This is a genomic window from Micromonospora sp. NPDC000316 (assembly GCF_042898885.1).
Taxonomy (GTDB): domain Bacteria; phylum Actinomycetota; class Actinomycetes; order Mycobacteriales; family Micromonosporaceae; genus Micromonospora.
This window is the reverse complement of sequence record NZ_JBIAZG010000001.1, coordinates 729,626-787,162: the sequence shown is the minus strand read 5'-3', so window position 1 is coordinate 787,162 and position 57,537 is coordinate 729,626. Positions and strand designations below refer to the sequence as shown.

52 protein-coding genes and 1 pseudogene (2 of these 53 only partly in view) are annotated in these 57,537 nt (G+C 70.1%); 27 read left to right on the top strand and 26 right to left on the bottom strand.

Annotated elements, in window-relative coordinates:
* Positions 1-923, bottom strand: partial view of a tetratricopeptide repeat protein gene (locus ACFY2Q_RS03685; protein WP_387127218.1) — the start only. It extends 2,173 nt beyond the left edge of the window; the window shows 923 of its 3,096 coding nt (coding positions 1-923); the start codon lies at positions 921-923; its stop codon lies beyond the left edge, outside the window.
* 500 nt (positions 924-1,423) lie between these two features.
* On the opposite strand from ACFY2Q_RS03685, the gene ACFY2Q_RS03680 reads away from it, so the two are divergent.
* From ACFY2Q_RS03680 to ACFY2Q_RS03660, 5 genes are all read left to right on the top strand, one after another.
* On the top strand, positions 1,424-3,949 hold the full coding sequence (locus ACFY2Q_RS03680) for a putative bifunctional diguanylate cyclase/phosphodiesterase (protein ID WP_387127216.1): 2,526 nt from the start codon (positions 1,424-1,426) through the stop codon (positions 3,947-3,949).
* An 81-nt stretch (positions 3,950-4,030) separates the two neighbouring features.
* The gene (locus ACFY2Q_RS03675) at positions 4,031-5,365 is read left to right on the top strand and encodes a glycosyltransferase family 87 protein (protein WP_387127214.1); all 1,335 of its coding nucleotides are present in this window, start codon (positions 4,031-4,033) and stop codon (positions 5,363-5,365) included.
* Between the two features lie 41 nt (positions 5,366-5,406).
* Entirely contained in the window at positions 5,407-6,039 is a 633-nt protein-coding gene (locus ACFY2Q_RS03670; protein WP_387127212.1) for a phosphoribosyltransferase, read from the top strand.
* 19 nt (positions 6,040-6,058) lie between these two features.
* A complete protein-coding gene (locus ACFY2Q_RS03665; protein WP_387127210.1) occupies positions 6,059-6,430 on the top strand; it encodes a zf-TFIIB domain-containing protein in 372 nt (123 codons plus the stop codon).
* A 105-nt stretch (positions 6,431-6,535) separates the two neighbouring features.
* Entirely contained in the window at positions 6,536-7,213 is a 678-nt protein-coding gene (locus ACFY2Q_RS03660) for a maleylpyruvate isomerase N-terminal domain-containing protein (RefSeq protein ID WP_387127208.1), read from the top strand.
* 24 nt (positions 7,214-7,237) lie between these two features.
* Here the strand turns inward: ACFY2Q_RS03660 and dnaB are convergent, their stop codons facing one another.
* Positions 7,238-8,641, bottom strand: a complete 1,404-nt coding sequence (gene dnaB / locus ACFY2Q_RS03655) for a replicative DNA helicase (protein WP_387127206.1) — start codon at positions 8,639-8,641, stop codon at positions 7,238-7,240.
* Positions 8,642-9,040: 399 nt separating this feature from the next.
* Here dnaB and ACFY2Q_RS03650 point away from each other — a divergent pair, with 399 nt between their 5' ends.
* Complete coding sequence (locus ACFY2Q_RS03650; RefSeq protein ID WP_387127204.1) at positions 9,041-10,570, top strand: hypothetical protein; 1,530 nt, start codon at positions 9,041-9,043, stop codon at positions 10,568-10,570.
* A gap of 82 nt (positions 10,571-10,652) precedes the next feature.
* Here the strand turns inward: ACFY2Q_RS03650 and rplI are convergent, their stop codons facing one another.
* The 4 genes from rplI to rpsF form a co-directional block, all read right to left on the bottom strand.
* Complete coding sequence (gene rplI / locus ACFY2Q_RS03645) at positions 10,653-11,099, bottom strand: 50S ribosomal protein L9 (protein WP_357003118.1); 447 nt, start codon at positions 11,097-11,099, stop codon at positions 10,653-10,655.
* Between the two features lie 14 nt (positions 11,100-11,113).
* The gene (gene rpsR, locus ACFY2Q_RS03640) at positions 11,114-11,395 is read right to left on the bottom strand and encodes a 30S ribosomal protein S18 (RefSeq protein ID WP_051723758.1); all 282 of its coding nucleotides are present in this window, start codon (positions 11,393-11,395) and stop codon (positions 11,114-11,116) included.
* Positions 11,395-11,928 carry a single-stranded DNA-binding protein gene (locus ACFY2Q_RS03635; RefSeq protein WP_387127202.1) on the bottom strand — a complete coding sequence of 178 codons (534 nt, stop codon included), beginning with the start codon at positions 11,926-11,928 and terminating at the stop codon, positions 11,395-11,397. The genes rpsR and ACFY2Q_RS03635 overlap by 1 nt, the downstream gene beginning before the upstream one ends.
* Before the next feature lie 82 nt (positions 11,929-12,010).
* Entirely contained in the window at positions 12,011-12,301 is a 291-nt protein-coding gene (gene rpsF, locus ACFY2Q_RS03630) for a 30S ribosomal protein S6 (RefSeq protein WP_036391391.1), read from the bottom strand.
* 627 nt (positions 12,302-12,928) lie between these two features.
* On the opposite strand from rpsF, the gene ACFY2Q_RS03625 reads away from it, so the two are divergent.
* Both ACFY2Q_RS03625 and ACFY2Q_RS03620 read left to right on the top strand, forming a co-directional pair.
* Positions 12,929-13,720, top strand: coding sequence for a deoxyribonuclease IV (locus tag ACFY2Q_RS03625; protein WP_387127200.1), 792 nt, complete (start codon positions 12,929-12,931; stop codon positions 13,718-13,720).
* The gene (locus ACFY2Q_RS03620; RefSeq protein ID WP_387127198.1) at positions 13,717-16,104 is read left to right on the top strand and encodes a hypothetical protein; all 2,388 of its coding nucleotides are present in this window, start codon (positions 13,717-13,719) and stop codon (positions 16,102-16,104) included. Before ACFY2Q_RS03625 ends, ACFY2Q_RS03620 begins: the two co-directional genes overlap by 4 nt.
* 124 nt (positions 16,105-16,228) lie before the next feature.
* Here ACFY2Q_RS03620 and ACFY2Q_RS03615 read toward each other — a convergent pair whose 3' ends face one another.
* The 3 genes from ACFY2Q_RS03615 to ACFY2Q_RS03605 all read right to left on the bottom strand — a co-directional run bounded on the left by ACFY2Q_RS03615 (position 16,229) and on the right by ACFY2Q_RS03605 (position 21,400).
* Positions 16,229-17,737 (bottom strand): glycosyltransferase family 87 protein, encoded by a 1,509-nt coding sequence (locus ACFY2Q_RS03615; protein ID WP_387127196.1) that lies wholly within the window; start codon positions 17,735-17,737, stop codon positions 16,229-16,231.
* Positions 17,738-17,867: 130 nt separating this feature from the next.
* Entirely contained in the window at positions 17,868-20,753 is a 2,886-nt protein-coding gene (locus ACFY2Q_RS03610) for a transglycosylase domain-containing protein (protein WP_387127194.1), read from the bottom strand.
* A gap of 197 nt (positions 20,754-20,950) precedes the next feature.
* Positions 20,951-21,400 (bottom strand): DUF5318 domain-containing protein, encoded by a 450-nt coding sequence (locus ACFY2Q_RS03605; protein WP_387127192.1) that lies wholly within the window; start codon positions 21,398-21,400, stop codon positions 20,951-20,953.
* Positions 21,401-21,573: 173 nt separating this feature from the next.
* On the opposite strand from ACFY2Q_RS03605, the gene ACFY2Q_RS03600 reads away from it, so the two are divergent.
* The gene (locus ACFY2Q_RS03600; protein ID WP_387127190.1) at positions 21,574-22,212 is read left to right on the top strand and encodes a PadR family transcriptional regulator; all 639 of its coding nucleotides are present in this window, start codon (positions 21,574-21,576) and stop codon (positions 22,210-22,212) included.
* Positions 22,213-22,235: 23 nt separating this feature from the next.
* Positions 22,236-23,315 (top strand): inositol-3-phosphate synthase, encoded by a 1,080-nt coding sequence (locus ACFY2Q_RS03595; RefSeq protein WP_387127588.1) that lies wholly within the window; start codon positions 22,236-22,238, stop codon positions 23,313-23,315.
* A gap of 60 nt (positions 23,316-23,375) precedes the next feature.
* Here the strand turns inward: ACFY2Q_RS03595 and ACFY2Q_RS03590 are convergent, their stop codons facing one another.
* From ACFY2Q_RS03590 to ACFY2Q_RS03575, 4 genes are read right to left on the bottom strand one after another with little or no spacing between them, the layout of a single operon-like run.
* Positions 23,376-23,762, bottom strand: a complete 387-nt coding sequence (locus ACFY2Q_RS03590; RefSeq protein WP_357487899.1) for a hypothetical protein — start codon at positions 23,760-23,762, stop codon at positions 23,376-23,378.
* Entirely contained in the window at positions 23,759-23,965 is a 207-nt protein-coding gene (locus tag ACFY2Q_RS03585) for a ribbon-helix-helix protein, CopG family (RefSeq protein ID WP_357003139.1), read from the bottom strand. Before ACFY2Q_RS03585 ends, ACFY2Q_RS03590 begins: the two co-directional genes overlap by 4 nt.
* A gap of 31 nt (positions 23,966-23,996) precedes the next feature.
* Complete coding sequence (locus ACFY2Q_RS03580; RefSeq protein WP_387127187.1) at positions 23,997-24,482, bottom strand: methylated-DNA--[protein]-cysteine S-methyltransferase; 486 nt, start codon at positions 24,480-24,482, stop codon at positions 23,997-23,999.
* A 40-nt stretch (positions 24,483-24,522) separates the two neighbouring features.
* Complete coding sequence (locus tag ACFY2Q_RS03575) at positions 24,523-24,873, bottom strand: hypothetical protein (RefSeq protein ID WP_387127184.1); 351 nt, start codon at positions 24,871-24,873, stop codon at positions 24,523-24,525.
* Positions 24,874-25,031: 158 nt separating this feature from the next.
* On the opposite strand from ACFY2Q_RS03575, the gene ACFY2Q_RS03570 reads away from it, so the two are divergent.
* Positions 25,032-25,553: a hypothetical protein gene (locus ACFY2Q_RS03570; protein ID WP_387127586.1), complete on the top strand. Its 522-nt coding sequence runs from the start codon at positions 25,032-25,034 to the stop codon at positions 25,551-25,553.
* 26 nt (positions 25,554-25,579) lie between these two features.
* Positions 25,580-27,112, top strand: coding sequence for a flotillin family protein (locus ACFY2Q_RS03565; protein ID WP_387127183.1), 1,533 nt, complete (start codon positions 25,580-25,582; stop codon positions 27,110-27,112).
* A gap of 79 nt (positions 27,113-27,191) precedes the next feature.
* Here the strand turns inward: ACFY2Q_RS03565 and ACFY2Q_RS03560 are convergent, their stop codons facing one another.
* Positions 27,192-28,652, bottom strand: a complete 1,461-nt coding sequence (locus tag ACFY2Q_RS03560; protein ID WP_387127181.1) for a CCA tRNA nucleotidyltransferase — start codon at positions 28,650-28,652, stop codon at positions 27,192-27,194.
* Positions 28,653-28,778: 126 nt separating this feature from the next.
* Here ACFY2Q_RS03560 and murJ point away from each other — a divergent pair, with 126 nt between their 5' ends.
* The 7 genes from murJ to ACFY2Q_RS03525 all read left to right on the top strand — a co-directional run bounded on the left by murJ (position 28,779) and on the right by ACFY2Q_RS03525 (position 37,136).
* The gene (gene murJ, locus ACFY2Q_RS03555; RefSeq protein ID WP_387127179.1) at positions 28,779-30,530 is read left to right on the top strand and encodes a murein biosynthesis integral membrane protein MurJ; all 1,752 of its coding nucleotides are present in this window, start codon (positions 28,779-28,781) and stop codon (positions 30,528-30,530) included.
* A gap of 437 nt (positions 30,531-30,967) precedes the next feature.
* Positions 30,968-32,575 carry a protein kinase family protein gene (locus tag ACFY2Q_RS03550; protein WP_387127177.1) on the top strand — a complete coding sequence of 536 codons (1,608 nt, stop codon included), beginning with the start codon at positions 30,968-30,970 and terminating at the stop codon, positions 32,573-32,575.
* Positions 32,576-32,618: 43 nt separating this feature from the next.
* A complete protein-coding gene (gene sigM / locus ACFY2Q_RS03545; protein WP_387127176.1) occupies positions 32,619-33,341 on the top strand; it encodes an RNA polymerase sigma factor SigM in 723 nt (240 codons plus the stop codon).
* The gene (locus ACFY2Q_RS03540; RefSeq protein ID WP_387127174.1) at positions 33,338-34,318 is read left to right on the top strand and encodes a hypothetical protein; all 981 of its coding nucleotides are present in this window, start codon (positions 33,338-33,340) and stop codon (positions 34,316-34,318) included. The genes sigM and ACFY2Q_RS03540 overlap by 4 nt, the downstream gene beginning before the upstream one ends.
* 181 nt (positions 34,319-34,499) lie before the next feature.
* Complete coding sequence (gene trxB, locus ACFY2Q_RS03535; protein ID WP_387127172.1) at positions 34,500-35,450, top strand: thioredoxin-disulfide reductase; 951 nt, start codon at positions 34,500-34,502, stop codon at positions 35,448-35,450.
* Positions 35,451-35,481: 31 nt separating this feature from the next.
* Positions 35,482-35,805, top strand: a complete 324-nt coding sequence (gene trxA / locus ACFY2Q_RS03530) for a thioredoxin (protein WP_387127170.1) — start codon at positions 35,482-35,484, stop codon at positions 35,803-35,805.
* A gap of 170 nt (positions 35,806-35,975) precedes the next feature.
* Positions 35,976-37,136: an N-acetylmuramoyl-L-alanine amidase gene (locus ACFY2Q_RS03525; RefSeq protein WP_387127168.1), complete on the top strand. Its 1,161-nt coding sequence runs from the start codon at positions 35,976-35,978 to the stop codon at positions 37,134-37,136.
* Between the two features lie 34 nt (positions 37,137-37,170).
* On the opposite strand, the gene ACFY2Q_RS03520 is transcribed toward ACFY2Q_RS03525, so the two are convergent.
* Complete coding sequence (locus ACFY2Q_RS03520; RefSeq protein WP_387127166.1) at positions 37,171-37,836, bottom strand: GNAT family N-acetyltransferase; 666 nt, start codon at positions 37,834-37,836, stop codon at positions 37,171-37,173.
* A gap of 298 nt (positions 37,837-38,134) precedes the next feature.
* On the opposite strand from ACFY2Q_RS03520, the gene ACFY2Q_RS03515 reads away from it, so the two are divergent.
* Together ACFY2Q_RS03515 and ACFY2Q_RS03510 are read left to right on the top strand one after the other, a co-directional pair.
* Positions 38,135-39,448 (top strand): PLP-dependent aminotransferase family protein, encoded by a 1,314-nt coding sequence (locus ACFY2Q_RS03515; RefSeq protein ID WP_387127163.1) that lies wholly within the window; start codon positions 38,135-38,137, stop codon positions 39,446-39,448.
* A 7-nt stretch (positions 39,449-39,455) separates the two neighbouring features.
* The gene (locus ACFY2Q_RS03510; RefSeq protein WP_387127161.1) at positions 39,456-40,457 is read left to right on the top strand and encodes a D-alanine--D-alanine ligase; all 1,002 of its coding nucleotides are present in this window, start codon (positions 39,456-39,458) and stop codon (positions 40,455-40,457) included.
* Between the two features lie 201 nt (positions 40,458-40,658).
* Here the strand turns inward: ACFY2Q_RS03510 and ACFY2Q_RS03505 are convergent, their stop codons facing one another.
* From ACFY2Q_RS03505 to rpmH, 9 genes and pseudogenes are all read right to left on the bottom strand, one after another.
* A complete protein-coding gene (locus ACFY2Q_RS03505) occupies positions 40,659-41,636 on the bottom strand; it encodes a hypothetical protein (protein WP_387127159.1) in 978 nt (325 codons plus the stop codon).
* Positions 41,637-43,233: 1,597 nt separating this feature from the next.
* Positions 43,234-44,076, bottom strand: a pseudogene (locus ACFY2Q_RS03500) (ParB/RepB/Spo0J family partition protein); the annotation flags it as partial.
* Between the two features lie 216 nt (positions 44,077-44,292).
* The gene (locus ACFY2Q_RS03495; RefSeq protein ID WP_387127157.1) at positions 44,293-45,609 is read right to left on the bottom strand and encodes an AAA family ATPase; all 1,317 of its coding nucleotides are present in this window, start codon (positions 45,607-45,609) and stop codon (positions 44,293-44,295) included.
* A gap of 259 nt (positions 45,610-45,868) precedes the next feature.
* The gene (gene rsmG / locus ACFY2Q_RS03490; RefSeq protein ID WP_387127155.1) at positions 45,869-46,771 is read right to left on the bottom strand and encodes a 16S rRNA (guanine(527)-N(7))-methyltransferase RsmG; all 903 of its coding nucleotides are present in this window, start codon (positions 46,769-46,771) and stop codon (positions 45,869-45,871) included.
* Positions 46,772-46,775: 4 nt separating this feature from the next.
* Complete coding sequence (locus ACFY2Q_RS03485) at positions 46,776-47,408, bottom strand: protein jag (protein ID WP_387127153.1); 633 nt, start codon at positions 47,406-47,408, stop codon at positions 46,776-46,778.
* A 211-nt stretch (positions 47,409-47,619) separates the two neighbouring features.
* Positions 47,620-48,609, bottom strand: coding sequence for a membrane protein insertase YidC (yidC, locus tag ACFY2Q_RS03480; RefSeq protein WP_387127151.1), 990 nt, complete (start codon positions 48,607-48,609; stop codon positions 47,620-47,622).
* Positions 48,606-48,851, bottom strand: coding sequence for a membrane protein insertion efficiency factor YidD (gene yidD, locus ACFY2Q_RS03475; RefSeq protein ID WP_139584732.1), 246 nt, complete (start codon positions 48,849-48,851; stop codon positions 48,606-48,608). The genes yidC and yidD overlap by 4 nt, the downstream gene beginning before the upstream one ends.
* Positions 48,852-48,898: 47 nt before the next feature.
* Positions 48,899-49,315, bottom strand: a complete 417-nt coding sequence (gene rnpA / locus ACFY2Q_RS03470) for a ribonuclease P protein component (protein WP_387127149.1) — start codon at positions 49,313-49,315, stop codon at positions 48,899-48,901.
* Between the two features lie 34 nt (positions 49,316-49,349).
* On the bottom strand, positions 49,350-49,487 hold the full coding sequence (gene rpmH / locus ACFY2Q_RS03465; protein WP_387127147.1) for a 50S ribosomal protein L34: 138 nt from the start codon (positions 49,485-49,487) through the stop codon (positions 49,350-49,352).
* A 631-nt stretch (positions 49,488-50,118) separates the two neighbouring features.
* Here rpmH and dnaA point away from each other — a divergent pair.
* The 5 genes from dnaA to ACFY2Q_RS03440 all read left to right on the top strand — a co-directional run bounded on the left by dnaA (position 50,119) and on the right by ACFY2Q_RS03440 (position 56,560).
* The gene (dnaA, locus tag ACFY2Q_RS03460; protein ID WP_387127584.1) at positions 50,119-51,924 is read left to right on the top strand and encodes a chromosomal replication initiator protein DnaA; all 1,806 of its coding nucleotides are present in this window, start codon (positions 50,119-50,121) and stop codon (positions 51,922-51,924) included.
* Between the two features lie 808 nt (positions 51,925-52,732).
* A complete protein-coding gene (dnaN, locus tag ACFY2Q_RS03455) occupies positions 52,733-53,866 on the top strand; it encodes a DNA polymerase III subunit beta (RefSeq protein WP_387127145.1) in 1,134 nt (377 codons plus the stop codon).
* 40 nt (positions 53,867-53,906) lie between these two features.
* A complete protein-coding gene (gene gnd, locus ACFY2Q_RS03450; RefSeq protein ID WP_387127143.1) occupies positions 53,907-54,779 on the top strand; it encodes a phosphogluconate dehydrogenase (NAD(+)-dependent, decarboxylating) in 873 nt (290 codons plus the stop codon).
* 16 nt (positions 54,780-54,795) lie between these two features.
* Complete coding sequence (recF, locus tag ACFY2Q_RS03445; RefSeq protein WP_387127141.1) at positions 54,796-55,929, top strand: DNA replication/repair protein RecF; 1,134 nt, start codon at positions 54,796-54,798, stop codon at positions 55,927-55,929.
* Positions 55,930-56,011: 82 nt separating this feature from the next.
* Positions 56,012-56,560: a DUF721 domain-containing protein gene (locus ACFY2Q_RS03440; RefSeq protein ID WP_387127582.1), complete on the top strand. Its 549-nt coding sequence runs from the start codon at positions 56,012-56,014 to the stop codon at positions 56,558-56,560.
* A gap of 8 nt (positions 56,561-56,568) precedes the next feature.
* Here ACFY2Q_RS03440 and ACFY2Q_RS03435 read toward each other — a convergent pair whose 3' ends face one another.
* Positions 56,569-56,796, bottom strand: coding sequence for a hypothetical protein (locus ACFY2Q_RS03435; RefSeq protein WP_387127139.1), 228 nt, complete (start codon positions 56,794-56,796; stop codon positions 56,569-56,571).
* 100 nt (positions 56,797-56,896) lie between these two features.
* On the opposite strand from ACFY2Q_RS03435, the gene ACFY2Q_RS03430 reads away from it, so the two are divergent.
* On the top strand, positions 56,897-57,418 hold the full coding sequence (locus ACFY2Q_RS03430) for a MarR family winged helix-turn-helix transcriptional regulator (protein ID WP_387127136.1): 522 nt from the start codon (positions 56,897-56,899) through the stop codon (positions 57,416-57,418).
* Here the strand turns inward: ACFY2Q_RS03430 and ACFY2Q_RS03425 are convergent.
* A protein-coding gene (locus ACFY2Q_RS03425; protein ID WP_387127134.1) for a hypothetical protein crosses the window boundary here: on the bottom strand, positions 57,403-57,537 show its end. The gene runs 420 nt beyond the window's last position; only the last 135 of its 555 coding nucleotides appear in the window; its start codon lies beyond the right edge, outside the window — the gene reads right to left on this strand; its stop codon occupies positions 57,403-57,405. The two genes, ACFY2Q_RS03430 and ACFY2Q_RS03425, sit on opposite strands and share 16 nt — an antisense overlap.

Genomic DNA, 57,537 nt, shown 5'->3' with positions numbered 1-57,537 from the left:
AACCGCGACAACACGTCTCCCCGGCCGACAAAGTCGGTCACCGCTCGGGGAAGGTGATCCACCGGGCTGGCTCTGTGTGTCCGCTCGGTTGTCGAGTCAGCCGTCCGGGCGGGTGCGATCGTCGCGGATCGCCCTTCTGTGGCTTCCCTCCGGGTGGGGGCGGCGGGGAACGGCTGTGGGACCTCGGTAGCGATCCTGCGGCGTAGTTCTTCGATGTTGGCCCCCGGAGCAACTCCTAACTCCGTGGTCAACCGTGAGCGAATCTCGTCGTACGCGACGAGCGCCTCCGCGTTGTCCCCGCGATCGCGCAGAGCCCGCATGAGAAGGAGATATGCCGGCTCCCGAAGCGGATGGCGCGCGACCACCTCCCGCATCAATGGAATCGCCAGGTCATCCCGACCTGTCCGCAGATGAAGGTCGGCGAGGAGTTCGACAGCGAGTAGGTGTTCCTCATCCATCGCCTGGCGATGAGCCGAAAGCACGGGACCGAGCGACAGGCCAGCGAGCAACTGTCCCTGCCATCGTGACGTCGCACGTTCCAGCAGGGCCGCTGCCTGTTGGAGTTCTCCGGCTGCGACAAGACTGCGGGAATGGTGATGATCCGCTACGAATCGGAACGAGTCGATATTTTCAGGAGGCAAGTTGAGTCGATAGCCGCTGCCTTCTCGTGCGAGAGCACCACGCCCCACATCCGAGGAGTCGAAGATCCGGCGCAATCGGGCGGCATAGGTGCGGACATTGGGCAGTGCCGACCGGGGAGGGTTTTCGCACCACAGCTCGTCGATCAACTCCTCGGCCGTGACAAGCCGACCTGGGTGCAGCGCGAACATCGCGAGAACAGTCTGCTGCTTCGGTGTTCCCAAGCTCTGCCGCTCTCCAGCCAGGAGAAGCGAGAGTCCACCGAGTACTTGAATCTCCACCATCCCTCGACTCCCCCGGCCTCGAGGGCGAACCGGTTCGGTGCCACCATAAGGCAACATCCGCTTTCGTGAACGGCCGCACCTCCGACCCGGACAGCAGACACCTGACCGAAGCCAGCACTCGGTTAACCGAATCGGCGGATGAGGTGCGGTGCTTCAATGCCCACACTGATGGACGTGGCTCGACGAGTCGGAACATTCCGCGACGGAGTCATTGCAGGCAGGGAGCATCCCGGCGCTCTCCGCACTGAAGTGCGAACAGAATGTCACTATTCGGCACCGAATTGGCTAATGTTGAGGATACCGACATTTATCGTACCTAACTAGGCCCTACCCCACTTAAGCTCCTTTCCACAGGTCCGGCCGTCACGACTTGGGCGGTCGCATAAAGGGAAGGAGCAGGTGAAATGCGCGGAAACGAGTGGGGCTGACATCGACGCAGGACTTCTGCGTCACGCAGAGGTATGGTTCGGACACAGCAGGCATGGTCATCCGGGAGTTGAATGACCTCTTCACAGCGGCACGAGGGCGAGACCGATCGACGGCTCCGGCTGGTCGTCGGTCTCCTCGTCGTTGCCGCCGGGGTCGTCGCGCTCGCTTCGCTGAGGCTGATCGTCACCTCAGCACCGCAGGCCGCAGCGCCGGACGGCCCGACGATTGTGACGCTCACGTTCATGATCGCCGTAGGGGCGTTCGTCAAGGCGCGCGTGCGCGTGCGTTCGGCCGTACACCTGATCAGTTGGAGCGAGGCGGCGATTGTCATCGCGGCTGCCATTGCCCCGATCCCGTGGGTGGTCGTCTGCACCTGCATCGGCATCACCGTCGCGTCGGTTCGTTTGCCACCGATCAAACTCGCCTTCGGGGTTAGCAAGAACATCCTTGTTGCGGCTGGCGCAGGCCTGACCTTCACGTTGCTCGACTGGACTTGGCCGGCCATACATACCCCGCAGTTCGTGGGGATCCTCGCGGTCGCGTACCTCTTCGCCGCGTTGCTTGACGAGGCCTTGGCAATCCCCGTGATCGCACTGGCATCCGGTTCCAAGATCACATCGCAGTTCCGAAACAACCTGGACCTTCGCATCGCTGGCTATGCCGTCCGATTCGTGGTGGCCGCCTTCACCCTGCTCATCCTCCAAGCGGATCCTCGTCTGCTGCTTGCCGTCCCGCCCCTGGTCCTGAGCCTGCACCTGGCCTACTCCGCGCGGATCAGGGGCCGCACCGAACAGCAGGCGTGGCAGCGCCTCGCCCGCACCACCGACGCGCTCAACGTGGTCGACCTGGACAACGTCCTCACCACAGCCGTCACCCAGGCCGCCGAGTTGTTCTCGGCCGACGAGGTCGAGATCGAGCTGCGCGACGGCTGTCGCACCGTGCGGGGTGGCACCGGCGGCATCACCGTCGCCGGCCCGACCGGCACACCCACCGACGTGGACGGCACCGTCGTGCCCGCGCCGTTGGAGGGCCATGACCGCTCCGTCGACGTCGGCACGCTGCGACTGCGCTTCCGCGGCCCGGTGCGGCTCTCCGAGCGGGAGCAGTACACGCTGCGCACCTTCGCCTCGGCGCTCTGCACCGCCGTCCGCAACGCCCAGGCGTACGCCGAACTGGCCCGGGTGGCCGACGAGCACGCGTACGCGGCCGCGCACGACGCGCTCACCGGCCTGGCCAACCGCCGGCACCTCCTCGACGAGGGCACCGAGCAGTTGAGCACCCGGCACGCGGACGGGGTGACCGCGCTGGTGTTGATCGACCTCAACCACTTCAAGGAGGTCAACGACACGCTCGGCCATGCCGCTGGCGACCAGGTGCTCGTGCAGGTCGCCGACCGGTTGCGCAGCGCCGCCCAGAGCAGTGACCTGGTGGCGCGGCTCGGCGGCGACGAGTTCGCCGTACTCCTGCGCGGGCTGCCGGCCCCCGCGGTCGCCGCGCACCGGGCCGAGACGTTGCTCGCCGCGTTGCACGAGCCGTTCGAGCTGGACGGCATGCGCATCAGCGTGGAGGCCAGCGGCGGGATCTCCGCCGCGCCAGCCAGCGGCGGCATGGCGGAGCTGCTGCGCCGCGCCGACGTGGCGATGTACCAGGCCAAGCGGGCCGGGCAGCGGATCTCCACGTACGCCCCGACCCGCGACACCGCCGACCTGGGCCGCCTCACCCTGGGCGGCGACCTGCCACGGGCCGTCGCCGACCACGAGTTCATCGTCAACTTCCAACCGATCGTCGACCTGGGCACCGGCGAGGTGACGAGCGCGGAGGCGTTGGCCCGCTGGCATCACCCCACCCACGGCCTGATCGATCCACTGCGCTTCCTGGAGGCGGTGGAGCGCTCGGGCCTGTTGCCGGCGTTCGCCGAGGCGATCCTCGACCAGGCGCTTATCGCGGCGGGCAACTGGCGTGACGCCGGCTTCGACATCCCGGTCGCGGTGAACGTGTCACCGCGCAGCCTGCTCGACGCGCGGTTCCCGGGCTCGGTGCTGGCCCGCCTGCGCGCCCACGACCTGCCACCGGATCGGCTGGTGCTGGAGTTGACCGAGACGTTGACGCTCAGCCAACTCGACGTGGTGGACCGGGTGTTGAGCCGGCTGCGCGACGAGGGTGTCCGGCTGGCGCTTGACGACTTCGGCACGGGCTACTCCTCGCTCTCCCTGCTCTCCCGCATCCCCGTGCACGAGTTGAAGATCGACCGCAGCTTCGTCACGACGATGGAGAGCTCGGCGGAGGCCGCCGCCGTCATCCGCTCCACCCTCGACCTGGGCCGCAGCCTCCACCTGGACGTGGTCGCCGAGGGCGTGGAGAGCGAACCGCAGCGACGCGCCCTCTGGGAGCTGGGTTGCGTCGCCGGCCAGGGCCACCTGTTCGCCCGGCCGATGCCCGCCGGCACGCTGCTCGCCGCGTTGCAACGGGGTTCCGGCGGCCGACCCGGCGCCCTGGCACCGCCGCTGCACGACACCGGCGCGGTGATCCGGCTGACACAGCCCCGCCGACAGGGCGGCCGATCCCGCCCCGACAACCTTCCCCACCTGCCCGCCTGACGGTCAGGCAGTGTTCGCGGGGGCCCGCCCACGGCGACGCGGACAACCGGGTGAGCAGCGAGGTCTGCCAGACTGACGCGCGTGATCGCCGACGCCCCGACCGCCCGCCACCGTCGCTGGCGAACGCTCGACAACGCCGCCGGCGGGCTCGCCCTTGACCTCGGCCTCTACGGCGCCTCGGCCCTCTTCGCGGCGATCACGGCTGTCACCTCGACCCTGCTGCCGCATCGGGCCTGGGGTGCGGTAGCCGCCGTCGGATACCTGGTCGCGGCCCTGGCCGTGGTCGTGCAACTTCTCCTGCGCAGGCGTACCCCGACATCCCGGCTGGTCGGCCTGCCGGCCCGCTGGGCGATCACCGCCTTCACGTGGGTGAGCACCGCGCTGCTGCCCGTGGTCTGGCAGAGCATCCAGCGGTCCGGCGGGCGCACCGACCGGGCGCAGGAAGAGGTGCTGGTCGTGGAGCAAGCAGGCATCCGCCTGCTGGAGCACGGCACCCCGTACCTCGGCCGCGACGCGATCGCCGCCCTGCCAGCAGGCGAGCAACTCCTCGGTTACACCCCCTACCAGCCCGGCATGGCGATCTTCGGCCTGCCCCGGGCGCTTGTCGACGCCCCCTGGACCGACGCCCGGGTGTGGTTCGCGGTGGGCACCGCGCTGGCGCTCGCCCTGGCCGTGAACGCCCTGCGCACGGCACCCGCCACCGGTCCTGTCGGGGACAACTGGCGGGGTGCCGCGCTGCTGCGGGGCGTGCAGGCCGCCACCGTGCTGCCAGTCTGCGCGCTCACCCTTGCCACCGGCGGCGACGACCTGCCCGTACTCGCGCTCTGCCTCCTTGCCCTCGCGCTCGCCGCCGCCGACCGGCCAGGCCAGGCCGGCCTCGCGGTCGGGCTCGCCGGCGCGCTCAAGTTGCTCGCCTGGCCGGTCGCCCTCGTCCTGATCGTCTGGGGTCTGACCCGGCGGACCGGCCTCCGGGTCGCCGCCGGCGCGATCGGACTGCCCGTCGCCGCTCTGCTCCCGGCCCTGCTTGTCGACCGCGACGCGCTCATCGAGAACGTGCTGCGCTTCCCCCTCGGCCACGGCCTGGTCACCAGCCCCGCGCAGTCCCCGTTCCCCGGCTACCTGATCGCCACAGCACTGCCCGCCGGCCGGCTGGTCGCCACCGCCCTGCTGATCGCGGCCGGCGTGGCCATCGCCGTCCGGCTCGTCCGCCGACCGCCCCGCACCGCCGTCGCCACCGCGCTGATCTGCGGGTACGGGCTACTCGCCGCGATCGCCCTGATGCCCTCCACCCGGTTCGGCTACCTGCTGTACCCGCTGGCACTGCTCACCTGGGCACCCGCACTGCACCGCCCGACACCCACCGTGCCGATCACACCGGCACCCGAGCAGCTGTCCGGTCGGGCCACATCGGTGTAACCGTCGGGCAGAACGACCCCGCAGGGCGTAGACCTGAAGGCATGACCACGTACCGCGACCGCGCCGAGGCGGGCCGGGTGCTCGCCGACCGACTCACCGCACTCATCGGCCAACCGGACGTTGTCGTCCTCGGCCTGGTCCGCGGCGGCGTGCCCGTGGCCCGGGTGATCGCCGAACGGCTCGGCGCGCCCCTGGACGTGCTCGTCGTCCGCAAGCTCGGCATGCCCTGGGCACGGGAGGTCGCCTTCGGAGCGGTCGGCCCCGGCGGTGTGCAGGTGCTCAACGACATGGTGGCCGGGCGCCTCAGCAGCGACGACATCGCCGAGGTCAACCACCGTGAGTTGGTCGAGCTGGAACGCCGGGAACAGCTCTATCGGGGCGGCCGGGCACCGCTGGACCTCACCGGCCGGACCGTGGTGATCGTCGACGATGGGCTCGCCACAGGTGCGACCGCGCGGGCCGCCGTCGAGGTCGTCCGCCGGCTCGGCGCCCGCCGGGTGGTGGTCGCGGTGCCGGTCGGCGCGCAGGAGGCGTACGAACTGCTGGCCGCCGAGGCTGACCAGGTCGTGTGCGCTCAGCGCCCGCAGGACTTCGGCGCGGTGAGCCTCTACTACGACGACTTCCACGAGGTGTCCGACGACGAGGTGATCGAGTCGCTCACAGCAACCGCATAGCAAGACCGGGTACCGTCTGGTGATGAGCCTCACCTGTCCCAAGTGTCACGGAGAAATGCGTCAGTACGAGCGCAGCGGTGTCGTCATCGACCAGTGCGGGGAGTGCCGGGGCATCTTCCTCGACCGCGGCGAGCTGGAGAAGCTGTTCGAGGCGGAGGCCAACTGGAGCCGCCAGCAAGCCGGCGGTCCGTCGGCGCCGCCCGCCCAGCAGCCCGGTGGCTACCCGCCGCCGCACGCCCCGGCGCAGCACCAGCCCGGCTACGGCGCTGTGCCACCGCCGCCCCCGCCCGGCTACCCGCCGGCACCGGCCTACGGCCAGCAGCACCAGGGCTACCACGGGCACTACAAGCGCAAGAAGCGCAAGGGTTTCCTCGACGAGATGTTCGGCTGAGCCCAGACCGACATCCCGCCCGGGCCGATCCACGCGTCGGCCCGGGCACACCACCCACCCCGTCGATGGTTGGCGGGTGCCACGGTCCGTGCGAGGCTGCATCGCATGACCGCGATCCGGCCAGCCGAGGCGCTGGCGCAGGCGTACGACGGCATCACCGCCGTGGTCGGCGACCTGGACGACGCGGCCCTGCAGCGACCCACCCGCTGCCGGGGCTGGCTCGTCGCGGACCTGCTCCTGCACCTGCTCGGCGACGCCCAGCGGGCCCTGGTTACGCTGGCCAGCCCCGCCGCCGGCCCCGCCGACACCGACGACGTGAGCTACTGGCGTGACTTTCCCGCCGACAATGCTGACGCCGCCCAGCACGCCTGGTGGGTCCGGCGATCTGCCGCCGCGTTCGACAGTCCGACCGGAATCGTCCGGCTCTGGGAGGAGACCGCGCCGGCAGCGGTCCGCGCCGCCGCCACAACCAATCCCGACGGGTACGTGCGCACGCAGGGCCACGTGCTGCGCGTACCGGATTTCCTCGCGACGCTCACCACCGAGGCCGTCGTCCACCACCTCGACCTGACACCTGACCTGCCCGACGCACCGCCGCCCGGCCCCTTGGCGGTACGCGTCGCCGTGGCCACGATGGACGGCCTGCTCAGCGACGACACAGTCCGCCCGACCGCCTGGGACGACCACGAGATCCTGCTGAAGGCCACCGGGAGGCTTCCGCTCAGCGAACGGGACCGGCTGGAGTTGGGCGAGTCGGCGGGCTGGTTCCCGCTGCTCGGCTGATCGGCGTGGCGGTTGTCAGGCCTCTCAGCCGATGGCCATGTCCACGAAGCGGGACAGGTGCAACTGAGCAGCGACGGTCACCGTGTCGGTTGGCCCGTTTCGATGCTTGGCGACGATGAAATCCGCCTCGCCCGCCCGCGGTGACTCCTTGTCGTAGTAGTCGTCGCGGTGCAGAAGGATGACAACGTCAGCATCTTGCTCAATTGATCCAGATTCTCGCAAATCGGACAACTGTGGGCGCTTGTCGGTGCGCTGCTCGGGGCCACGGTTGAGCTGGCTGACCGCGATGACCGGGCACTCGACCTCCTTGGCCAGCAGCTTGAGGCCACGGGAGAGGTCGGCGACCTCCTGCTGCCGGCTCTCGGTGCGCTTCGGAGACGTCATCAGCTGGAGATAGTCGACCACGATCATCTTGAGGTCGTGCCGCTGCTTGAGGCGGCGGGCCTTGGCCCGGATCTCCATGAGGTTCATGCTCGGCGTGTCGTCGACGAAGAGCGGCGCCTCGCTGATCTCGCCCATGCACCGGGCCAGCTTGGTCCAGTCGTCGTCGGAGAGTTGCCCGCTGCGCAGCACGTGCAGCGGCACCCGCGCCTCAGCCGAGAGCAGTCGCATGACGATCTCGACCTTGCTCATTTCGAGCGAGAAGATGGCGGCCGCCTGGTTTGCCCTAATAGCGGCATGTCGGGCAAAGTCCATACTAGCGGTCGATTTACCCAAACCAGGCCTGCCTGCCACGATGATCAATTGCCCAGCGTGAAGGCCGTTGAGCAGCCGGTCCAGGTCGGAGAAGCCGGTCGGCACGCCGGTCATCATGCCGCCCTGCGCACCCACCGCCTCGATCTCGTCGAGCGTCGGCTGCAACATGTCGGCCAGGATCGCGAAGTCCTCGCTGACCCGGCGTTCGGTGACGTCGTAGACGGCCTGCTGGGCAAGGTCAACGACGTCGTCGACGTCGCGGCTGCCACCGCTTGCCGTCCCGTACCCGAGCTGCACGATCTTGGTGCCGGCCTCGACCAGCCGGCGCAGCACCGCCCGCTCGCTGACGATCCGGGCGTAGTAGGAGGCGTTCGCGGCGGTGGGCACGCTGGCGATGAGGGTGTGCAGGTAGGGGGCGCCGCCGATGCGGGCCAGGTCGCCCGAGTCGGTAAGGGCGGCGGCCACTGTGATCGGGTCGGCCGGCTCGCCCCGACCGTAGATGTCAAGGATGGTGTCGAAGATGGTGGCGTGGACCGGCCGGTAGAAGTCGTTGGTCTTGAGGATCTCGACGACGTCGGCGATCGCGTCCTTGGACAGCAGCATGCCGCCGAGGACGCATTGCTCGGCGGCTACATCCTGGGGTGGGGTCTTGTCGAACTGGCCGTCCCGCTGCACGGGCGGTTGGCCGCCGCCGGAGCGTGACTCCGCCCGCATGTCGTCGGTGACCGACACGGGTCCCCCCTCCACTGCGCCGGTATCCGATCCCAGCTTTACCGCCGGGGTACGACACTTCCCTCCGACCAGGCCGGTCGATCGGGGGCCATCGTGCCGGCGGTCGAGGGCCAACCATACGGACCCCGAGGTCAGCCACTCAACAAGGCCGGTGGACGAGCCTCGGGACAACCTGTGGACGCCGGTGGACGAGCATGTGCGCAGCGTGTGCACAGGGTGTGGATAACCGTTGGGGAATTCTCGGCCGCAAGCCTCTGACCTGCGGATATACAGTCCCCAGCCTGTGGAGGAGAAATTTTTGGTCGGGCCTGCGCCACGATCGTCCCGTACTATCTCCAGCGAACGGCTACACCTGGACAGCGGATTACGCTTTGGGTTCAGAAGGGTCACACTCCGGCCGTGAGTTACCGGGACTGGGAGCGCGGGGAGGGCAGCCCGCGCGAGCGCCAGCCGACCGCCCCGTGGGGTGAGCCCATGCCGCCCTCCCCGGTCGACAGGTACGACGAGGATGCGCGCTATCGCACCTCCAGTCGGCGTCGCGCCTTGGAGCGGGGGCAGGACGAGCCGGTCGACGCCTACCTGCCTCGGTGGGCGCTGGAGTCGGGGGTTCGGCACGCCGACGGCGGTGGCCGCCATGCCGCGCCGGACGAGGACGCCGAGCCTGAGCGGCCCGGTTCCGGCGCTGGCTGGCGAAGCCCCGAGCCGACGAGCACCCGGCGCCGGGCCATCGAGACCAGTTGGCGGGAGCAGCCGGCGATCGGTGCGGGTCCCGATTCGGACCACACCCGGGAGTGGACACTCGACCGCCCACAGGAGCAGGGGTACGCGGGCCGTCGGCGCGCGGACTCGGCAGAGGATGAGCCGGTCTCCGGCGCGGTCCCGGACCGCCGTCCCCGCCGTGCGCCCGCCGGTCGTCCCCAGGTGACCTGGTCCGGTGGGGACCTGGAGGCCGCCCCGGCCGATCCGGCGCCGGGTTCGGAGGTGCGCCGGTCGACCCGGCGCAGCCGCCGAGCGGCGGAGGAGTCCTGGACGCGTCCGGCGGTCGACCCATGGGACGGCGGCTCGGAGCGGGTGGCGGAGCCCGACCCGTCGTACGCCCCGCCGGTGGACCCGTGGGACGCCTCGGGCGTGCACGCATGGCCGCCAGCCGGGGCGGACGGCACGGACCTGAGCGAGCAGTGGTCGCAGGCGGAGAGCATCGGTGGCTGGGAGCGGTCGGACCACACCGGTCAGTGGGAGCGGTCGGCGGTCGAGGACGACCAGTGGGACCGGACACTGCCACCTCGCTCCAAGCGGTCCTTGGGCGAGGGGTGGCCCAGTCGGGACAACGGGTTCTGGTCCGGGACCCGGTTGTCCGGCGACGATCCGCGTTGGACGGATCCGTCGACGTCGGCGCCCCGGTCGCCGGTTGTGGGTTACACCGCTCCGCGGCCGCGTAGCGCGCCCGTACCGTCTGGTGATGTGCCGCGACGCCGGGCGGCCCAGTCGCCGGTCGGCACGGCGTCGGTGCGCCGACGGGTCGAGGCGGTGGCGTCGGGTGGCTGGGCGCGGCGCCTGGAAGACGACCTGCTCGACCCGGATCCGGGTGGGTCTTTTCGACCGCTGCTCTACACCGCCGCCTGTTATCTGGTGCCGGCGGTGCTGATCTTCGTCTGGCTGTTGACGCTTGACGGCCAGGCACCTGCGGGTTGTGTCACCGACATCAGCGGGGGTGGGTGCGACTCGGCCCGGTCGCGGGCGTTGGAGTCGTTGCTCGCCGGCTCGCCACGCTTCGGGTTGGCGTTGGTGAGCAGTCTGGTGGTGGCGGCGCTGCTGCGGCGGGTCGGTACGACGTGGCGGTCGGCCACCATCGCGCTCGCCGCCGCTGTGGTCGGCGGCGGCCTCTCCACCGTGATGATCAGCGCGGTGACCGGTCAGCCGATCGGCTGACGCGGCGCCGGCGAGGTAATCGAACGCACCAGGGCCCGCACCGATCGCTCGGTGCGGGCCCTGGTGGTGGTATTGCTGGCCGTCAGCCCTGAACGACGTTCAGGTTGAACGACGCGGTGACCTCGGGGTGCAGCTTGATCTTCACCGGGTAGGTGCCGGTCGACTTGATGTGACCGGGAACCTCCAGCCGGCGCCGGTCGAGGACCGGACCGCCAGCGCCCTTGACGGCGTCGACGATCTCGGCCGGGGTGACCGAGCCGAAGAGCCGCCCGCCGTCACCGGCGCGGGCCTTCAGGTTGACCTTGAGGCCCTCGAGCTGACCCTTGACCTCGTTCGCGTGGTCGAGGTCGCGGATCTCGCGGGCCCCACGGGCCCGCTTGATGACCGTGACCTGCTTTTCCGCGCCCTTGGTCCAGGCGATCGCGAAGCCCTGCGGCAGCAGGTAGTTACGGCCGAAGCCGTCCTTGACCTCAACGATGTCGCCCGGGGCACCGAGGCCGGACACTTCCTGAGTCAGGATGATCTTCATATCGGTGCCTCCTCTCAGCGGGTGGTGGCCGTGTAGGGCAGGAGCGCCATCTCACGGGCGTTCTTGACCGCACGGGCGATCTGACGCTGCTGCTGCGAGGTCACGCCGGTCACCCGACGAGCGCGGATCTTGCCGCGATCGGAGATGAACTTGCGCAGCAGCGCGGTGTCCTTGTAATCGATGTAGGCGATCCCGTCCTTGTCGAGCGGGTTCACCTTCTTCTTCGGCTTGCGCAGTGCCGCAGCCTTGGCCGTTGCACGTGCTCCTGGTTTGCGATCGCGAGCGCTAGGCGCCATTAGAACGGTGGCTCCTCGTCAAAATTGGCGCCCGAACCGGCACGCGCGGGAGAGGGAGCGGCCGAAGCCCAGGGGTCGTCGAAGTTGCCTCCGCCGCCACCCTGGTTGCCACCACCACCGCCACCGAAGCCGCCACCGCCACCGCCGGAGCGGGACATCTTCTGCACCTTCGCCGTGGCGTAGCGCAGCGACGGGCCGATCTCGTCGACCTCAAGCTCGATGACAGTGCGCTTCTCACCCTCGCGGGTCTCGTACGACCGCTGACGCAGCCGGCCCGACACGATCACCCGGGCGCCACGCTGCAGCGACTCGGCGACGTGCTCGGCGGCCTGCCGCCACACGGTGCATGCGAGGAACAGCGGCTCGCCGTCCTTCCATTCGTTCGTCGCCTTGTCCATGAAACGGGGCGTCGAAGCGACTCGGAACTTGGCGACCGCAGCCCCGGAGGGGGTGAACCGCAACTCGGGGTCATCGGTCAGATTGCCGATGACCGTGATGGTGGTGTCTCCTGCCATGACCATCTCCTCGCGCACTCAGCGTCTCGTCGTACAGGCTCGCAGAGCCGTACGACAGAGTCGCGGAGGCTGATCCGGACGAACCGGGGGGTTTGAAGGCTTAGCGCATTTCCGGTCGGATGACCTTGGTGCGCAGCACGGACTCGTTGAGCCGGAGTTGACGGTCCAGCTCGGCCACCGCAGCAGGCGTGGCCTGCAGGTCGATGACGGCGTAGATGCCCTCGGCCTTTTTGTTGATCTCGTACGCGAGGCGCCTGCGGCCCCACACGTCGGTCTTCTCAACCGAGCCACCCGCGGTCCGAATCACGTTCAGGTACGTGTCGAGCGACGGTGCGACGGTGCGCTCCTCGAGGCTGGAGTCGAGGATGACCATTAGTTCGTAGTGACGCAAGACGTGCTCACCTCCTGTGGGCTAAGCGGCCACGGTCCTTCCGTGGCAGGAGGTCTTGTGTCGCCGCCCGCACGTGCCGGGGGATCCCGGCCGGACGCGGACAACCTGACCAGGATACCCGGTCCAGACGATCAAGTCAGGGGTGGTCGGGCCAGCGCCCGGAACGCGTTGACGGGGGCCGCCGGCCGACCATCACTGGTCGGTGGCGAGCCCCCGTCAACGAGGCCGCGGAGCGTCCCGTCCGCATTCCTTGGGTGGGACCTGGGGAGGAACGACCACACCGATGAGGTTGGACCGAAGACGCCCCGCGGAGCTTTATCGTGTTGTTACCTGACGATACAACGGCTCTCGTCCCTTGTCGGGGGAAATAGCACAATTATCCGAGATTCTTCATCGGCGTACGTCTGGTGTCTCGAAGGGCCGCCCCCGCCCCGCCGGGCCGCGAGACGGGGGTGACCTCGCTGACGATCCGGCGGTCGTACGCGGCGCTCACGCCGCCTGCGGTATCGACGCTGATCGCCGGTTTCACTCCATCAACGATCGCCGGTTCGGCCGGTGACGCGACGGGCGACGACACCGCACCGGCCGTCACCGCGCCCGTCGGGGGCGCGACGTAGGCTCGCTCCCATGCGTATCGGAGCCCACGTCGATTCGGCCGACCCGCTGGCGGAGGCATCAGCCCGGTCCGCCGACACCGTGCAGTTCTTCCTCTCCGACCCGCAGGGGTGGAAGGCGCCCAAGCCGCGGGAGGACGCTGAGCGGCTACGCGCGGCCGAGGTCGACCTCTACGTGCACGCGCCGTACGTCATCAACGTGGCAACCCTCAACAACCGCATCCGGATCCCCAGTCGCAAGCTGCTGCTCGGCCACGCGACAGCCGCCGCCGCGATCGGTGCCAAGGGCCTGATCGTCCACGGTGGGCACGTCAACGCCGGTGACGACCTGGCGGTCGGCTTCGACAACTGGCGCAAGACATTCGCGTACGCGGCAGACTCCGGCGGCTTCGGTGTGCCGGTCCTGATCGAGAACACCGCCGGAGGTGACAACGCGTGCGCCCGCCGGTTGGACGCGCTCGCCCGGCTCTGGGACGCCATCGGCGACCACGAGGTCGGCTTCTGCCTGGACACCTGCCACGCGCACGCCGGCGGCGAGGAGCTGCTCGGGCTGGTCGACCGGGTCAAGGCAATCACCGGGCGCATTGATCTGGTGCACGCCAACAACTCCAAGGGCGCGTTCAACTCCGGCCAGGACAGGCACGACAACCTGGGCGGCGGGACGATCGACCCGGAGTTGGTCGTGGCGGTGATCCGCGCCGCCGGGGCGCCGGTGGTCGTCGAGACCCCGGGCGGCGTGGCCGGTCAGGCCGCCGATATCGACTTCCTCCGCCAGCAGGTCGGAGCGGAGCGCCCGCCAGCATGACGACCGGACAGCACGGGGCCGGGAACGCCACGGACAGCGCCGCCGACGACGGTCCGGCGAAGGACGCCACGCCCAAGGACGCCACGCCCAAGAGCAGCACACCCCAGAGCAGCGCGGCCAAGAGCGGCGCACCCCAGAGCGGCGCGGCCAAGAGCGGCAAGACCAGGGACGCCACGCCCAAGAGCAGTAAGGCCAACAGCGGCAAGGCCAAGGCCGACACGGCGAAGAGCAGCGCGCCCAGCAGCGGCAAGACCGAGGACGACACGGCGAAGAACGAGACCGCGAGGAACGGCGCCGGGAAAGACCGCGCGACCGAGGACGACACGGCCGAGGGCGGCGCGTCCTCCGACAAGGGCAAAGCCGAGAAGGCCACGGCCGACAAGGACGCGAGCAACAAGAACGCCATCAAGACCGACGCAGCCAAGACGGACGCAGCCAACACCGACGCGACCAAGACCGACGCAGCCAAGACGGACGCGGCCAAGACCGACGCAGCCAACACCGACGCGACCAAGACGGACGCAGCCAAGACGGACGCGAGTGAGAAGGCGGGCGACGCCGACGGTCAGGACAAGGCCGACGGCAAGGTGAAGCCGGAAGCCGAGCGGTGGGTCGCGTTCGCCTCCGCGCCGGAGCCGGTGCCCAACCGGTTCAGCCGGGCCCTTCGCGCGGTCGGCCGGTCGGTCGGCCGGTTCCTGGTCCACGAGTGGACCCTGGCCAGCCTGGCGGTGCTGGCGCTGGCCGCGCTGATGACCTGGCCGACGCTGCGCTATCCGCGCTACACGCTTCCCCAGGACTACTGGGATCCGAGCCTGCAGGCCTGGCAGATGGCGTGGTCCGGGCACATCCTGCTGACCGAGCCGGCGCGGCTGTGGCAGTCCAACACCTTCTTCCCCGAGCTGTGGAGCTTCGCGTTCTCCGACACGCTGCTCGGTTACGCCCCGGCCGGGATGCTCGGGAGCGGGCCCGAGGACGCGGTGCTGCGCTACAACATCATGTTCGTGTTGGCGCACGCGCTCGCGACGTTCGGGGCGTACGCGCTGGCCCGGCAAATGGGCTCGGGCCGGATCGGCGCGGCCGTCGCGGGGGTCGCCTACGCCTACGCGCCGTGGTTGCTGGCCCAGGCGGGGCACCTGCACGTGCTGTCCAACGGTGGCATCCCGCTTGCCCTGGCGATGCTGGCGCGCGGGCACGGCTGGTCGCTGCGGTACGGCTACCGGCCGGAACGGCGACACGATGGTTGGGTCTACGCCGGTTGGCTGGTGGCGGCCTGGCAGATCAGCCTCGGCTTCGGTATCGGCCTGCCGTTCGCGTACTTCCTGGCCGGCGCGGTGGTGGTCACTGCCGTCCTGTTCCTCGTGCGGCGGCTCCGGACTGGTCAGCCCGTGCCGTTCGGTCGCCGGCTGTTCGTCGCCGACGTGGTCGGCGGCGTGTTCTTCGCCGGCGTGGGTCTGCTGATGGCGTACCCGTACTTCATGGTGACCGAGCTGCACCCGTACGCCGAACGTTCGATCGACGACATTCGCATGTACTCGCCGCCGGCGTCGGGTTTCGTGACCGCGCCCGCCGAGTCGTGGGTCTGGGGTGGGTTGCACGAGGGCGCCCGCGCGGCTCTGCCGTGGCATGCGGAGATGACGCTGCTGCCGGGCTTCGTGCTGTACGCGCTGGCCGCCGGCGGCCTGTTCTTCTCGGTCTGGCGGCTGCGGCAACGGTTGCTGCTGCTCGCCGGGGTGCTTGTGACGATGGTCTTCGCGATGGGCACCCGTTTCTTCGACGGCACTTTCACCTACGGGCTGCTGTTCGAGCACGCGCCGGGCTGGAACGCCCTGCGTACCCCGGGTCGGTTGATGCTCTGGACCACGTTGCTGCTGGCGCTGCTCGCGGCGGGCGCGGTCACCGCCCTCACCGACCGGGTCCGCGATGTGGCCGCGCAGCGGATCCCGTCGTGGCCGGGGCCGTGGCTGCGGCTGGCCACCCTGTTGCCGCTGCTGCTGGTCGCCGTCGAGGGCCTGAACAGCACTCCGCATCCGGTGGTGCCGACCCAGCCGGCGGCGATGCGCACGGCCGAGGGGCCACTGCTGGTGCTGCCCAGCAACCAGAGCCTCGACCAGCACGTGATGCTCTGGTCGACAAGCGGGTTCCCCGACGTGGTGAACGGTGGCAGCGGCTTCACGCCCCGCCAGCTCGACGAAGTCCGCCGCGTGAGCCAGTCCTTCCCGAACCAGACAAGCGTCGACTACCTGCGGACGTTGGGCGTCCGCACGGTGGTGCTGCTGCGTGGTCAGGTGGCGGGTACGCCGTGGGAGATCACCATCGACGCACCCGTCGAGTCGCTCGACATCACCCGTCAGGAGGTCGGTGACGCCGTGGTGTACCGGCTCTGACGCTTGTCCCGACGGCGGGGTTTGTGGGGGAGCCCGACCGGCTCCGGGCGGTCAGGCTTGATCCCTGCGCCGGTCGGGCTCCCCCACAAACCCTGACCTGGTCGGCCGCGTCCGGCCTTGGGGGTCAGGTGGTGGTTGCGGGTTCGGGTTCGGCTGCGGAGCTGTTCTCGCGGCGGCGCCATCGGTCCAGCCAGGGCGCATCCGGCGCGCCGTCGAGCACGCCACCGTCCGGGTCGTCGGCGTAGGTGGCCCGTACCGCGTCCTGCTCGGGGTGCAGGATCTCCCGGACGACAAGCACGCAGAGCACCACGACGGTTGCCAGTCGCAGCGTCGAGGCCAGCACGAACACACCTTCGGGGAAGACCGGGCGGCTGGTCGCCGCGCCGAGCAGCTCACCGTAGAAGGCGACGAAGTAGCAGACCTCGGCGAGCTGCCAGGCCAGGAAGGCTCCCCATTTCGGCCGGGCCAGCACCACAAGCGGCAGCAGCCAGAGCACGAACTGCTGCGACCAGACCTTGCTGAAGATGAGGAACGCGGCGACCACCAGGAAGGCGAGCTGGGCGAGTCGTGGCCGGCGCGGCGCCCGCAGCGCCAGCACGGCCACGCCGAGGCAGGCCAGCCCGAAGAGGGCGTACGAGACGATGTTGAGGGTGGGGATGTTGGCGTTCAGCCACTCGAACGGGCCCTGCCGGCCCGAGTTGGTGCCGATCTTGCCGTCGAGGTAGCGCCCGATGTACCAGAGCGTGCCCCAGTCGATGGGCCGGGTCGTGTTGAGTTCGAAGAACCGACCCCAGTTCTCCGGGTACGCCCGCGCGGGCTGCAGGTTCACAAGCACCACTGCGACTATCGCCGTGCCGATGGCGGTGAGCGCGGCGCGGAGCCGATTGGCCCGCAGCGCCAGGATGAGGATCGGCCCCAGCAGGAACAGTGGCCAGAGCTTCGCCGCACCGGCGAGGCCGAGCAGCACGCCGGCCACCGCCGGTTGTCGCCGAGCCCAGGCCAGCAGGCCGAACGCGGCGAGGCCGATGGCGAGCAGGTCCCAGTTGACGGTGGCGGTGAGCAGCAGCGCGGGGGCGAGCGCGAACAACGCGGCGTCCCAGGGTCGTCGTCGGCGCAGCGCGAGGATCACCGCCACCGTGGCCACCGCAAGCGCGCCCAGCACGAGCGCGTTGAGGTTGTAGAACCACTGGGCCTGGTTGATGGTCGGGTCGCCGTCGCCGATGGCGTGCACCGGCAGGCCGAGTGCCCCCATGAAGTAGCCGGTCAACACCGGGTACTCGACGGGGTGGTCACGGTAGGGCACCTTGCCCTCGTTGAGCCCCTCGGCGTAATAGAGGGCGAGCACGTCGGTGTAGCAGAACCGGTTGTACTGGACGTTGTTCTGCCAGGCGCCGTCCTGGCACGGCGATTTCTGCACCCAGTGCAGGGCGAGCGCGAGACAGGTAAGCGCCAGGACGATCCGGGCGGCGGTCCAGAACCGACGCTCGGAGCCGGTCGGCCGGTCCAGCGCCGTCGCGTGGTCGCCGAGCGGCCCGCCGATGGCGCCGGAGAGGCCGCGGACGAACCCGTCGGAGCGGGACGGGTGGTCGGTGGTTCCGGCGTCGTCGATGCCGGGCGTCGACTGGGTGCTCATGAAAAGGCATCCTGCCGTACGACGGGGGTGTGCGTCCCGCCCCCGCCACGGAGATCCGGGTACTGAAACGCCGCCGCCGGCCGGACAGGTCGTCCGGCCGGCGGCGGCGTGGTGGTGAAGCTGTGCAGGGTTAGTCCCGGTTGGACGGAGGCAGGCTGGGTAACAGTCCGCCCCCGTTGCCGCCGTTGCCGCCGTTGCCGGGCCGACCGGGCCCGCCCGGAGTGTTACCGCCGGCGTTGCCGTCGGTACGCGGGCAGAACGGGTTGGTCAGCGGGTCGCAGGGCTGCCCGCCGCCCGGCCCACCCGGCCCACCGGGAAGACCCGGGATGTTCGTCGGCGGCGGTGGGGGTGGTGCGTCACCGTTGCCGGATTCTGGGTCGCCGACGTTCGCCGCCGGCGGGAAGTCGACCTTCGGCTTGCCCTTCAGCGCCTCGTTCATGAACCGTTCCCAGATGTCGCCAGGGAGGTTCGCGCCGCTGACCTTGCGCTTGTCCTTGAGGATGAGTGGCTTCCGGTCCTTCACGTTGCCCACCCACACCGCAGTGGCCAACTGCGGGGTGTAACCGATCATCCAGGCGTCGCCGTTGTCACTGCTGTCGCCCTTGAGCTCCCAGGTGCCGGTCTTGGAGGCTGCCTTGCGACCGTCGTCGAGCCGGTGGTTGACCGCGGCCGGGTAGTCCTTCAGCACGGACGTCACGTCATCGACTACGGCCTTGTCGATTCTCCGCTTCGAGTCGAGCTTCTCGCTGTAGACCTTGTCCCACTTACCTGTGTTCGGGTTCTGCTTCTCCACCGAGTACAGGAAGTGGGCCTTGTTGTAGACGCCGCCGTTCGCGAATGTGGCGACCCCGTTGGCGTGGTCCAGCACCGTGATCGGGTACTGCCCATAGCCGACCACGTTGAAGAACGGCTCCGGCGTGATGTCCTTCGGGTCGGCCTTGGTCAGGTCGTACGCCTTCGCCGGGTTGGTGTCCGTGCGCCACATGGTGGTGACGCCGGCCTGCTTGGCCATGTCCACGACCTTGTCCGCGCCGATGTCCTCGGTGACGTAGTAGAACGGCACGTTCAGGGACTTGAGCGTGGACACCTTGAGCGTGCAGGAGTTACCGCAGGAGGGGTTGTCGACGCCGGCGTTGCTGACCTTGAACTTGGTGCCTTCCGGCGTGAAGGCCTTGCCCTTCCACCGAGACTCGAGCGACTTCTTCTCCTTGAGCGCGGCCGCCAAGGTATAGATCTTGAAACTTGAGCCAGGCGAGTGGCCGCCGCTGATCGCCCCGCTGGAGTCGGTGTTCTTGCCGGCGTAGTCGGTGCCGGTGCCGTTGTCACCGCCGTAGTAGGCGAGCACCCGACCGGTGGTGGGGTCGATCGCCACCACTGCGGCCATGAGGTTGGCCGGCTGGCCAGCCAACTCGGAACCCTTGGACTTGCGCTGGGCCGTCTCGACCGCCGCCGCCTGCATCTTGGTGTCGACGGTGGTCCGGATGCGATAGCCGCCGGCCATCAGCGCCTGGGAACACCGCGGCTTCGTGTCGGTCACCTCCGTATCCTTCTCGACGCACAGGCCCCGGTCCCGCATCTCTTCCCGGACGTAATTGATCACGTTGCCGTACGGCGTGTCGACGCCGAAGTCGACGCCGATGCCGCCCTTCTTCGGGGCCTTGATGGTCTTCGGGTATTCGGTGGGCCGCTCGGGCTTGCCGGGCACACCCAGCCAGCCCTCCTTGACCATGCCGTCGATCACGTAGTTCCAGCGATCCTGGGCGGCGGTCGGGTTGATAGCCGGGTCGTACCCCTGGTGGGTCGAACTGGGCTCCGGTTGCTTGATCAGCGACGCGAGCACCGCGCCCTCATCCGGCTTGAGGTTCTTCACCGACTTGCCGAAGTAGGTCTGCGCCGCCGCCTCGATGCCGTACGCGCCGCGGCCGAAATAGATCACGTTGAGGTAGTGCTGCATGATCTGCGGCTTCGTGTACTCGTCGTTGAGCTTCGAGGCGAGGATCGCCTCCTTGACCTTCCGGGCGTAGGTGTCGTCCTTCAGGTTGTCGTAGGCGTTGCGCGCGTACTGCTGGGTGATGGTGGAGGCACCCTGCTTGTCACCGCCGGAAAGGTTGTTCCATCCGGCACGGGCAATGCCCTTGTAGTCCACACCGGAGTGCCGGTAGAAGTTCCGATCCTCCGCCGCGGCCACCGCGTCCTGCACCCACTGCGGGATCTGGTCGATGGTCACCAGGGTGCGGTTCTGATCGCCCACCTTGGCGATGATCGTCTTGTTGTCGAAGGCGTACAGGGTGGTCGCCTGCGGCGGGGTGATCTCATCCGGGAGCACCACGTTTGTCGAGTAGTAGGTGAACCCGACCACGCCGATGCCGGCGAGCATGATGAAGACCGCGAACCCGGCGATCAGCAGGTTCATCCGCTTGCGCTTCTTGGCGCGTGCCGAGCCCGCGTCACCCGCACCACGACCGCCCCGACCCGGACCGTTCGGCCCGCCTGGGCCACCCGGGCCACCGGAGGCCGGGGAGACGCGCGCTCGGGCGACCGCGGCACGGCCACCGACCGACGCCGAGCCGACGCTGGCACGGCCTGCCGAGGCGGCACCGACGGAAGCGCTGCCGACCGTGGCCCGGCCGGCGGGAGCGCCCGGCGCCGGGGACACGGGCACCGAGGCACGGCCCGCGCCGGCACGTCCGGCGGGAGCGCCCGGTGCCGGCGACACCGGCACCGAGGCACGACCGGTCCGACCTGGCGTGGCCGGACCCACCGAGGCGGACCCGGCGGCGCCGCCGCGCGGTGGCACCGAGGCCGAACCACCCACCGAGGCGCGACCACCGGCAGCCCGGGGTGTCACCGGGGCCCGGCCGGGAGGCGCCGCTGGCTCCGAGGGGGACCAACCGCCTGCGCGGGAGTCACCGCCGGGTCGGCGGTACGCGTCGTCCGTGCCCGGTCCGGGGTCACCGTCCGGGCCCGGGTACTGGGCCCGCCCGCGCGCAGAACTGGGATCGCCGTACGAGTTCATTCCTCACACCCTGCCGGTCGCGGTGGAGCGCGACAGCGCCGCCACCGGGTTGCCGTGAGTTGCTTCACCCGGGACGCCGGCACGAGGGTGCCGATTCACCGGGGCCATTGCAGTATCAATCGGGCCAATCGGACCAACGAGCGGTCGGCCGTCCCGGGTCATGTCTACGGCCCCGGGGCCGGTCCAACCAGCTGAGATCACCGTTGCGCCTCTCGCCTCCGCCGACCCACGCCCTCGGCGGCCGCCACGTCCTGCTCGTGAGCGCTGTCGCCGTCGCCAGTGAGACCGTCCCGGCCGAGCAGGTACTGCTCGACGAGATGGTTCCAGTCACAGCCGAGGCACACCTCCACCACGAAGACCTGGAACTCACGCAGCGTCATCGCCAGCACGGGCAACTCGACAAGTGTCCGCGCCTGCCCGGCTGACTGCTTGAGTTCGTCCCCGTAAATGTAATGGACGAGGGTCAGATTCTCGCTGCGACAGATCGGGCAGCGCCGCTCCGTCGGCTCGCCATGGAACCGGGCAGCGTTCTTCAGGTACGGCGATGCGTCGCAGACGTCGTACGTGCCGACCCGGCCGGCCAGAAGCTCACGCAGCACTGCTCGCTTCTGAAGCGAGTAGTCGACGACCTGGCGCTGCGTACGCATGCCGAGAAGGGTACGCGGTCCGGCTCGACCAGGCGACCACGGTCACGATCCGTGACGACGGGAACCCGGAACGAGGGTTTGCCCTGGCTTCGCCGAACCGCTAACGTGCGATGTATCGGTCCGATACATCGCGGCGGTTACTGCTCCGCGCCGGGGGTAAGAGAGGGTGGCCCGTGCTCGATCTCGCCATCCTCGGCCTCCTGCAGGAGTCTCCGATGCACGGCTATGAGCTGCGCAAGGAGCTAACGGCCAAACTCGGTGCGATCCGGGCGGCGATCAGCTACGGCTCGCTCTATCCAACGCTACGCAGGTTGCAGGCGGCCGGATGGATCACCGAGGCCGCTGAGACACCCGTCACCGCCGAGGAGGTTCCCGCGCTGACCAGCCGACGAGGTCGGGTGGTCTACAAAATCACCGCGGAGGGCAAGGAACGCTTCGCCCAGCTGATCGCACAGGCCGGGCCCGAGACCTACGACGACACGGGTTTCGGAGTGCACTTCGCGTTCTTCGCCCGGACCGACCAGGCGACCCGACTACGCATTCTGGAGGGTCGCCGCCGCAAGATCGAGGAACGTCGCGAAGGGCTTCGCGACGTGCTGGGCCGGGCGGCCGAGCGCCTCGACGCTTACACCCTGGAACTGCAGCGCCACGGCCTTGACGCCTGTGAGCGTGAGGTCCGCTGGCTGGAGGAGCTCATCGCCAACGAGCGCTCCGGCCGAGCCCCGACAGTCCCGCAAACCGGGACGGCCGGTGGCCGACGAGAAGACAACAGCCCGCCTCCACCTGGAGAGACCAGGAAAGAGCGGCCGTGACAGAGAAGAAGGAGGCAGACGCTATGGGCTCCGTCCGCGTCGCCATCGTCGGTGTGGGTAACTGCGCCTCGTCCCTGGTTCAGGGCGTCGAGTACTACCGGAACGCCGACCCGAACGACCGCGTCCCGGGTCTCATGCACGTCACCTTCGGCGACTACCACGTCTCTGACGTTGAGTTTGTCGCGGCGTTCGACGTCGACGCCAAGAAGGTGGGCATGGACCTCGCGGAGGCGATCGTCGCCAGCGAGAACAACACAATCAAGCTCTGCGACGTACCGCCGACCGGCGTGTCCGTGCAGCGCGGTCCGACCTTCGACGGTCTGGGCCAGTACTACCGCGAGATCGTCGAGGAGTCCGACGCCACGCCCGTCGACGTGGCGCAGGCGCTGCGCGACGCGCAGGTCGACGTCCTCGTCTGCTACCTGCCCGTCGGTTCCGAGCAGGCCGCCAAGTTCTACGCCCTGGCAGCGATCGAGGCCGGCTGCGCGTTCGTCAACGCCCTGCCCGTCTTCATCGCCTCGGACCCGGAGTGGGCGCAGAAGTTCACCGACGCTGGCCTGCCGATCGTCGGTGACGACATCAAGAGCCAGGTCGGCGCCACGATCGTGCACCGCGCCCTCGCGAAGCTCTTCGAGGACCGCGGCGTCGAGCTGCTGCGCACGTACCAGCTCAACTTCGGCGGCAACATGGACTTCATGAACATGCTGGAGCGCAAGCGGCTGGTCTCGAAGAAGATCTCGAAGACCCAGTCGGTCACCTCGCAGATCCCGCACGAGATGAGCAAGAGCGACGTGCACATCGGCCCGTCGGACCACGTGCCGTGGCTGGACGACCGCAAGTGGGCGTACATCCGCCTGGAGGGTCGTTCGTTCGGTGACACCCCGCTGAACGCCGAGCTCAAGCTCGAGGTGTGGGACTCGCCGAACTCGGCAGGCGTCATCATCGACGCCGTCCGCGCCGCGAAGATCGCCCTGGACCGGAAGATCGCCGGCCCGATCCTGTCGGCGTCGTCGTACTTCATGAAGTCCCCGCCGGTGCAGTACGCCGACCACGACGCCCACCAGGCCGTCGAGGAGTTCATCGCCGGCGAGGTCGAGCGCTGACCCGCTGAGCAGCAAGCACGGCCGAGGGCCGGGTCCACACGGACCCGGCCCTCGCCACGTTCAGCTCGACATCTCCAGGTACGGCGACAGCCGCAGCGCCAACTCGTCGATGGAGTCGACCTCGCCACTGACCAGCGCGTCGGTCAATGCCATCCGCTCCTTCGCCGGCATGTTGAGGACAAAGCCGGCCCGCCCCAGGAAGACCGTCATCGCTGCCCAACCAAGTCCGGCGTTCCAGACATCGAGTGGTCGCCACATCATCAGGCCATGCAGAAGCGCTGCGGACTTGTCGAGGACCGTCGGATAGACGGCCCGCCCCACCAACCGCGCATGGGGGCGCGCCGCCGCCGCGACGAGGATCCCCGCATCGCGTACGCGGCTCTCTGGCCCGGTCCACTCCGCGAGAAGGGTCAGCAGATCCTCCGCATCTGGCCAAGCCTGGGTCACCGCTCGCCCAGCATCTCGAAGAACTTGGCGTCCTCGGCGAACACCTTCCGAGCTGCCTGGCGGGTCCATTCGTCGCGATCGTGGCGGTCCAGGTATGCCTGAATCGCCACTTCCACGGTCTTGTGCATCGAACGCTGCTCGGCCTCGGCAAGCTCCTTGAGGCGCTGTTCGACTTCGGGCTTGAGGGTCAGCGTGAATGCCATACCAAAGTTGTATAACCCTGCTCGGTGAGCGTCAACCAGCGGACCAGGCGTGTCGCAGCGCGACCCCGGCCTCCAGCTCCAGCAGCTTGACCTTGCGGGGCAGACCGCCACCGAAACCGACCAGCTTGCCGCCCGCGCCGACGATCCGGTGACACGGCACGATCACCGGGACCGGGTTGCGGTTGCAGGCCACACCAACCGCCCGTGCCGCCCCGGGGTCACCGACCAGGCGCGCCACCTCGCCGTACGTCAACGTCTCGCCGTACGGAATACGGGTCATCTCCCGCCACACCGCCCGCTCGAAGTCGGAGCCCCGTGGCATCGACACCGGAATGGTGAACGCGGTCAGCTCACCGGCGAAGTACGCCCGCAGTTCGGTCACGGCCTGCCGGGACGCCGCGTCGCCGGGCTCGTCGACCGCTGCCTCGACCCGGCCGAAGGCGGCACCGCAGACGTTCGTGCCATCGGTGGCGACGGAGAACTCGCCGATCGGTGAGTCGAGCACGGTCCAGCGCATCCACCCATTGTCCCTGCCGCGGGCTTCCTCGCCGGCACGGCTACCAGCGTCGGGCCGAACGCCACTCCTCGGCTGCCCGGATCGCCTCTTTCGCCACGGCCCGTTCGGCGCGGGTTCGGTCGCGGTCGCGGAAGCCCAGGTAGAGCTTGCGCCCGGCGTAGAAGGGGAGCAGCAGAGCCGCGTAGAAGACCGTGACGTTTTCGTCGTTGGAGCTGAGCAGGTAGTAGGCGTAGTAGCCGGCGAGGGCACCACCGATACCGGCCAGTACCCGGTCCACCCGGGAGGTGGTGGCGAACGAGGTGACCGCGACACCCAGCAGCACGACCGCGGTCAGCGCCAGGCTGACGATGTAGAAGATGACCACGATGTTCGGGATGATCGGGACGGCCACGGGCAGGTCCTCTCGATGCGTGTTGACCGGGACGATCTGCCGGCGGCGCAGAAGATAACTCGCCCAAGCCGTCGGCGCTGCCCCGTTTTCGATCAACACCAACGGAAGATTATCTTCGCGTCCCACCGGACCGTTGGACCTTGCGGGACATCGATACTGTGCAGGTCGTGGCCACGGGGACGCTCATCTTTCTGCTCATCGGCGCGGCAGGCGTCGGGGTGCTGGTGCTCGCCCTGATCGGCACCGAGCTGTTGCATTTCGGGCACGTCAACGTGGACGGGCCGGCCTCGACCGAGGCGGTGGCGGGCTTCGCCGGCGCATTCGGGTTCGGCGGGGCCATCGTCAACGAACTGCTCGGTGCGCGTACACCGGGAATGATCGCGGGCGCGGCAGCCGCCGGCCTGGTCGCCGCCGTGCCCACCGCTTGGTTGGCGGCCCGGCTGAGCCGGGCGGCGCGGAACATGCGCACCGACCCCACCCCCACCCGCAACGACCTGGTCGGCGCACTCGGCCTGGTGGTGACCCCGGTGCCGGTCGACGGTTACGGCGAGGTCCGGGTACGCGTCGCCGGCCAGCCGGTCAAGCTCAACGCCCGCGCCGACAAGCCGATCCCGGTCGGCGCCCAGGTCTTCGTCGTGCAGGCGCTCAGCGAGACAAGCGTGCACGTCGAGACCTACTGACTCCTCCTCGAAGACAGGACTTCTTCATGCCCTTGCTGATCGCCGTCGGCGGTGCCGTTCTCCTCGTGCTCATTCTGGTGTTCTTCGTCCTCTCCCGGATCAAGGTGGCCGGGCCCAACGAAGCGTTCATCGTCACCGGCCGTAAGGGCCGTACCACCCACACCGCCGACGGTGGCCGGTCCACCGACAACTCCGGGCAGAAGGTCGTGCTTGGCGCCTCGGTGTTCGTGCTGCCGGTGGTGCAGAAGCTCCAGTCACTCGACCTGTCCAGCCGGCGGATCGACGTCGGCATCCGGGGCGCGGTGAGCAAGCAGGGCATCCGCGCCGACCTGCACGGCGTGGCGATCGTGAAGGTCGGCGGGACCGAGGACGCCATCCGTGCCGCCGCGCAGCGGTTCCTGCACCAGCAGGACGAGATCGACAACTTCACCCGGGAGGTGCTGGCCGGCGCGCTGCGGTCGATTGTCGGCCGGCTCACCGTCGAGGAGGTCATCCGGGACCGGGCGGCGTTCGCCAACGCGGTGGCCGAGGAGGCCGAGCACTCGATGACAAACCAGGGGCTGGTGCTCGACACCTTCCAGCTCCAGGACATCCTCGCTGAGGGTTCGTACCTCCAGGACCTGGGTCGGCCCGAGGCGGCCCGGGTGCTCAAGGACGCGGCGATCGCCGAGGCGCGGGCCCGGCAGCAGGCCGAGCAGGAGCGGCTGCTCGCCGAGGAGGCCATCGCCGAGGCGAACCGGAACCTGGCTCTGAAGCAGGCAGGCATCCAGGCCGAGATCGACGCGGCGAAGGCGAAGTCGGCCGCGGCCGGGCCGCTGGCCCAGGCGGAACGGGACCAGGCGATCCTGTCCGAGCAGCAGAAGGTGGCCGAGCGCAACGCCGAGCTCAAGCAGCGCCAACTGGACACCGAGGTGCGCAAGCCTGCCGACGCCGCCCGGTACAAGGTGGAGCAGGAGGCCGAGGCTTCCCGCGCTGCGGCGGTGCTGAGCGCGGACGCGCAGCGGCAGGCGGTCATCGCCGCCGCGCAGGCCTCCGCCGAGCAGGCCCGCCTCACCGGTGAGGGCGAACGGGCCCGCCGGGCCGCGCTGGCCGAGGCGAACGCGATCGAGGGCGCCAAGGAGGGTGAGGCCGAGCAGCGTCGACGCTCGGCGATCGCCGAGGCGGTCGAGCGGGAGGGCGCGGCCGAGGCCGCCGCGATCCTGGCCCGAGGGCAGGCCGAGGCCGACGCGATGGCGCGCAAGGCCGAGGCGTTCGCGGCGTACGGCGAGGCAGCCGTGCTGGACCTGCTGGTCAAGGTGCTGCCGCAGGTGGTCGAGGCGGCCAGCGCCCCGATCGGTGCGATCGACAAGATGACTGTCATCTCCACCGACGGCGCGTCGTCGCTGACGAAGTCGGTGGCCGGCAACGTGGCGCAGGGTCTTCAACTCGGCAGCGACCTGACCGGCATCGACCTGCCCGGCCTGCTGGCCCGGCTCGGCTCGGCGTCCAGCTCGGTCGCCAACGGCACGACGCCCAGCAAGACCGCAGCCGTGGACGGGTCGGCCGTCGAAACTCGCTGACGCGGAGAAGCCGTAGAGATCTTGGAAGGAGAGTGCCCCTCCGGGGGCGCTTTCCTTCCAAGATCTCTCGCTTAAGCCGTTAGTCGATCAGGCCTTCGGCGCGGGCCCAGCGCAGCAACTCCGCCTCGGCGGCGTCGCGGTCCAGCGGGCCGTGCTCCAGGCGCTGTTCCTTGAGGTGCTTCCAGGCTCGACCCACCACAGGTCCCGGCGGTACACCGAGCAACTCCATGATCGCGTTGCCGTCCAGGTCGGGGCGGACCCGGGCCAGGTCCTCCTCGGCCGCGATCCGGCCGATCCGATCCTCCAGCGCGTCATAGTCGGCGGCCAACTGGGCGGCCTTACGGCGGTTGCGTGTGGTGCAGTCCGAGCGGGTCAGCTTGTGCAGCCGAGGCAGCAGGTCACCGGCGTCGGCCACATAGCGGCGCACCGCCGAGTCGGTCCACTCGCCCCGCCCGTACCCGTAGAACCGCAGGTGCAGCGCGACAAGCGCGGTCACCTTCGCGGTGACCTCCTTGGGATAGCGCATGGCCTTCATCCGGGCCTTGGTCAGCCGGGCGCCGACCACCTCGTGGTGGTGGAAGCTGACCCGGCCATCGGGGGCGGCGGCCTTCGTCGCCGGCTTGCCGACGTCGTGCATGAGGGCGGCCATCCGCAGGATGAAGTCGCAGCCCTCCTCCTCGAAGGAGATCGCGTTCTCGACGACCGTCAGCGTGTGCTCGTAGACGTCCTTGTGCTGGGCGTGCTCGTCGATCTCCAGCTTCAGACCGGTCAGCTCCGGCAGGAACCGCTCGGCCAGCCCGGTGTCGACAAGCAGCCGTAGCCCGGTGATCGGATCGGCGCCGCAGAGCAGCTTTGTGAACTCGTCGCGGATCCGCTCGGCGGTGATCCGGTCCAGGTCGGCGGCCATCTCGCTCATCGCCACGTACACGTCCGGGTGCACGGCGAAGCCCAGTTGGGCGGCGAACCGTGCGGCCCGCAGCATCCGCAACGGATCGTCGCCGAACGACTCACGCGGGGTGCTGGGGGTACGGATCACCTTGGCCGAGATGTCGGCCAGCCCTCCGTGCGGGTCGGTGAACCGGTGCTCCGGCAGGCTGACCGCCATCGCGTTGATGGTGAAGTCACGCCGCTTCAGGTCCTCGTCGAGACTGGTGCCATAGGCCACGACCGGGTTGCGGCTGACCTGGTCGTACGACTCGGCGCGGAAAGTGGTGATCTCCAACCGGAGGCCGTCGCGCTGAGCGCCGATGGTGCCGAACTCCCGGCCGGTCTCCCAGATCGACTCGGCCCAGCCCTTGATGATCCGCAACGTCTCGTCGGGATGCGCGTCGGTGCAGAAGTCGAGGTCGTCGCCGAGCCGACCGAGCAGCGCGTCCCGCACCGAACCGCCCACCAGGTGCAACTCGTGACCGGCGCGCACGAACCGGCGGCCCAACTCGTCGGCGACCGGGGAGACCCGGAGTAGTTCGGCGACGGCGTTGCGCTGCGCGGCGGTGAGTTCGCGGCGGTCGGCGGCGTGGGGAGCGGAAGCTTCGGACATGGGATCCCCAGCCTATCGGGCCGGGGTGTGATCCGATCCGCCGGGCGCGGCCAACGGGTAGGGGTTGACTAAGGTCTGTGGAGTGCGGGTCGGTGCCGGCTCGACGTACCCCCTGGGAGGCTGGAGATGAGCGGCGGGCTCTACCGCAGCGCCAACGCCGCGCGCGACGGCGGGCCCGGAGCTGGCGGCCGCCCGGGAGACGGCGCCACATTCATCTCCGCCGAGCCGCTGAACCAGCCTGCGGTGGAGGCCACGGCCCCCCCGCCGGAGGTAGTCGCCGAAACCAGCGCCGCCGCGAACAGCGCGGTCATGGCGATCGGCAGCCTGGTAAGCCGGGGCACCGGCTTCATCCGGAACCTGATGATCGGTGCCGCCCTCGGCAACCTGATCGGCAACGCCTACACGACCGCCCAGTTCCTCCCCAACCAGGTGTACGAGTTCCTGCTCGGCGGGGTGCTGACAAGTGTGTTGATCCCGGTGCTGGTTCGTCGACGCAAGAGCGACGCCGACCGGGGTGAGGCGTACGCCCAACGGCTGCTCAGTCTCGCGGTGCTGGCGCTGGCCGCTGCGGCCCTGCTCGCTATGGCGTCAGCGCCTGTGCTGACCGCGATCTACGCCAGCGGCAAGGACAGCAACTACACCGACCTGGTCACACACCTGTCGTGGCTGATGCTGCCGATGCTGTTCTTCACGGGCGTCAGCGCGTTGATCGCCGCGGTGCTGAACACCCGGGGGCACTTCGCGGCGCCGATGTGGGCCCCCATCCTCAACAACCTGGTGGTGATCGGCACCTTCGGCCTCTACATCGTGGCCTTCGGGGCGAAGGGGTTGCAGCCCTCCGAGATGGGCGTCGGGCGGACGCTGCTGGTTGGTGGCGGCACCCTGCTCGGCGTGGCGGTACAGACCGCCGGGCTGCTGCCGGCGCTGCGCAAGGTCGGCTTCCGCTGGAAGTGGCGGTTCGACTTCCGTGAGTTGGGGCTGCGCGAGCTGGCCAAGCTCGGTGCCTGGATGTTCTGCTACGTGGCCGTCAACCAGCTCGGTCTCTTCGTGGTGGTAAACCTCCTCACCCGGGCCGCCGGCACGGACCAGGCCGGCATCCTCATCTACAACAATGTCTTCCTGCTGCTGATGATGGCGCACGGCATCATCGCCGTCTCGATCATCACCGCACTGATGCCCCGGATGGCCGCCGCTGCGGCCGACGGGCGCTTCCACGACGTCACCGCTGATCTTTCCCGGGGCGTCCGGATGGTGACAGCGGTGCTCGCGCCGATCGCGGTCTGTTACGCCGTGCTGTCCACCCCGATCTCGGTGGTGGTCTTCAGGTACGGAGCGTTCAGCGCCGAGAACGCGACGGCCACGTCCACAGTCCTACTGGCCGCCGCGCTCGCCCTGGTGCCGTTCGCGATCAGCCAGCTCTTCACCTTTGCCTTCTACGCGCTGCCGGACACCCGCACCCCCGCCCTGATCAACATCCCGGTGGTGGCGCTGCGAGTCGGAGTGCAGATCGTGCTCTTCGCCGCGTTCGCGGCACAGTTCGCGGCGGCCGGAATGATGATCGGTAACGCGGTCTCCTACCTGGCTGCGGCGATCGGCTCCGCCTGGCTGCTCCGGCCCCGGGTCGGCCGGATCGGGATGGGTGCCATCATGCGCACGATCGGCCGGGTCGTGGTCGCCGCTCTCGGCGCGGCGCTGGTCGGCTGGCTGGTGATCGCACTGCTGCCCGGCAACGACACGCCGAGCTGGACCGAGGCAGCGATCCAGCTCGTGGTGGGCGGCGCGGTGATCGGCGGGACCTACCTCGGGCTGGCCATGCTGCTGCGGATCGGGGAGATCACCGAGGTGGTCGGCATGGTTCGGCGCAAGCTCGGTCGCTGACCGTCACCTCGGAGGGGCGCACCCGCACGGACCGTGACTGCGGATCACCAGCCTGGGGACGCACCTGTGGATAACTCCGCGATTCGCCGGCCAGCAACCAGATCAGCCTGTGGATAACCAACCGTACGGCTGAGCCTGGCCGTCCGATCGGGGGGAACGCGCTCCCCCGGGCGGAAGCGCCAACCGCGCCTGGCCCCGGCGTCGATCACTTGTGGTGAAGCCGTAGATTGGTTAGTACATGTGCCAGCAACGTGGCTGACAACGGTCGTAACCGGACTACTTCCCGGGCTCCCGGGTTTCCGCCGGGTACGGCGGGAAGATGACATGTCGGAGAGACGGGCAACCCGGGTAAGGTCGCTCTCGACGGGTGCGGCGGCGCCGACGCTGGGCGTCGACACCGGTCGGCCGGTTCCTTCGACGGCAGAGCGGGAAGCCACATGCCCAGCAGTGCGGGTCCATCGATCGACACGATCACCGAGGGAGGACGGGTGACCCAGGTCGGCGAAGGTCAGGAGGCGGACGAGAGCGCTCCGCCAGTCATGACCTTCGGTGCTCCCACGGCCGGTGAGATCCTCGCCGAGCGGTACGAACTGGTCGAGCACATCAACAACGACAGCGCGGGTCGGCTGGTCTGGCGCGGGGTCGACGTCATCCTGCGCCGTCCCGTCGCGGTTGTGCTCCGCTACCCGGGTGGCGACTCCGCCACCGAAATGCTTCAGGCCGCCGTCGCGGCCAGCCGGGTCATCCACCCCAACCTCGTCGGCGTGTACGACGCCATCGACGAGGCCGACCGGGCGTACGTGGTCCGTGAGTGGGTGGACGGGCAGTCGCTGCGTGACCTCGCGGCCGAGGGCCCGCTGGACCCGGCCCGGGCCACCGCGATCGGCAACGCCGTCGCCAGCGCGCTCGCCGCCGTGCACGCCACCGGGATGGTGCACGGAAACGTGCACCCCGGCACCGTCATGATCAGTGACGAGGGTCGGGTGGTCCTGGCCGATGCGCGCACCGACGGCGCCGACAGCCAGGAGAACGACATCCGGGCGGTCGGCGGCGTCCTCTACTTCGCGCTGACCGGTCACTGGCCGCACACCGAGGCACCGCTGCACGGCGCCACCGCCGGCCACGGCCGGGCCGCCATCTCCGACGCCGTTCGGGACGCCGCCGGCACGATTGCGGCCCCCCGCCAGGTCCGGGCCGGCGTGCCCGCGTACCTGGACGACTTGACCATGGATCTGCTGGACGCCGAGATCGCTCCGCCCTCGTCCGATGTGCTCGCCGCCGAGTTGGCTCGGCTGGACGTGCCGACCGAGGAGGAGCACTACCTCGACACCAGCGGGCCGCTGCGGTTCACGGCCGAGACCGGGGAGGAGCCCTCCCCGCTGGCCGCCGCGGGTGGTCGCAAGGTCGCCATTGGCATCGCCGGCCTGCTGGCGGTCGCCCTTGTGGGTCTGCTCATCGGCATCAGCGCGCTCCGTGGCAACGACGAGGACCCGCAGGACAGCGCCGGTGCCGCGCCGACCGCCAGCGCGCCGGCCGGTGACGCCACCCCGGCCGCCGCCACGGTCCGCAACCTCGGCGTCCAGGGCATCCGGATCGTCGACCCGGACAGCAGCAAGCGGGACGAACTCGGCGGCGCCGACAAAATCATCGATGGCGACAACGACAAGGGTTGGGAGACCGACCGCTACCCGAACGCCACCTACGGCAACCTCAAGTCCGGCATGGGGGTCTGGCTGGACCTGGGCTCGCCGCACACGGTGAAGTCGGTGCAGGCCGTGCTCTCCGGTCGGGGTGCCACCGCGCAACTGCTCGCCGGCACCGCGACCTTCCCGTCGACCTCCAACGGCGACAAGCAGATGGTGGCGAACTACAAGACCGAGATCGGTGTGTTGAAGGAGCACGACGGCACCACGATGACCTTCAACGGTTTCAACGCCGACGAGAAGTACCGCTACCTGCTGCTCTGGTTCACCGAGTTGCCGCCCAGCGGCGACGAGGACGGCTTCCGGCTCGGAGTGCAGGAGATTACGGTCCAGGGTTCGTGAGCCGGGCAGCACGATCCCGGCGCCACCTCCGCCGGACGTGGTGATGGACGGGCGCGATGCGGCAACGGACCTTGAGCTGCTGCGCGCCCACGTCGCCGGCGACCGGGACGCCTTCGCCGAGTTGTTCCACAGGCACCGCGACCGGCTCTGGGCGGTGGCTCTGCGGACGCTCGGTGACCGCGAGGAGGCCGCCGACGCACTTCAGGACGCCCTGCTGTCGGCGCACCGGGCGGCCGGCCGGTTCCGGGGCGACTCCGCCGTCACGACCTGGCTGCACCGGATCGTCGTGAACGCGTGCCTGGACCGGGTCCGCCGCCGACAGGCGCACCCCACCGTTCCGCTGCCCGACGGCAACCGGTCCACGGACGGGTCGGGCACCGGTGGCATCGAGCCAGCGGCACCGGCGCACGACCACGACACCGCCCTGGTCGTCCGTGCCGCGCTCGCCGAGCTGCCCATCGAGCAACGGGCCGCCCTGGTGCTTGTGGATCTGCAGGGCTACCCGGTCGCCGAGGTGGCCCGCATCCTCGGTGTCGCCGAAGGGACGGTCAAGAGCCGGTGCGCCAGGGGTCGGGCCCGCTTGGCGGTGCTGCTCGGCCATCTCCGTCCGACGGCGTCGGCGGCCCGTCCGGATTCTGCCGACCCGGAACCGACCGGCGCGAACGCGGACGTGCCCGGCGTCACGGCGGGGAACCCGCGCACGGCCGAGGGCGTCGGATCGGGGTCGGGCCGCTACCGGCGGGACCCCAACCAGGAGGACACGTGACGACCGAGGAGTTCAGAGAGGTCGACACCGACCTGCTCGCCGACTACCTCGGCGGGGCGTTGGACGGCACGCCGCAGCAGGCGGAGATCGCCCGACTGGTGGAGGCCAACCCGGCCTGGGCGCAGGCGTACTCGCTGCTGGCCCCAGCGATCACGCAGGTCCACGCCGACCTGGCCCGGTGGGCCGAGCCTGCCCCGGAGCTGCCGCCCTCCGTCGCCGATCGACTCGCCGCCGCGCTGGCCGCGGCGGGTCCCCTGCCGAACGACGACCCCACAAGCGGAGAGCCGTCCGACGCCGCGACGCCGGTGATCCTGCCGACGCAGGGCGGCGGCGGTCGCCGACCCGCCGGGTCCTCCCCGGGCGAGGCGGGGCGTGGCATACCCGCCGGGCCGGGGCGCCGACAGCGCCGACAGCGGCGTTGGGCCCGGGGTGCCGCCCCGGTGGCCGCCGCGGCGGTGGCCGTCGTCGCGGTCGGCCTGGGTCTCACCCAACTGTCGAGGAACGCCTCGGACACCGCTGGCAGCGCCATGGACCGCCCGGCCAGCGCGCCCGAAGACACAGCGGCACGCACCACCGGGCCGGCGCTGCACAGCGGCACCGACTACACCCCGCAGACCCTCGCTCATGCCACCGGCGGTTCCGCGACGAACCAGCCCTTCAAGCAGCCCACCGGCGGTCCGGACGGGCAGCCCGGGGTGGACGCCGAGGGCCGCCGACCCGCCGCGAACGGGTCCGACCAGTTGGCCCGGCTCACCGACGAGGCCGCGCTGAGGGCCTGCCTGGCGGACGTGGCGGCCGAGCACGGATCAGCTCCGCTTGTGGTCGAAGTCCTCGACTACGCGCGGTTCCAGGGCGAGCAGGCGCTTGTCCTCCGGTTCGCCGACGCGACAGGTGCCCGCTGGGCCTGGGTCAGCGGCCCCGAGTGCGGCGTCCCCGGGTCCGGCTCGGACAGCCGGTATTCGGCGCGGGTAGGGTGAATCCGCCGTCGTCGGTGCGATAACCGTCCACGTGACCTGACCCACCGGATGCCCGACCCGGGAATCCCCGCTTCGTACGATGACGTTCTGGAAGTCAGCTGCCGGCACCCACCAGGCGTCGGCACTCGGATTCGCATCGGTGCGTGCGCCGACGCCGAACACACACACTCGGGAGACGGCAGTGGACGAGGTCCGCAACCTGATCATCATCGGCTCCGGCCCGGCCGGTTACACGGCGGCGGTCTACGCGGCACGCGCCAACCTGAAGCCGCTGATCATCGAGGGCGTGCAGTCCGGCGGCGCACTGATGACCACCACCGAGGTGGAGAACTTCCCCGGGTTCGCCGACGGCATCCTCGGCCCCGAGCTGATGGACAACATGCGCAAGCAGGCCGAGCGGTTCGGTGCCGAGTTCCTCACCGACGACGTGACCCGGGTCGAGCTGGCGGACACCGGCGACGCCGGCGCCGGCGCGGTGAGCACCGTGTGGGTCGGCGAGACCGCCTACCAGGCCCGCTCCGTCATCCTCTCCACCGGTTCGGCCTGGCGCCCGCTGGGCGTGCCGGGCGAGCAGGAATACCTCGGCCACGGCGTCTCCTCGTGCGCCACGTGTGACGGCTTCTTCTTCCGCAACCAGAACATCGTGGTCGTCGGCGGCGGCGACTCGGCGATGGAGGAGGCCAGCTTCCTCACCCGCTTCGCGGATTCGGTCACCATCATCCACAGGCGCGACTCGTTCCGCGCCAGCAAGATCATGGCCGACCGGGCACTGGGCAACGAGAAGATCAAGGTCGAGTGGAACAGCACCGTCGAGGAGATCCTGGGCGCCGACGGCAAGGTCACCGGTGTACGCGTCCGCAACGTGCACACCGGCGAGACCAAGGTCCTGGACGTCACAGGCGTCTTCGTGGCCATCGGCCACGACCCGCGCAGTGAGCTCTTCCGCGGTCAGGTCGAGATGGACGACGAGGGCTACATCAAGGTACAGGCCCCCAGCACCCGGACGAACGTGCCAGGCGTCTTCGCCGCCGGTGACGTGGTCGACCACACCTACCGTCAGGCGATCACCGCGGCCGGCACCGGCTGTGCCGCAGCGCTCGACGCCGAGCGCTTCATCGCGACGCTCAGCTGAAACTGGAAACACATCCCGGAGGAGGGGCATAGTGGGAAATACCAAGGCGGTCACGGACGCGAGCTTCGTCGCTGACGTGCTGCAGGCCGACAAGCCGGTTCTGGTGGACTTCTGGGCCGAGTGGTGCGGGCCGTGCCGCAAGGTGTCGCCGCTGCTCGAGGAGATCGCCGGTGAGATGGGTGACCAGATCACCATCGTCAAGCTCAACATCGACGAGAACCCCGAGACCGCCCGCGCCTACCGCGTGATGTCGGTGCCGACCCTTACCGTCTTCAAGAACGGCCAGCCCGTGCAGTCGATCGCTGGCGCCAAGCCGAAGGGTGAGCTGGTCCGGCTCATCGAGTCGGCCCTCTGACCAGCAGTTACGTCACCGAACCCCGTACCCGCTCGTCGGGTGCGGGGTTCGCTGTCTTCGCGGCCCCCGCACCGCGCGTTTTTCGCGCCCGAGCCACCTGGCCGCCCCGGAACGCATAACCTCAAGCCGGGGCCGCCCGGCCAGCAAGCTTCGTGCAGAGGGGGTCGTGCGTGCGTCCGATCCGACCCGGTGACCGGGGACCCGCGGTCACGGAGATCCGTGCCATTCTCAACGGCATCGACCTGCTCGCCGCCGGTCCGCAGACCGACGAGTTCGACCTCGACACCGAGCGTGCCGTCCGCGCGTTCCAGCAGTCCCGTGGGCTCAGCGTGGACGGCCGGGTCGGCACGGAGACCTGGGGCGCCCTGGAGGCCGCCCGTTGGCGGCTCGGCGCCCGCACCCTCTACCACGCGGTGCCCGAGCCGCTCACCGGCGAGGATGTCCGGTCGCTGCAGGAGCGACTGTTGGAGATGGGGTACGACGTCGGCCGCGCCGACGCCATCTACGGCATTCGGACGTCCCGCGCGGTGGCGCAGTTCCAGCGCGAGGTCGGGCTCACCCCCGACGGCTCCTGCGGGCCACACACGATGAACGCTCTACGCCGCATCGGTCGCAAGGTCGTCGGCGGCCGCCCGCAGTGGCTCCGCGAGTCCGACGCGATCCGCCAGTCCGGGCCGGCACTTGTCGGCAAGACGGTTGTCATCGACCCGGGGCACGGTGGCACCGATCCGGGCATGGTCGTGCCGGACGGTCCGCTGCGCTGGACGGAGGCGGACCTCGTGCACGACCTCGCCAGCCGACTGGAGGGGCGACTCGCCGCGTCCGGAGTGCGGGTGCAACTCACCCGGGGTCCCGCGCCCGACAAGTGTTTGCCCGACACCGACCGGGCGATGCTCGCCAACTCGCTCGGCGCCGACGTGTTCGTGTCGCTGCATCTGGACGGGCACGCCAACCCGGAGGCGGAGGGCGTGGCGACCTACCACTACGGCACCGACAACGGGGTCACCTCGTCGACCGGGGAGCGGCTGGCCGGGCTGGTGCAGCGGGAGATCGTCGCCCGCACCGGGCTGCGGGACTGCCGCACGCACGCCAAGACGTGGGACCTGCTGCGGCTGACCCGGATGCCGGCGGTCCGGGTGGAGGTCGGCTACCTCACCTCACCGACCGACCGCGCCCAGTTGGTCGACCCCCGGTTCCGCGACCGGGTGGTGGAGGCGATCGTGGCCGCGGTGCAGCGCATGTACTTCCCTATCGAACGGGACGTGCCGACCGGCTCGATCGACGTCAGCGAACTGCGGGCGGTGGTCACCGCGGGCACGGTGGTCGACTGAGACCCGTGGTCGAGGGCCGCTTCCGGAGCGGCGGTCAGCCGCCTGTGGACCGGGTCGCCGGGGCCGGTCGGACCGGCCGGAGCAGGGTTTCGGGGCTCATCGAGCCGAGCAGCTTCTCCAGCGCGTACTCGACGTCGGATTTCCAGCTCAGCGCGGTGCGCAACTCAAGGCGCAGCCGGGGAAACCGGGGATGCGGACGTACGGTCTTGAAACCGACCGAGAGGAAGAAATCGGCAGGTGCCACGCAGCCCCGGGCGGGGTCGTCCGCGTCACCGAACTTGGCGTCGCCGAACGCCTCGATCGCCTTGATCCCCCGCTTGGTGAGATCCCGTGCGACGCCCTGCACCAACATCCGGCCCAACCCGCCACCGGCGAACGAGGCGACCACGTTGGCGGTCATCAGCAGTGCCGCGTCGGCGGAGACCGGAGAGGTCGGGAAGGCCATCGAGCGGGGCACGTAGGCGGGCGGGGCGTACATCACGAAGCCCGCAGGCATGCCGTCGACGTACGCGAGCTTGCCGCAGGAACCCCACTCCAGCAGCGTCTGGGAAACCCACGCCTCTTTTTCGAGACCCGGGTCACCGGCGGCGCCTGCGCGGTCGGCGGAGACCGGGTCCAACTCCCAGTAGACGCACTGCCGGCAGGGACGAGGAAGATCTTCCAGCGTGTCGAGGGTCAGGCTGACCAGACGTCGCGACATATGGCGCATCCCCACAAGTAGGCTCGGTGGTGAGACCGGCATGGAACGACAGCGCCGCCTTCCTGCCCCCGACGAGCGATCGTACGCCGCTGATCGCTGGTACGGGAGGGGACGCGCAGATGCCCACCGCACCGGGGGACACCACCCCAGGGTCCGCGATGTGGTCGGTCCGTCACGGCAGGCCGACACGCAGGCCCAGGCGGGCTACGATCGACAATTGGTGCCTCCCGACCCCATGGTCACGAGCGGTCGGGGTACCCGGGGCGGGAGCCACCCGAGCAGCGATCGAGGTGAGGTCATGACCGGCACGACACTCGACGACTACACCGACCGGTACGCCCGGCGGGTGCGCGGCATGACCGCCTCGGAGATCCGAGCACTCTTCGCAGTGGCCAGCCGACCCGAGGTCGTCTCGCTCGCCGGTGGGGCTCCCTACATCGCCGCTCTGCCGCTCGACGCCGTCGGCGAGATGCTGGGCCGGCTCGGCTCCGAGCACGGCGTGACCACCCTCCAGTACGGCATCGGCCAGGGCACCCTGGAGCTGCGCGAGCGGATCTGCGAGGTGATGTCCCTCTCCGGGATCGACGCCGCGTGCGGTGCCTCACCCGAGGACGTGGTGGTCACCGTGGGCGGGCAGCAGGCTCTCGACCTGGTGGCCCGGCTCTTCCTCGACCCCGGTGACGTGGTGCTCGCCGAGGGCCCGACGTACGTCGGCGCGCTCGGGGTCTTCCAGGCCGCGCAGGCCCAGGTGGCACACGTGCCGATGGACGACGAAGGGCTGATCCCCGAAGCACTGGAGACCGCCATCGCCGACCTGGCCCGCGCCGGCCGGCGGGTGAAGTTCCTCTACACCATCCCCACCTACCAGAACCCGACAGGCGTGACGCTCAGCGAGGAGCGCCGGGAACGCGTACTCGACATCTGCGAGCGCGCCGGCCTGCTCGTCGTCGAGGACGACCCGTACGGCCAGCTGGGTTTCGAGGGTGAGGCGCCCGCGCCGCTGCGGGCTCGCCGCCGCGACGGGGTCTTTTACCTCAGCACGTTCTCCAAGACCTTCGCCCCCGGGCTGCGGGTCGGTTGGATCCTGGCGCCGCACGCGGTCCGCGACAAGCTGGTCATCGCCAGCGAGGCGCAGATCCTCTGCCCCAGCGGCTACGCCCAGGCCGCCGTGACGGCCTACCTGAGCACCATGCCGTGGCGGGAGCAGCTGAAGGTCTACCGCGAGGTCTACCGGGAGCGCCGGGACGCGATGCTGGAGGCGTTGTCTGACCTGATGCCCGAGGGCACCAGCTGGACGACGCCGGCCGGCGGCCTCTTCGTCTGGGCCAGCCTGCCGGACGGGCTCGACTCGAAGGCCATGATGCCGCGCGCTATCGCCGCGCGGGTCGCCTACGTGCCCGGCACCGGCTTCTACGCCAACGGCACGGGCACCGACGCCATGCGGCTCAACTTCAGCTTCCCGCCGCCGGAGCGGATCCGCGAGGGCGTCCGCCGGCTCGCCGGCGTCATGGAGCAGGAGCTGGCGATGCGCCGCGTCTTCGGTGCCGTCGGTGGCGCCACAGGTCGCCGCAGCCAGCCCGGCTCCGACGTGCCGGGTCCCGACTTGGCATGATGCCGCAATGGGTACGACCGCTGTCGAGCACCTTGCCGTGACCAACTCCGCCGTCGCGGCCGATCTGCGGGTGCTCGTACTCGCGGGCGGCCTCTCCTACGAACGTGACGTTTCGCTGCGCTCCGGCCGCCGGGTGATCGACGCGCTGCGTGCCGTCGGGGTTGAAGCCGAGATGCGGGACGCCGACGTGGCACTCCTGCCCGCCCTCGCCGCCGACCCGCCGGACGCGGTAGTGATCGCGCTGCACGGCGCCACCGGCGAGGACGGCTCCCTGCGGGGTGTGCTCGACCTGTGTGGCATCCCGTACGTCGGTTGCGACGCCCGTGCCTCGCGGCTCGCCTGGGACAAGCCCTCCGCCAAGACGGTGCTCCGCGAGGCCGGCATCCCCACCCCGGACTGGGTGGCCCTGCCGCACGACCGCTTCTCCGAGTTGGGCGCTGTGGCCGTACTCGACCGGATCGTCGACCGGCTGGGCCTGCCCCTGATGGTCAAGCCGGCGCAGGGCGGCTCGGGCCTGGGCGCTGCGGTGGTCCGGGACGCCGCGTCACTTCCGGCCGCGATGGTCGGCTGCTTCGCGTACCACTCGACGGCGCTCGTGGAGCGGTACGTGGCCGGCAAGGACGTCGCGGTTTCCGTTGTCGATCTGGGTGACGGGCCGCAGGCGCTGCCGCCTGTCGAGATCGTGCCGCGCAACGGCGTCTACGACTATGCCGCCCGCTACACCGCCGGTCGGACCACCTGGCATGCTCCGGCCCGGTTGGAGCCGGAGGTGGCCGCCACCGTGGCCGACGTGGCTCTCGCCGCGCACACCGCGCTCGGCCTGCGGGACCTGTCCCGGGTCGACGTGATCGTGGACGCCGCCGGTCAGCCGCACGTGCTGGAGGTCAACGTCTCGCCCGGCATGACGGAGACGTCGTTGCTGCCGCTCGCCGTCCAGGCCGCCGGTCTGGATTTCGGTCGACTCCTCGGCTCCCTGGTCACCCGCACCGCAGCCCAGCGCGCGTCCTGATCCTGCTTTCCCGTCCGCTTCGCGGCCGGCGTGACCCCTGTCGACCGCGAAGCGGTGGCATGCTGCAGCTGCCACCGCCGGGCCGCCGGGCCGCCGGGCCGCCGGGCCGCCGGGCCGCCGGGCCGCCGGGCCGCCGGGCCGCCGGGCCGACGGGCCGACGGGCCGACGGGCCGACGGGCCGACGGGCCGACGGGCCGACGATCAGTGGACGGGTCGCACTCCGGGTGGGGTCACTGCGGGGTTACCCGCGTTGGGAGCGGGCGAGTCTGGGTTGCCCGCGTTGGGAGCGGGTGAGTCGGTGGTGTCGTCCAGCGGGCCAGGTGTGGTCGCGGCGGCAGGTTCAGTCGCCGGGTCGGCGTCGGATGCTGAGTCGGCGTCTGGCTCCCCAGCCGAGTCAGCGGCGGTGACGGAGGACGCGACCATCGGGTCGGAGTCGGTCGCTGCGGGCCCGCTGACATCCCCGTCGCCATCGGTGCGGTCGTTGTCGTCCTCGGCCGCGGGCTCCGGGATTTCCTCGGCCGCCTCGATGACCGAGGCGGCCTCCTCCCGTGCGGCAGCGGCGTGGGCGGCCTCGGACTGGGCCAGCAGGCTCGACGGCGCCTGCCACTGAATGCGGGGCGGCTCGGCCAGCGGCCGGCCACCGAACTCAGCGAGCCAGGCGGCGACGAGTGCCAGATTCTCCCGCCACTGCTCCTCGGAGATCGGCGGCAGGATCGAATCCCACAGCGACAGGAAGGTGCCCCGCAACTGCAGCCGGCCGTACGGCCGGGCCAGGAACCACATGTGCAGGTGCGCGGAGCCGTCGCCCCACCTGTTGACGTGCACCCGCGCCACGCCATCCAGCGACCGGATGGCGCGCTCCAGGCGGACAGTCATCACCCCGAGCTCGGCGGCGAGCAGGTTCGGCAGGTCACCCAGATCGAGGTGGGTCCGCGATTCCAGGATGAGCACCATGGGCAGGCCGGTGGGCCGATCCATGGCACGCACCCGCCACCGCTCTCCCACCCAGATGTAGGCGTCGTCGGGGGCGTTGCAGGCGGTGCATTCCCGGAGGCCCTCGCCCTTGCGTGGCGGTTCGACCGGGACCGGGTCGTCGAGCTGCTTCACGCGGAGATCACCCTCGAAGGGAAACGAGGGCCATTGGGTGAAGTCCGGGACTGAGGGAGGGGTGTCGTGCACGACGCTGACCCTAACCGAGTCTGTCGCCGCTGTCCCTAGCTGTTCCATCGGTCCGGACCACCCAGATCAGTGCTCCTCGTCGATTGATACTCCCGTCGCCACCTCTCGCCGAGGCGATATCCACAGGCTGCCGAGATCACCAACACAGGCCGTCATCCACAGGCTCGCACCCGTTCCCACGCGGGGTTTCACGTGAAACGGGGGGTGCCTGTGGACAAAGGGTGTGGATAACTTTTCGGCCCTTCGGTCGTTGCGGTGAACCGCTCTCGGGCGGTTCGGCGACCGCTCGGTCGGGGGTGTGTTGCGGGTCGCGCCGAACGCCGAGATCGGGGCGCGACGACGGCCCCTGCACGAGGCAGGGCGGGACGAGTGGCCGCTCGAGTGGAACCCGGCGAAGATCGCGCCGGGCGCGGCGGGGCGCTGCTCGACGCCCCTCAGTCCACAGCCCTCACGGCACTGCCGCTCCGCTTCCCAGAACTCCTCCGCGCTGCCCTCCAACTTCTCCACAGCCTCGGCGGCGCTGCCTTCCGACTTTGCGGGTGCTCCCGGCCTCTGCCGCCGGAGTCGGCGGGCCCTCTGACACACGGGGCCGCGAGGATCGGTCGCCTGTGCATGAGGCCACCATGGTCGGCCGCCGCTCGACCTGCCATCGCCGGCGCGCATTCGCTGTTCCACGACCGCTGCGGCATCTGGACGAGCGGCGTCGCGGGCGGCCGACCTTGTTCTCACCGCTGCGTTGCGATTCTCGGCTCAGGATTGGCCGCCTCGGTCAGTGCTCCAGAGCTGGATTGAGGGCTGGCGGGTGGAGGGGTGGTTTCACGTGAAACGGAGGCCGCGAGCGCTCCGGTTGCAAGCCGAGCCTCGGGGGGACGCGGGAGGGACCTCCTGCGCCCTCTCAGCGGTCCGCTGCCGGCTTCGACGTCGTACCCGGCCCCTCGGTAGGGATCCGCCACGGACGAGCGCCCTCGCGGCCCGTGGAGGTCAACTTCCCTCTCCCTGGCCGCACCGCGTCATGCGCTCGTGGATTGTCGGCCTGCCGCCCACCCGCGCCGAGGTTCGACTCGTCGCTCCGGCGACCCGGCGCCCGCATCCTGTAGTCCTCAGTCGGCGAGCCGTGGCGACACCCGAGGGCCGCCGGGCCTGCCAGTGGCGCTCCGGGGGTAGGTCCGCAGCCAGGGAGCCGGCCGCCTGGAGCCCGGCCCGAGCGGCCTCGGACTGCCCGCCCTCACAGACCTGCGTGGGACGAGCCGAGCCCGACGTCGCTGACGGCCCGCGCAAGACCGACACGTGAAGGCCGGGCTGACATCCATGACGAGTCCGCGCGGGGCCGGGCCGGACCCAGCCGTCCGTGCAGACAGACCTGTGCGCGAAAGCCTGCTGTGCTCGATGGCCGCCCGCTCAGGCAGACCCGGGCACCCGCGCCGCCCTACCGCGCGCCCCGCCCCGCTGGCCGGGACCAACGGGGTTGGCGCGTGCTCGCCCCCTGGGCGAGATCGGCGAGGTTGGGAAGGGCGCGACCCGTTTCACGTGAAACGGGGCCGGATACAGAACGGCCGCGCTACCCGAGGGAAGCGCGGCCGCAGGTGGAGCGAGGCGATCAGGCCTCGGGATCTTCGGACTCCTCCTGCTGCACTCCGATGATTCCGACGATCCGCTCCAGGTCGTCCACCGTGGCGAACTCAATCGTGATCTTGCCCTTGCTCCGGCCGATGTCGACCTTGACCCGGGTGTCGAAGCGGTCCGACAGACGATCGGCGAGATCCGACAGCGCTGGCGCGTGCGGCTTCGGCCGCCGTTTCGCGGCCTGACCCTTCGGCGGCCCGTCGTTGAGCGTCAGCGCAACGATCTCCTCGGTCGCCCGCACCGACAGCCCTTCGGCCACGATGCGCAGCGCCAACTGCTCTTGGGCTTCCGAATCGTCGAGGCTCAGCAGGGCGCGGGCGTGGCCGGCGGAGAGGATGCCCGCGGCGACCCGGCGCTGCACCTGCGCCGGCAGGTTCAGCAGTCGGATCGTGTTGGAGATCTGCGGGCGGCTGCGACCGATCCGACGGGCCAGTTCCTCGTGAGTGGCGCCGAACTCCTCCAGCAACTGCTGGTACGCGGCTGCCTCTTCCAGAGGGTTCAGGTTGGCCCGGTGGATGTTCTCCAGCAGCGCGTCGCGGAGCATGGCGTCGTCGCGGGTGTCCCGGATGATCGCCGGGATGTTGTCCCGCCCGACCGCCTGGGCGGCACGCCAACGCCGCTCGCCCATCACCAGCTCGTACTTCTCGCCGTCGAGCTGCCGAACGACGATGGGCTGGAGGAAGCCCACCTCCTGGATCGAGGTCTTCAGCTCCTCAAGCGCTTCCTCGTCGAAGACCTGACGGGGCTGCTTCGGGTTCGGCAGGATCGCGTCGACCGGGATCTCAGCGAACCGGGCTCCGGGCACGGGACTGAGCGTGGGCTCCGGCTGATGGACCGGAGCGCTGGCGGGCGCAGCCGACACGACTGGGGTCGCCGAGCCCTCGTCGACGTCGACGTGCCCGTTCTCCGGCTCGACCGTCATGGTGCCGGCGGCACCCGGCACCGGCCCGGTCGGAATGAGCGCACCCAGGCCTCGTCCCAGACCGCCCCGAGGACGGTTCTTCATGCCACGCCTCCCAGCGACTCGTCCGCACTACGCATTCCGGCCCACCGGCTCCTTGACGCCCCGCTCGGCGATCTCCTGGGCGGCCTCGAAGTAACTCGTCGCGCCCCGCGAACCGGGATCGTAGGTCATCACCGACTGGCCATAGCTGGGCGCCTCGGAGACCCGGACGTTACGGGGGATGACCGCCTGGAGGACCTTGTCGCCGAAGTGGTTCCGGACGTCCTGCTCGACCGCATCCGCCAGCCGGGTACGGCGGTCGTACATGGTCAGCAGGATGGTGGAGACGTCGAGCTTCGGGTTGAGGTGCTGCCGTACCAGGTTGATGTTGTTGATCAGCTGGTTGAGCCCTTCCAGTGCGTAGTACTCGCACTGGATCGGAATCAACACCTCCTGCGCGGCGACCAGCGCGTTGACCGTGAGCAGGCCGAGCGAGGGCGGGCAGTCGATGAAGACGTAGTCGAACTGGCCCGGATAGGCGGCGATGGCCCGGTCGAGGCGCGACTCTCGCGCCACCACCGACACCAGCTCGATCTCCGCTCCGGCGAGGTCGATCGTGGCGGGTACGCACCAGAGGTTGGGGATGCCCTCCACGGCCTGCGCCACCTCGGCCAGCGGCACGCTGTTGATGAGGCAGTCGTAGACGTCCGGGATGCCTGTGTGGTGCGGCACGTTGAGGCCGGTAGAGGCGTTGCCCTGCGGGTCGAGATCGACCACGAGCACCCGGTTGCCGTGCAGTGCGAGTGCCACCGCCAGGTTGACAGTGGTCGTGGTCTTGCCCACGCCGCCCTTCTGGTTGGCGACGCACATGACCCGGGTCCGGTCCGGTCGAGGCATGGTCACCTCGCCACTGGGATTCAGGATCTGCACGGCGCGCATCGCCTCCATAGCCAAGGGTGGGTCCTCATCCTCTTCGCGCGTCGGGGTTTCACGTGAAACGTACGTGGGATCGGACGCGACCGGCGACTCGACCGACGCGGCTGGCACATCGGGGATTACCGGCGCGGCATCCCGAGCCACCGCAGCCGTGGGTTGGTGCGGGACTGCCGGTTCGAAGCGGACCGCCGCAGCCGTGTTCCGCCGGCCCGACGTCGGCCGCACCTCGGCGGCGTTGCCCGGCCGAGTCGGCCCCTCCGCCGCTCGACGAGCAGCCGTCGGCTCCGGCGTCTCCACCCGGTGGGGTTGACCCGCCGGCTCGTCCCGCGACACCTGCGGATCGTCTTCCGCCGCAGGAGGAGACGACCCGGGCGCGCCGGGCGACCAGCTCGGGTAGTCGGTTTCACGTGAAACAGGATCGCTGGTTGACCCGGTCACGCGTGGATCGTCGTACCTGCCGTCGTCATGCACCTGTCATCCCTGCCCGCTTCGGATGGTCGGTCCGCGCCCCGGTCAACTTGGCCGCACCCGCGCTCGCACCCCGGAGCGTACGGCCCCTCGGGAGCGGTCGGAGTCCGCGACGTCCGTCGGCCGCTCCACACTATCGACGCGCGGTCAGCCTACGGCGGACGGGCGCGGCCGGTCCACGTCGGGTTCTCATTCCCTCGTTCCATCCGTACGGGTACAACGAGGCAACCCACTGACCGGACGTCCGATGGCGCGATGGGTGTCAGCGGTGCCGTGCTCGCCCGCCACGGGAGCGCTTGCTTGCGGCGGGCCGGGGCGGGCCGACCATGCGCTCGCGAATGATCTCCACGACGGTGGTCGGCGGCTCGATCACGTCGACACCGCAGAGGTGGACGGTCGCCGAGCCGCCACCGAGCCGCGCCACGACGTCGGCGTGCTCCTCGATCTCCGCTGCGGCGGAGGATCCCTTGAGGGCCAGCAGCCGTCCACCGCGTACAGCCAGCGGCAGGCTCCAGGCCGCCAGCCGGTCCAGCGGTGCGACCGCACGGGCGGTCACCACGTCTCCGCTTATCGGTTCCCGGCCTGTCGATCCGCTTGCGGCCTCGTCGGCCCGACCCCGGAACACCCGCACCGATCTGGTCAGACCGAGTCGCTCGACGGCCTCGATCAGGAACGACGTCCGCCGGGCGAGCGGCTCGATCAGGGTGACAGTCAGGTCGGGGCGCGCGATGGCCAGGACGATGCCGGGCAGGCCGGCGCCGGAGCCGACGTCGAGCACTGTGGCGTCGGCCGGGATTCGCTCCGCCACGGCAGCGCAGTTGAGCAGGTGGCGGTCCCAGATCCGGGGCGCCTCCCTGGGGCCGATCAGACCGCGGACCACGCCGTCGGTGACAAGCAGTTCGGCGTACGCGGCGGCCAGGTCGAGTCGGTCGCCGAAGAGGGCCAGCGCCGCCGGAGCCAGTTCGGGCGGAAGTGCCGCGTCGGCGGGCGATGGACCGTCGCCATCGGGGTGGTCCGTCGAGGAGGTGTCATCGACAGACGGGGTATCGCCGTCGGCGTCGTACCTCATGGGATCAGGGGTTGCCGTCGGCCGGACAGCGGACGGCCCGGGCGGCGTACCGCCCGGGCCGGTCACGGCGTCCGCCGTGGTGTCGTCGTGGGTCACCCGGTCAGTCCGCCGGCCGTACGACGATGCGCCGGTTCGGCTCGACGCCCTCGGACTCGCTCGCCACGCCGGACATGGCGTTGACGACGTCGTGGACGCACTTGCGCTCGAACGCGGACATCGCCTCCAGCCGGACCGGCTCGCCGTACTCCTTGACCTTCTCGACCGCGTTCTTGGCGACCGCGGCGAGTTCCTTGCGGCGGGTCGTCCGGTAGCCACCGACGTCGAGCAGCAGCCGGCTCGGGGTGCCGGTCTGCCGGAAGATGGCGAGCCGGGTCAGCTCCTGAAGCGCCTCCAGGGTGGCGCCCCGCTGACCGACCAGGTTCTGCAGTCGGGCACCGACCACCTCGACCACCGGCCGGCCACCGGCGACCAGCTCGTCGATGTCGCCGTCGTAGTCGAGGATGTCCAGCAGCCCTTCGACGTAGTCGGCCGCGATCTCGCTCTGCCGGAACAGCTCGCCCTCGCCCGCCGCCTTCTTCTCGCGGCCACCCGCGACGGCAGCGGTGTCGGTGTCATCGGCCTCGGTGTCGTCGTCGTCCGACTCGTCCGACTCGGTGTCGCCGTTCACCGCGAGGGGCGCGGTGTCCTCCTCGTCCAGGGGCTGTTCGACGCGGGGGATGCTGGTCTCGGTCACGGTCTCATCTCCGTACTCGCTCGTCCGGACCGTCGGGTCCGCTGGTTTCCCGTGGCCGGCGGGAGGTCGCCGGTGCCCACGGGCACGTCTGTACGGGCAGTGTCGCCCGTGACCGCGTCGCGCGCGGCCGGTTCCGCCCGGCGCCGACCTTCCGGCGGCTGCACGGCGCGGAACGGGCCGCCGCCGGTCACCCGGCGGCGGCCCTGACAGCTCAGCCCTGCCGCTTGGCGGGGCGACTCTTCTTCGGGTTGTTCACCGGCTTGGCGCCCGGCTTCGGCCCGGCCACCTTGGGCGCGGTCGCCTTGACCGGCGCCGGCGGGGCCGACTTGCCGCGACCGAACAGGCCACCGGACTTGGCGGGCTGCACCGGGTTACGGGAGGCGGCCGGAGCGGTGGCCTTCTTCGCGGTCACCGGCGGCGGGAACTTGCGCAGAACCCACTGCTGCTGGCCGAGGGTGAAGAGGTTGTTCGTGACCCAGTAGATGATCACGCCGATGGGGAAGATCGCGCCGGAGATCAGCAGCGACGCCGGGATGCCGTAGAGCATCAACCGCTGGATCATCCGCTGCTGCGGGTCCTCCGCCCAACCGGTCTTGAGGATCATCTGACGGCTGGTCAGATAGGTGGTCGCAATCATGATGAGGACCAGGACACCGGCGATGATCTTGACCGTGGAGCCGTTGGCGCCAAGACTGGCCAGCTCGTCGGCGGTGGAGCCGAACTTGCCGGCGATCGGGGCGGTGAAGAGCTTCGCGTTCGAGGCGCTCTGGAACTGGTCGGCGGTCCAGCCGTAGAGGGTCTTGTTCCCCTTGTCCGGGTCCAGACGGCGCAGCACGTGGAAGAGGCCGAGGAAGACCGGGATCTGAAGGAACATCGGAAGGCAACCCATGAGCGGGTTGGCCTTCTCCTTCTTGTAGAGCTCCATCATTTCTTTCTGGAGCGTCTCCCGGTCACCCTTGTGCTTCTCCTGCAGCTCCTTGACCTTGGGCTGCAGGGCCTGCATCGCGCGCTGTGACTTGATCTGCTTGACGAAGACCGGGAACAGGATCACCCGGACGGTGACCACCAGGAAGACGATGGACAGGATCCAGGCGAAGTTGGTACCGATCACCGCGCCGACGGGCACCCCGATGGCGTCCCAGGCCGAGTGCCAGGTCAGCAGGATCCACGAAATCGCGTAGTAGATCCAGTCGAGACTCAATTCGGTGCTCCAGTCACATCGGCACGGCGGCGACCGCCCGGCTCCGGCACCGGGTCATGTCCACCAGGGTGGAAGGGGTGGCAGCGCAACAGCCGCCGGACCGCCAGCGCGGCTCCCCGGAGCGCGCCGTGTCGGGCCACTGCCTCCTGGGCGTACGCACTGCACGACGGGTAGAACCGACAGCGGGCCGGCAGTGCCGGACTTATCCACCGACGGTACGCGATGATGGGCGCGATCAGCACCTTGGCACCTGTTGACGTCGGGCGCGCGGCGGAGGTCGGTTCGGTGCTCACCGGGACCGCCTCTCTCGGGGCGACCGGGCAACCGCGATGGCGGTGTCCAGGTCGGCGGCGAGCCTGGGGTAGGACGCCTCGGCTGCTGCGGGCAACGCCCGGACGACCAATGTACTGCCGGCGGGCAAGGCGACAAGTCGTTCGCGGACGAGCGCACGGAGCCGGCGCCGGACCTTGTTGCGGACGACCGCGTTGCCCACTGCCTTGGACACGACGAAGCCGGCGCGGGTCGGCGCGGAAGTTTGCTCCGCGCCGGCATCCCGCACCGGCTTCGGCGAGGTCGTTGTGGTGGTGTCGGCGGTCACCGGCACGGTCAGGTGGACCACGACGGCGCCTCGTCCGGCGCGTCGGCCACCGCGAACCGCTGCGGCGAAGTCAGTGCTGCGCCGCAGTCGCTGCGCAGCGGCCAGCACGACTGCCCACGTCCCCCGGACCGGCCCGGTCGGCTCAGGCCGACAGGGTGGTGCGACCCTTGGCGCGACGGCTCGACAGGATGGCACGGCCGGCACGGGTGCGCATGCGCAGCCGGAAGCCGTGGGTCTTCGCGCGCCGGCGGTTGTTCGGCTGGAAGGTGCGCTTGCTCACGTCAGGCTCTCCGTTTTCGTACGCGCCCCGCGCGACGGAATCGCCGGGGTCGTGGGGTGGTCCAGGCCACCTCGACGGTGACCACCGATCGGTGCTGCCCTGCGGAGCGGGACCTCGGCGACGAGGGGATGCGACCGTGGACAGCAAACACCCATCACCCTAGCAGAGGACGACAGAGCAGCCCCTCCAGCCTACGCAGGGGCGCAATGACCGTCAAACATCCCCAGCGGCCACCATCGGGGACGCGCCCGGGACCGAAGGGGCGGTTTTCGCTGATGCCGACAAGGCCGCTGCCGCGTCGCCGGTTGATGGGGCAGGGACAACGCTGTTACCGTGCCCGATTGCGGTGAGCGTCGGAAGCTCCGGTCGTCGCGCGCAGGCAAGACCGGACACGCCGGTGAATCGTTCGGCACGGTGAACCCGCTTCAGCGCCCGGTCAGGCAGGGGGCAGGTCCCACCCGCGTCCGCCGGACGGCCACAATCGGTCGGTACACAGGCTGTGGATAACCTGTGGATGACCCACTGGCAGTTGTCCGGGTGGGTGATGTTCCACCCGCGCACGCGGCGGGCCCGGGACGGCCGGCTGGCAGACAGCGGCGGCCGGGAGCAGAGGCGAGGGGGTGGCACGACGGTGGCCGGTACGACCGACCTTGCCGCGGTGTGGTTAGCGGCGACCGACGAGCTCGCCGACGAGATCATCTCCGCCCAGCAGCGTGCCTACCTTCGGCTGACCCGGCTACGGGCGATCGTCGAGGACACCGCGCTGCTCTCCGTCCCGGACGCCTTCACCCGGGATGTGATCGAGTCGCGGCTGCGTCCGGCGATCACCGAGGCGTTGACCCGTCGGCTCGGCCGACCCATTCAGGTGGCGGTGACCGTGCGCGTGGCCGAGGACGCCACCGGACGCCCGGCCGGCACCGTCTACCGCAGCGCCCCGGAGCCGGGCTCGGCCGACGGCGAGATCCCGCTGTCCGGCTCGCTCGACGACGGGTACTCCGGACGGCCGCCGGCCGACACGATCGTTCCCGAACAGCAGCAGCCGGGGCGCGACCCGGCCGGTCCGCCGCCCGCGCCGGCTGTCGACGGGCACCGCTCCGGGTTGATCCCGGCGAGCCGGGACGGGCAGGAGGCGCTGTTCAGCGCCGCGTTCGTGGAGCCGATGCGGTCACCTCGGCCAGCGTCGGACCGACGCGGCTACGACGACCAGGCCGCCCGACTGGACCCGCCGGGCCCGGACACCCGGCCCTACGAGCCCCGCTACCGCGAGGACGCCCGATCACCCCGGGACCAGCACGTGATCCGTCCGCTGCCCCGCGACGGCGGAACGGACAGCGGTCCGGGCCGCGGCGGAGTGGACCACCGCACCGGTGGGCGCGACGACCGTCGGCTGCCCGGCACCGACACCGGCGGCAACCGGCTCAACCCGAAGTACATGTTCGAGACGTTCGTCATCGGCTCGTCGAATCGCTTCGCCCACGCGGCGAGCGTCGCGGTGGCCGAGTCGCCGGCGAAGGCGTACAACCCGCTCTTCATCTACGGCAGCTCCGGGCTGGGCAAGACCCACCTGTTGCACGCGATCGGGCACTACGCCACGACGCTTGGCAACGCGCGGTCGGTGCGGTACGTGTCGACCGAGGAGTTCACGAACGACTTCATCAACTCGCTGCGGGACGACAAGACGAGTGCGTTCCAGCGCCGCTACCGCGACGTCGACATCCTGCTGATCGACGACATTCAGTTCCTGGAGAACCGGGAGCGTACGCAGGAGGAGTTCTTCCACACCTTCAACACCCTGCACAACGCCAACAAACAGATTGTGATCACGTCCGACCGGTCACCGAAGCAGTTGGCGACGTTGGAGGACCGCCTGCGGACCCGCTTCGAGTGGGGTCTGCTCGCCGACATCCAGCCTCCGGACCTGGAGACGCGGATCGCGATCCTGCAGAAGAAGGCGGCGCAGGAGCGGCTCTACGCCCCACCGGACGTGCTGGAGTTCATCGCCTCCCGGGTGTCGAACTCGATCCGGGAACTGGAGGGCGCGCTCATCCGGGTGACCGCGTTCGCCAGCCTGACCCGGTCGACTGTCGAGTTGTCGCTGGCCGAGGAGGTCCTGCGGGACTTCATCCCGGACGGCGCCGGCCCGGAGATCACGGCCGACCAGATCATGGTCTCCACGGCCGACTACTTCGGGGTGAGCCTGGAGGACCTGCGCGGTCAGTCCCGCTCCCGGGTGCTCGTCAACGCCCGCCAGGTGGCCATGTATCTGTGTCGGGAGCTGACCGAGCTGTCACTGCCCCGGATCGGGCAGGCGTTCGGCGGCCGGGACCACACCACTGTCATGCACGCGGACCGCAAGATCCGGCAGCAGATGGCCGAGCGTCGCTCGCTCTACAACCAGATCGCCGAGCTGACCAACCGGATCAAGCAGAACACCTGAGGGGTACGGCGGCACGCAAGCCCGGGACACGCCCGGCCGGATCTCCGGCCGGGCGTTCTTTTTTCGGCTCCGACCCGGCTCCGGCGGCGCTCGTTTCGGCTCTGGAGACGGCTTCGGCTTGACCCTCGACATGGTGCAGACCACAGGATCGACGCCGTGTCCGCCTCGATGCTCAATCGTTGTCCACAGCTCGTTGTCCACCGTCGGTGGATAACTACGGTCCGTCCCTCGACAGTTACCCACAGGCTGTGGAGAAACCCTGTGTATGACGTTGTGGACGGTTGTGGACGACCGCGACGTTGTCCACCGTTGATCATTGCCCTGTGTACGAGCTGTTGAAGGTTCTGGGGACAACCCCAATGGTGATCTTCTCGGCTGTCCACAGGCATGGGGAGAAAGTCGGTGGATTACCGGTGGACAACCGGTGGACAACGGTGGACAACCGGCCGTCGTCGCCGGGCTGTGGACACAGGAGGCAGTTGTACCCCCGGTTCTCCACAGCTAAATCACCTGTAGATAACCTGTCTGAGCTGCGCAAACTTGAGTTCTCCACAGTTTGCACAGGTGCGATGAAGACGATGGGTTATCTCTTCTAAGAGAACAAAAACCAATCATCACCGTTGGGCTTTCTGTGGATCGTGCCGAACGCTGCCGGACAGGCCGGTCAGCATCGACACGATCCATGGGGTCGGACGCACAGCCGATGCCCCCGCGCCCTAAGGTGCGATGGGTACCCGCACGGTCGGGCGGGACGGTAGGCAGCGGTCGGCATGAGAGAGTTGTCGCTGACGTCGACGCGGAGGCATTGATGAAGTTCCGAGTGGAGCGCGACGCGCTCGCCGAGGCCGTGGCGTGGACCGCGAAGAGCCTGCCCAACCGGCCATCCGTGCCGGTGCTCGCCGGGGTGATGCTGCGCGTCACCGACGGCAACCTGCGGGTTTCCGGGTTCGACTACGAGGTTTCCAGCCAGGTCACCGTCGAGGTGCAGGGTGACGCCGACGGCGCCGCCCTCGTCTCCGGCCGGCTGCTCGCCGAGATCACCAAGGCGCTGCCGGCCAAGCCGGTGGACATCGCCGCGGTCGGCGCCCACCTCGAGTTGGTCTGCGGCAGCGCGCGGTTCACCCTGCCCACCATGCCTGTGGAGGACTACCCCGCCCTGCCCGAGATGCCGCAGAGCGCCGGGACTGTCGACGCCGCCGCGTTCGCCACCGCCGTCGCTCAGGTGGCCGTCGCCGCCGGCCGCGACGAGACGCTGCCGATGATGACCGGTGTCCGGGTCGAACTCTCCGGCAGCACCCTGTCCATGCTCGCCACCGACAGGTACCGGCTGGCGCTGCGCGAGATCCAATGGCGGCCGGACGACCCCGACGTCAGCATCAACGCCCTGGTGCCGGCCCGCACCCTCAACGACACCGCCAAGGCGCTCGGTCCGATCGGTGGCGAGGTCACCCTCGCCCTCGCCCAGGGCGCGGCCGGCGAGGGCATGGTCGGCCTCGCCGGTGGCACCCGGCGCACCACCAGCCGGCTGCTCGACGGCGCCAACTACCCGCCGGTGCGCTCGCTCTTCCCGGCCACCCACAACGCCGAGGCCCGGGTGCCGGTCAGCACCCTGATCGAGGTGGTCAAGCGGGTCGCGCTGGTCGCCGAGCGCACCACCCCGGTGCTGCTCAGCTTCAGCGCCGACGGGCTGGTCGTCGAGGCCGGCGGTTCCGAGGAGGCCCGGGCCAGCGAGGCGATGGAGGCCACCTTCACGGGTGAGGCGCTGACCATCGGCTTCAACCCGCAGTACCTCATCGACGGCCTGTCCAACCTGGGTTCCCAGACCGCCATGCTCTCGTTCGTCGACGCCTTCAAGCCCGCGGTGATCTCGCCCGCCGGTGAGGATGGAGAGGTCATTCCGGGGTACCGGTACCTCATCATGCCGATCCGCGTCTCCCGCTGATCGCGTCCAGCAACACCCAGATCCACGGAGGTAGGGACAGATGCAGCTCGGCCTGGTAGGACTCGGCCGGATGGGCGGCAACATGCGCGAGCGGTTGCGGGCAGCCGGCCACGAGGTGGTCGGTTTCGATCACAACGCGCAGTTGAGCGACGCGGCCAGCCTCGCCGAGCTGGCGGGCAAGCTGGAGTCGCCGCGCGCCGTCTGGGTCATGGTGCCCGCCGGCGTCACCGACGCCACGATCGACGAGCTCGCGGGGGTGCTCGGCGAGGGCGACATCATCATCGACGGCGGCAACTCGCGCTTCAGCGACGACGCGCCCCGGGCCGAGCGGCTCAACGAGCAGGGCATCGGTTACCTCGACGTCGGCGTCTCCGGCGGCGTCTGGGGCCGGCAGAACGGCTACGGGCTGATGGTCGGCGGCGCCCAGGAACACGTGGACCGGCTGATGCCGATCTTCAACGCGCTCAAGCCGGAGGGCGAGTTCGGCTTCGTGCACGCAGGTCCCGTCGGCGCCGGGCACTACTCGAAGATGGTGCACAACGGCATCGAGTACGGCCTCATGCACGCCTACGCCGAGGGCTACGAGCTGATGGCCGCCTCCGAGTTGGTGACAAACGTCCCGGGGGTCATCAAGTCCTGGCGGGAGGGCACCGTCGTGCGCTCCTGGCTGCTCGACCTGCTGGACCGCGCCCTCGACGAGGACCCGGAGCTGGCCGAGCTGAGCGGCTACACCGAGGACACCGGCGAGGGTCGCTGGACTGTCGACGAGGCCGTCCGGCTGGCCGTGCCGCTGAACGTCATCACCGCCTCCCTGTTCGCCCGCTTCGCCTCGCGGCAGGACGACTCACCGGCCATGAAGGCCGTCTCCGCGCTGCGTCAGCAGTTCGGCGGCCACGCCGTCCACAAGCGCTGAGCGGTATCCACACCCTGTGTATGTCCACCGGCTGGAACTCGTCGACTTCCGCTCGTACGAGCGGGTCGCCGTCGACCTCCAACCGGGGGCGAACGTCCTGATCGGCGCCAACGGCGTCGGCAAGACCAACCTCGTCGAGGCGCTCGGCTACGTGGCGACCCTGGACTCGCACCGGGTCGCCACGGACGCGCCGCTCGTCCGGATGGGCGCCACCTCGGCGGTGATCCGCTGCGCGGTGGCGCACGACGGCCGGGAACTCCTTGTCGAGCTGGAGATCGTGCCCGGCAAGGCCAACCGGGCCCGGCTGGGCCGATCCCCGGCGCGACGGGCCCGGGACGTGCTCGGCGCACTGCGACTTGTGCTCTTCGCTCCGGAGGACCTGGAGCTGGTCCGGGGTGATCCGTCCGAACGCCGCCGTTACCTGGACGACCTGCTCGTCACCCGCCAGCCCCGCTACGCGGGTGTACGGGCCGACTACGAGCGGGTGGTCAAGCAGCGCAACGCCCTGCTGCGCACCGCGTACCTGGCACGCAAGACCGGCGGCACCCGGGGCGGCGACCTCGGCACCCTCGCCGTCTGGGACACCCACCTGGCCCAGCACGGCGCGGAGCTGCTCGCTGGGCGGTTGGAGCTCGTCGCGGCGCTCACCCCGCACGTCGCCAAGGCGTACGACGCGGTGGCCGCGGGACGGGGCGCGGCAAGCATCGCCTACCGGCCCTCGATCGAGCTGGCCGAGCCGACCACCGACCGGGCCACGTTGGCCGAGGCGCTTACCGCCGCGCTGACCGCCTCGCGGTCCGCCGAGATCGAACGGGGCACGACCCTCGTCGGCCCGCACCGCGACGAACTCGCCCTGAGCCTCGGCCCACTACCCGCCAAGGGGTACGCCAGCCACGGCGAGTGCTGGTCGTTCGCGCTCGCGCTGCGGCTGGCCGGGTACGACCTGTTGCGCGCCGACGGAATCGAGCCGGTGCTTGTGCTCGACGACGTATTCGCCGAGCTGGACACCGGGCGGCGGGAACGGCTGGCCGAGCTGGTCAGCGGGGCGAGTCAGCTGCTCGTCACCTGCGCGGTGGACGATGACGTGCCGGCCGCCCTGCGCGGCACCCGCTATCAGGTCGGCGAAGGGACGGTACGCCGTGTCGAGTGAGCCACGCGCCAACGGGAACGACACCGGGCGGACCGGCCGGCCGTCCGGCGACGCCGCGAACACGCGTACCCCCGGATCGGGGGTGCCTGCGGCCGGTGCCGACGGCGGTGGGCAGGCGGAGGCCGCGACCGGGCCGGAGCTGGCGCGGGCGGTGCTCGACGCGGCGCTGTCCCGGCGGCAGGCGGCGGCCCGCGCCCGGCGTACCCCTGGCGCCGGAGGCGGCGCAGGCGACTCGGGGCGGCGGCTGCGTGGCTACTCCGGCCCCGGCCCCGACCCGCGCGATCCGCAGCCGCTCAGCGCGGTGCTGAACCGGCTGGTGAAGGCGCGTGGCTGGCAGCAGCCGGCGGCCGAGGCCACCGTGTTCGGCGCCTGGGAGCGGGTGGTGGGCGCGGAGGTCGCCCAGCACAGCCGCCCGGTCAAGCTGGAGAACGGCGAGTTGACCGTGGAGGCACGCTCGACCGCCTGGGCGACCCAGTTGCGGCTGCTGGCCGGCTCGTTGCTCAAGCAGATCGCTCAGGAGGTGGGCCACAACGTGGTGCGCAAGCTGCACATCCACGGCCCGGCCGCGCCGTCCTGGGTGAAGGGACCGCGCCGGGTACGCGGCCGGGGGCCACGCGACACCTACGGCTGAGCGGCCCCTCAGCGTTTGCGGCCGGCCTCGCGGGCAGCCCGCTTCTGTTCGCGCTGCTCTTGGGTGTAGCGCTTGCGCTCGGCAAGGTCGCGCTTCCACGCCTCGCGTGCCTCTGTCGAGCCGCCCTGCACCGCGCCCTGCACACCCTCGGCCGGGCCGGCGAGATGCCGGAAGGCCCAGCGCAGCAAGCGGCCGCCCTCGCCCGGAGACCTCGGGACCGCGCCGTCCTCACCCATCTGCCGCCTTCTTTCGCCGCGCCTGGCAGGTAATTGGCTTACCAATGGTTGGTGCACCAACGATCGCTACGATAGTAACCATGAGTGGGGAGGGCAACCGATGAGCGACCGACCGGGCGGCGTCGACCCGTTGGCGTTGGAGCAGCAGGTCTGTTTCGCGCTCTCGGTGGCCGCGCGCAGCGTGGTGGCCGTCTACCGACCACTGCTGGAGCCGATGGGGCTGACCCATCCGCAGTACCTGGTCATGCTGGCGCTCTGGCAGCACGCGCCGCTGTCCGGCCGCGACCTGAGTCGTCTGCTCCAGCTCGACCCGGGCACGCTGTCGCCCCTGCTGAAGCGGCTGGAGGCCGCCGGCTACCTGCGCCGCGAGCGCGACGCCGCCGACGAACGCAGCCTCGCCGTCACCCTCACGGCCAGCGGCGCCGCCCTGCGCAGCCAGGCCGAGCTGATCCCCGCCGCGATCGTGCAGCGCCTCGGGCTGCCCGCCGAGGACCTGCAACACCTGCACGGGGTGCTCACGCAGTTGATCGCGGCCGCCAACCGACCCAGCGGCGACCCCGCCGCCCCGGAGATCGGCGCAGCGGCCCCGCCGAGCGGCGCAGCGGCTCAGGCGTCGGCGTAGACGGCGAAGCCGCGATCGGCGCAGCGCCTGTAGAACGCCGCCAGCACACCCAGCTCGGGGCATGTGAAGTTCCACTGCGGCGGATCGCCACTCTCGTCCCGCATCGCGTCCAGCCGGCT

Bases quoted from the DNA above. Each gene is read 5' to 3' on its own strand.
- ACFY2Q_RS03680 (WP_387127216.1), top strand. From the start codon at position 1,424: ATGACCTCTTCACAGCGGCACGAGGGCGAGACCGATCGACGGCTCCGG.
- ACFY2Q_RS03670 (WP_387127212.1), top strand. From the start codon at position 5,407: ATGACCACGTACCGCGACCGCGCCGAGGCGGGCCGGGTGCTCGCCGAC.
- ACFY2Q_RS03660 (WP_387127208.1), top strand. From the start codon at position 6,536: ATGACCGCGATCCGGCCAGCCGAGGCGCTGGCGCAGGCGTACGACGGC.
- rplI (WP_357003118.1), bottom strand. From the start codon at position 11,099: ATGAAGATCATCCTGACTCAGGAAGTGTCCGGCCTCGGTGCCCCGGGC.
- rpsR (WP_051723758.1), bottom strand. From the start codon at position 11,395: ATGGCGCCTAGCGCTCGCGATCGCAAACCAGGAGCACGTGCAACGGCC.
- ACFY2Q_RS03625 (WP_387127200.1), top strand. From the start codon at position 12,929: ATGCGTATCGGAGCCCACGTCGATTCGGCCGACCCGCTGGCGGAGGCA.
- ACFY2Q_RS03620 (WP_387127198.1), top strand. From the start codon at position 13,717: ATGACGACCGGACAGCACGGGGCCGGGAACGCCACGGACAGCGCCGCC.
- ACFY2Q_RS03615 (WP_387127196.1), bottom strand. From the start codon at position 17,737: ATGAGCACCCAGTCGACGCCCGGCATCGACGACGCCGGAACCACCGAC.
- ACFY2Q_RS03610 (WP_387127194.1), bottom strand. From the start codon at position 20,753: ATGAACTCGTACGGCGATCCCAGTTCTGCGCGCGGGCGGGCCCAGTAC.
- ACFY2Q_RS03605 (WP_387127192.1), bottom strand. From the start codon at position 21,400: ATGCGTACGCAGCGCCAGGTCGTCGACTACTCGCTTCAGAAGCGAGCA.
- ACFY2Q_RS03595 (WP_387127588.1), top strand. From the start codon at position 22,236: ATGGGCTCCGTCCGCGTCGCCATCGTCGGTGTGGGTAACTGCGCCTCG.
- ACFY2Q_RS03585 (WP_357003139.1), bottom strand. From the start codon at position 23,965: ATGGCATTCACGCTGACCCTCAAGCCCGAAGTCGAACAGCGCCTCAAG.
- ACFY2Q_RS03580 (WP_387127187.1), bottom strand. From the start codon at position 24,482: ATGCGCTGGACCGTGCTCGACTCACCGATCGGCGAGTTCTCCGTCGCC.
- ACFY2Q_RS03565 (WP_387127183.1), top strand. From the start codon at position 25,580: ATGCCCTTGCTGATCGCCGTCGGCGGTGCCGTTCTCCTCGTGCTCATT.
- ACFY2Q_RS03560 (WP_387127181.1), bottom strand. From the start codon at position 28,652: ATGTCCGAAGCTTCCGCTCCCCACGCCGCCGACCGCCGCGAACTCACC.
- murJ (WP_387127179.1), top strand. From the start codon at position 28,779: ATGAGCGGCGGGCTCTACCGCAGCGCCAACGCCGCGCGCGACGGCGGG.
- ACFY2Q_RS03550 (WP_387127177.1), top strand. From the start codon at position 30,968: ATGCCCAGCAGTGCGGGTCCATCGATCGACACGATCACCGAGGGAGGA.
- sigM (WP_387127176.1), top strand. From the start codon at position 32,619: ATGGACGGGCGCGATGCGGCAACGGACCTTGAGCTGCTGCGCGCCCAC.
- ACFY2Q_RS03520 (WP_387127166.1), bottom strand. From the start codon at position 37,836: ATGTCGCGACGTCTGGTCAGCCTGACCCTCGACACGCTGGAAGATCTT.
- ACFY2Q_RS03515 (WP_387127163.1), top strand. From the start codon at position 38,135: ATGACCGGCACGACACTCGACGACTACACCGACCGGTACGCCCGGCGG.
- ACFY2Q_RS03510 (WP_387127161.1), top strand. From the start codon at position 39,456: ATGGGTACGACCGCTGTCGAGCACCTTGCCGTGACCAACTCCGCCGTC.
- dnaN (WP_387127145.1), top strand. From the start codon at position 52,733: ATGAAGTTCCGAGTGGAGCGCGACGCGCTCGCCGAGGCCGTGGCGTGG.
- gnd (WP_387127143.1), top strand. From the start codon at position 53,907: ATGCAGCTCGGCCTGGTAGGACTCGGCCGGATGGGCGGCAACATGCGC.
- ACFY2Q_RS03435 (WP_387127139.1), bottom strand. From the start codon at position 56,796: ATGGGTGAGGACGGCGCGGTCCCGAGGTCTCCGGGCGAGGGCGGCCGC.
- ACFY2Q_RS03430 (WP_387127136.1), top strand. From the start codon at position 56,897: ATGAGCGACCGACCGGGCGGCGTCGACCCGTTGGCGTTGGAGCAGCAG.